Below are 57,671 nucleotides of genomic sequence, written 5' to 3' on the forward strand. Positions count from 1 at the left end.
GCCTTCAGCGGTATGACCACGGCCGGACGCGCGATCCCGCGCGCCGTGCCGACGAAGACGAGATCGTCGCCGCGCACGGCTCCCGTGGGGCGGAATCTCGTCGCATCCGTGCACTGAAGGAGTGGCTCGATCGGCGTGCCGAACCGCTCGGCCGCGTCCTTCGCCCACGCCGCCGAACCTGCGACCACGCGGTCGTATCCGGCGACCTCGTCGGCGGAGATCTCGTCGGGGTGGCTGATGATCCAGAGCAGTCGGTGCGGGGCGCCCGGCGCCGGCAGCGGATGCGGTCCGCGCAAGCTCAGGACGACGTCGTCGTGCTCGGACGACGGACGGTTCAGCGCCGTGCGCGCGTCGACGGCGACGTACTGCCCGAGCCGTTCCAGGGCGGCAGCGAGGGAGCGCGCGAAATGCGTCTCGCCCCAGGATTCGCCGCGCGGTCCTGCGGGAGCGGCGGTCTTGATCGCCCAGCGCAGACGCGGGGCGCTGCTTCCGTCCGGAAAAACGAAGGTCCCGCGGTCCGCCGCATAGCGGGGGTGCGTGCCATCAGCGGCGGTGATCCATCCCGCACGGCGCAGGCCGCGCGGCGCGACATCGAGCAGAACCTCGCCCGGATGTTTCGCCGGAGACGGGACTCCGTCGGTCTCGGCTCCGATGACAGCCTCGTCCAGGAGCGTGCGTGGAGGGCGGACATCCCCGGTGATGCTCGCCGCGACCGGGGAGTCGAGGGCTGCGACACGGAGTTCGACTCCCACGGCCACGGCGTCCTCCCGCGGGAATCCGCGCAGCGCCCGGTAGGCGTGCCCGTCCTCCACGAGGAGGCCAGCCGAGGACACGGCGCCGGTGGGCGATATCCACACGGGCGCGACGGGACCGAACCGCGCGGCGTGCGCAAGGCGCTGGATCGTCGCGCCGGTGATCTCGGCCCCGGGGATGCGACGGACGATGACGGCGCCCCGAGCCGGTGCGACAGGATCCGCGTCCTCGCTCTCGACGACGCGGATGCGCGCGTCTCCGAGGGAGAGAAGACCCGCGAGCATGCGGACGTCCCGCGGCGCCTCGGCGACCTCCAGGACCAGGCCGACACCGGCATCCCCTACGTCATCGGGCTCTGCGTCGCGCAGCACTCCGAGCGCACCGCGCAGGCCCTCGCCGTCGGCATCGCCGGCATCGAGCCGCCACCGCAGCACCGTGCCCGGCGGCGGTACCTCCGTGCTCTGCGGCCGAGCGCTCGCGGGCTCGAGGGCCGCCGCGCGGAGCATCCCGAGATCCGCGGTCGCCCCGCCGCGGAGACCGACTGCGCCGCCCGCGCGCAGCCCGCGCCAGGCGCTGCCGAGCACACCGCCGGGGTCCTTGCGCCAGGATGGATCGGACCGCGCGTGCGCGGGTGCGTCCCAAGCGAGGGTGGTCTCGATCGCGGCCTGATCGGCGATCAGATACGCGTACATCGCGGGGACGCGGTCCGAATCCGGGAGCTGCGCCGAGACGAGACGTTCCGAGAACAGCGGATTGAGCGTCAGCCCGGAACGGAACCCGCCGTGGACGTAACGGCGGATCGCCTGTCGCTCGGTGACGGCCCGTCCGAGCTGGCGGGAGACGAAGTCGGCGTCCACCACGTCTGCGCGCCGGATCGTGCGGGCCCACCAGAACCGGTCCACAGCGGTCAGCAGGGTGCGCAGAACGGGCAGGGAGCGCGCGGCGCGCCAGAGTCCTCGGAGGCGGTTCAGCACGTTACGGAGTCTAGGCGTTCACGGGGACGCACCATCCGGGGATGGTAGCCTTCGAGCATCGAAGCCCCAGTTCCCACAGGAGATCTCTTGCCTGAAACGTCCGCTCGTGTCGGCATCGTCGTCAGGACCAAGGACCGGCCGATCTTCCTGGAGCGGGCTCTGCACGACATCGCGCGACAGACCTTCGCCGACTGGTCCGTCGTCGTGGTGAACGACGGCGGAGACCCCACACCCGTCGATCGGATCCTCGCCGCACTCGAGTCGGAGCTCGGCGCGCGGGCCTCCGTGATCCATCGCACCGAAGGCCTGGGACGGTCCGCGGCCGCGAATGCCGGTGTGCGGGCGCTGTCCACGGAGTTCGTCGTCCTTCACGATGACGACGACCTTTGGGCGCCGCATTTCCTCGCCGATTCGGTCGCCTGGCTCGACCGTGCTCCCAAGGACGCGGGAGTGGTGAGCCGGACCGAGATCGTCTACGAGCGCATCGACGGTGATCGGCTCGAGGAGACCGGGCGCGAGCCGTTCTGGGGCGAGATGACCCGGATCACCTATGCTGACATCCTTCAGGTCAACAGGTTCGTCCCGATCGCCTATGTCTACCGTCGCGCTCTGCATGACGAGGTCGGCCTGTACCGCGAGGACGTGCACGCAGCCGAGGACTGGGAGTTCAACCTCCGTGTGCTGCGGCTTCATCCGATCGGCTACCTCCGCGGCCGGGTAGGCGCGTACTGGATGCAGCGTCGCGGCGTGGACGGGATCCTCGGCAACAGCATGTTCGTCCTGGCCGACGAGCACGACCATTTTGACCGCATGATCCGCGACGAGGCGCTGCGAGCCTTCGCGGCGACGCACGGCGACGGGTTGATGCTCTACCTGTCCCGCTACATCCAGGACGAGGTCGAGCGCCAACTGTCGGAGCGTGCATCCCTCGGACAGCGAGCCACCGAGGTCGCGCGACGAGGATGGCGCCGTTTCCGTGGCCGCTGAGACCGGCGTCGTCGCGCAGCGGGTGGTGTTCCCCGTGGACGGGATCGCGGCTGAGGCCGCGCCGCTGTATCTGCGTGGCTCCGCGGCAGTGGAGGGCCGTCGCGCAGTGCGGATCCCGGCCCGGCAGCGTGCGTCGTTCGCGACGTACTTCAATGCCTTCCCCGCGGGGATCTGGGCGTCGGTCGCCGGGATCGACCGCGTGGCTCTGCACCTGCGGGCGGAGGGCGAGGGAGTGCTCCGCCTGCGCGGTATCACCGCCGACGGCGTTCCGCACGCGCTCGCCGAGGCGCGAGGCGACGGACTCCTCTCTCTCGACACGGGGTCGTTTCCGGAGGGCCTCACCTGGGTCTGGCTGGAGGTCGAGGCCGGCGCGAGCCCCAGCCGGGTGATCGATGCCGAGTGGCTGGTCGACGCGCCGACGCGTCCGGTGCGGATCGATGTGGCCATCACCACCATGAACCGGGTCGACGACTGCGCTCTGCTCCTGGATGCGCTGGGCGATGCCGAACTTGCCGGCACCCTGTCACACGTCGTCGTCGTCGATCAGGGCTCGGATCCGATCGGCCCGCATGCGCCGCGCGAACGGTTGCGCAACGGGACGCCGCTGCGGGTGCTGGTGCAGGAGAATCTGGGCGGATCCGGAGGGTTCAGCCGCGGCATGATCGAGGCGCTCGGCACCGGTGCGACCCATGTCCTGCTGCTCGATGATGACGTGCGGATCGAGCCCGAATCGATCCGGCGTCTGCACGTGCTCGCCGCGACGGCGACCGATGACCCGTTGCTCGGCGCCCAGATGCTCAGCATGCTCGAGCCCACGGTGCTCCATTCGATGGGGGAGCGGATGGACCGCTCGACGATGTGGTGGCACTCCACCGAGCCCGAGCTCTCCGCCGCGGATCTCGCCTCGCATCCGCTGGAGAGCACGCCCGGACTGCGGCGCTTCCGTCCGGTGGATTTCAACGGCTGGTGGATGTGCCTGGTGCCGACCGCCGTGGTGCGCTCGCTCGGGGCGTCCCTGCCGCTGTTCATCAAGTGGGACGACGCCGAATTCGGTCTTCGCGCCGCGGCTGCCGGGCACCGCACCGTGACGGTGCCGGGGGTGGCGCTGTGGCATGTGCCGTGGACGTCGAAGGACGATGGACTGGACTGGCAGGCCTATTTCCAACTGCGCAACCGGCTGGTGACCGCTCTCGTGCACGATCGACGTCCTCGGCGGGTGCTGAGCGCGACTTGGCTGCAGGACGTGAATCATCTGCTCTGCCTGCAGTACGGATCCAGCCGTCTGCGCAACGCCGCTCTGGAGGACGTCTTGTCCGGCCCCGAGCATCTCGCGGCGACGCTGCGTGGCGGCAGGGCACGGGCTCAGCGGATCCTGGCGGAGGCGGGCCAGGCTGTGCGCCCGGACGGGGACGCCGACGCACCTGCCCCGCTGCGCGACGAGTCCGCGCCGCGCGGTGCTGTCGGGCAGGCGCGGCGGCTGGCGCGCGTGGTCCTGCATCAACTCGCGCCGGTCCGGGCGGGCAGCAGACCGGCCGAGTCCGTGCCGAGGACGTCGGGCAAATGGTGGCGGCTGGGGCTCGCCGACGAGGCTCGCCTGCGCAGCGCGTCCGGGAGCGGGTACTTCCTGCTGCGTCGCTCGCGCCGGCGGGCCGGGGCGCTGCTGCGGCGCTCGGTGGGGCTCCGGATCCGGCTGTGGTGGTCCTGGCGGACGCTGTCGCGCCGGTATCGGGACGCCGCGCCCGAGCTCGCGGGGGAAGACTTCTGGCGGACGGTCTACGCCGGCAGCGAGCCGACCTCGGTMATTTGAGGAGCTTCCGCTCCGCCATCTCCTTGAGGGAACGCTCGTACCCGTCGGGCTCGATGGGCTCGCTGAGCACCCACTCGGCGAAACGCTTCACACCGTCCTCGAAAGCCACGGTGGGACTGAAACCGAGGACTTCGCGCAGCGCCGTCGTGTCCGCGACGTTGTGGCGGATGTCGCCGAGACGATAATTGCCGGAGACTCGCGTCGGCACCTCGGTTCCGTACGCGGCGAACAGTGCTGCGACGACCTCGTTGACGGAGGTCGCCACCCCGGATCCGACATTGAGGATCCGGCCTGCGGCCGCGGGTGCGGTCGCCGCGAGATATGTCGCCTCGACCACGTCGTCGATGTAGACGAAGTCGCGGCTCTCCTCACCGTCCTCGAAGATGTTGATGTCCTTGCCCTGGCGGATCAGCGTGGAGAAGATCGACAGGATCCCGGTGTACGGGTTCTTCAGCGACTGCCCAGGGCCATACACGTTCTGGTAGCGCACAGAGACCGGCTCGACGCCGATCGTCGGCGCAACGGTCATGATGAGCGACTCCTGCATCTGCTTCGTGATCCCGTACACCGACGACGGGTGCACGAGGGCCGTCTCGTCGGTCGGGATGAGCCGCAGTTCACCCTCGCCCCGCACGTGGACATCGAAGTCGCCGACGGCCATGTCGGCATCGCTCCGGTGCTCGGGGTACACCCGTCGGCCGTCCGCGGTCTCGTACGCCCCTTCGCCGTAGATGGACCGGGAGGATGCGATCACGACGCGGCGGACGGAGTTCTCCTCGTTGGTGAGGATGTCGAGGAGTTTTGCGGTCCCGCCGACGTTGGCGTCCACATAGCGGTCGATCTCGTACATCGACTGGCCCGTTCCCGTCTCAGCCGCGAGATGGATCACGACGGTCGCATTCCGAAGGGCGCGTCGCAGATCCTCCTTCGAGGTCACCGTGCCGACGATCACCTCGGCCACTCCGTCGAGGGAGCGCAGCAGCGGTGACGTGGTGGCGGGGTCGTCGCCGTGCACCTGCGGGATGAGCGAGTCCAGGACGGTGACGGTGTGACCGTCGCGAACGAACCGCGCGGCCAGGCGGGTGCCGATGAATCCGGCTCCGCCGGTGATCAGGACGTGTTCCGACATCGATGCTCTCCTCGGGCGTTCGGACGGTGCGCGGCGGTGCTCGATGCATCGGGCCGGCCTCGGCTCAACTCCGCGAAGACGCGCCGACGTCGACTTTAGCGCAGTGCCGTTCGCCGATCGGGATACGCGCGACAGGAGCGATCTCCGCAGGGGAGTTCTGCTCGAGGTTCGACAAGACTAGTATTTCGTTCACACGGGGGGTCATCACCCGTTCCCCCCGGCGGGCGGCTGTGGGAGTTGCCCGGGACACTGGGGACACTGGGGAAGCGCCATGGGGCGTCAGGCGATGTTTGGCGATCGCGCGAACACGCGACGATCCGGCGTGCGCACGGCCGCGCTGATCACGGCCGCGCTCGCGATTCTGGCGTTCTGCGAGTTCAGCATCGCGGATCCGGTCGTCGCGGCGTCGCCGGTACAGATGATCGCCACGGGCCTCACCGCGCCGCGCGGGGTGGTCGCGGACCCCGCGAGCCGGCTCTGGGTCTCGGACGCGGCGAAGGGGTTCTGCCGCCTGAGCGCGCCGTCCGGATCGACCCCCGGCGCCATCGAGGCCACCACGTGCCTCGGGGCGGCGAGCGGCAACCGAGGTCCGAAGCTGCCGGGCCAGGCCGCACTGCTCACCTCGTCGGCGGGGACGACCGTTCTCGTCCCGGACGCGGCGAAAGGCGCCGCAGGTGTCATGCGCGCGCAATGGAACGCCGGAGCGGGAACGTTCTCCTACCGCGACACCCTCACCATCTTCGGCGGAAGCTCGGCGCCCGCCGCCGTCGCCGTCGGCGCCGACGGACACGCGTACGTGGTGCTCGGGGGCGCGCGCGCGATCGTGCGCATCGTGGACCCGGCATCACCGCAGCCGACTGTGGAGACCGTCGGTTTCACCGCCGCGACGGGAAACCGGGCCGTGGTGGCGGGGACTCTCGGGACGGCCGGTGTGCCGCTGTACGTCGCCTCGCCGACCGGAGTCGCGGCGTTCTCGGTCCCCAAATCCGGTATCGGCAGCGGCGGTCCCGCCAAGACGTTCGCCGTGGTCGCATCGCTGAGCCTTGCGCTCGACGCGACCGGGGCGACGGTGTACGCCGGCACGGGCGGGGCGACGACGGTGGGCGGCGACACCATCGCCGCGATCGACGTGGCGAGTGGTCAGATCACCGCGAACTGGGCGAGCGGGTTCACGCGCGTGGGCGGCATGGCCATGCAGGGCACTGGCATCGCGGCCGTCGACAGCGGCTCCGTCGCCGCCTCGCCGGGAGCCACGGGCTCGGCGTATCTCGCGGGTGCGATCCTGCCCGTGATCGCCGCCGGTCCGACGGCGAAGGAAGGATCCGCAGCGGCGGATCCTCGGTACACGAACAACCCGCAGCCGTCGTTCACCGTCGCGTTCGCGGGCGGGGGCGGGCTGCAGTGCGCCTTCGACGACGCGAACTGGTTCATCTGCAGCCCGGGACCCGTTGCCGCGCCGGCGCCGCTCGCGGACGGCACGCACAGCTTCAGCGTCCGAGCAGGGAGCACCGGAACGCCGGCGCGACAGACCTTCACCGTCGACACTGTCGCTCCCGCGGCGCCGGTCGTCACCGCGCCGGCGAACGGTGTGACAGTCGGAGCCACGACGGTGCTGCAGGCGTCTGCGGAGACCGGTGCGGTGATGCGATGCGCGATCGACTTCGCGTCGGCGGCGGTGTGCACCTCGGGTCAGACGCTCACCTTCACCACGTCCGGCTCGCACAGCGTGCACGTGACGGCGACGGACGCGGCCGCGAACACGAGCGCGGAAACGCTCGTCACGGTAGTCGTCGATCTGACTCCGCCCACCGTGACGATCAGCGCCCCCGCGGCCGATGGCACGTCGTTCACGGGCACCGCGTCGTTCACCTTCGCCGCGCAGCCGTCGGCGGGGACGACCTTCGCCTGCGGCATCGATTCCGGTGCGGCCGGCGCATGCACCTCGCCGGCCGCGTTCACCGGGCTGTCCGCCGGCACGCACACTTTCACGGTACGTGCGACCAGCAGTCTCGGGAACACCGCAAGCGCCTCGCGCACGTTCGTCTTCGTCGTCCCGACGCCGACCGTCGTGACGGCGACGCCTGCAGGCGGGGCCTACCCGGCCGGTCAGCAGATCTCGCTCGCGATCACCCCGGCCGGCGGCGTCATCCACTACACGGTCGACGGCTCCACGCCGACGAGCTCGTCGCCGATCTACGGCACCGCGCTGACGCTGAACCAGGCGATGACGCTGCAGTACCTCGGAACCGACGCCCAGGGCGGCAATCCTTCGGCGGTCGTCACGCAGAAGTACACGATCGCCGTGCCGCCGCCTGCCACGCCCGCCGCCCAGGACTTCACCTCGGACCACTTCAACGACGTGCTGGCGGTGACCTCCGGGGGCGTGCTGTGGCTGTACCCGGGTAACGGCGCCGGCGGGTTCCTCGCGCCGAGCCAGGCCGGGACCGGCTGGGGCGKCATGACGGCGGTCTTCACCCCCGGTGACTGGAGCGGGGATGGTCATCCGGATGTGCTGGCGCGGGATGGGTCGGGGCGGTTGTGGCTGTATCCGGGTGATGGTTCGGGCGGTTGGGGTTCGCCGGCGGTCATCGGCACGGGCTGGGGCGGAATGGTGGTGCTGCTGTGAGCCGTGACCTCGGCGTCCGCCGCGAGCACGCCGCCTTCGCGCTGATCCTCGGCTGCCTTCTGGCGCTGACCGCCTGCGGCGGTGGCAGTGGGGGTAGCGGATCCGCGACCGCGTCGCCCGGGATGGGCACGTCGACACCCTCGGAGGCGCCCACGCCCGCTCCCACCCCGGCGCCGACCGACGACAGCACGCCCGGACCCGGTCCGACCGGCCCCGGGGATGGCGGACCTTCGTCGCCCGGAGACTCCCGCTTCATCCTCGACTGTGTCGCCGTGGACGGGGCCTCCGCGCAGTTCGCGACCCTCGCCGACGCATGGGCCTCGCCGGACTACGTCCGCATCACCGGCTGCACGGCAGGGCCCGCGCGCGACGACGTGGTGCTGACGCCGGACGAGCAGCAGGTCGCGGCGCTCGTCGACGGCGGAGCCGATCCGCTCACGGCGTTCCTGCAGGCTTTCGCGGCCTGTGTGCGGATCCCGCCCGACCGGATCCCGGAGCAGCCGACCGGGCTGCTCCGGGGCGTGCAGGCGCTGTGCCCTAAGGCGCCCGAAGCCGGCCTCGTCTCGTCGGCGCTTCAGGACAGGGGGGACGGCTGATGGACGCGCCGGGGCCCGACGCGGGGTTCTCCCGTCGGCAGTTCCTGCACGCGGCGCTGTGGAGTGTGGCGGCGCTCACCGGACTGGCGCTCACCGGCGCCCATCCCGTGGCGGCCTCGGTGCCGGTGCCTCCTGGTGCGGTCGGACCCCCTGCGCTCGTCCTGGATGGAAACCCGCGCTTCCAGTTCCAGCCGATCACGCCGGTCTCGGATCAGTTGCGGCTGGGGAGCCTCCACGATGTCTGGGCGAGCTCGAACTACATCACCTACACGGACTGCGTCGTGACCTATGTCGGAGGCGGCGACTTCGTCCTCACCGGTGAGGAGCAGGCGATCGTCGATGTCATCGCGCAGGCGGGAGGCGACGTCTCGGATGGGCGCGTGGCCTACCTCACGGCGGTCGCGGCGAGCACGCGCATGGATCCGCGCCGCCTCGCGGCTCGCCTGGCGGAGCTCGGCGCGCCTATTATCCGCGGCTCGCTCGCACTGGCTCCGGACGCCCCGCAGGCGCGTCTCTTCCTGGACTGGCTCTCCGCGAACGGCTGATCAGCCCCGGGGTGAACGATCAGGCGAGTTCGGCGGCGATCGCGTCGATGAGCGCGGACTGCACCCCGCTCGGGCTGGCCTTCAGGTGCGCGATCTGCGGGTACACGGTCATGCTCCCGCCGGCGATGCCGGGGAAATCTGGATCCCATCCCCCGGCGTAGCTGCCGTACACGGAGATCGGCGGGAGAAGAGCATCCGACGGTATGTAGCAGTCGACCTCGTTGGCGTAACCGCCCACGAAGATGTTGCCGGGACCGCTGTACAGGTTGCGGAAGTACACGGCGTAGCCGCTCACGATCTCACTGCCCACGAACACCATCGGGAGGACGGTGTCGCCGTAGATCTGCCAGACCTGCAGCGGCGTCGTGATCGACGTCGCGACGTCTCCTTCATCGATGCGCGCGATCATGGACTGCGCGTGCCGCACGTACCACGCGGGCAACCCCTGAGGATTCGCCGTCCGGGTCACGAAGGCGGCGCGCACCGCGGCGAGGTTGGCATCGTTGACCGTGATGTCGAGGGGGAGGTCGACGCTGGTCAGGTCGGTGTAGATCGGTCCGGTGAGGGCGCGGCCCGCGGAGCCCGCCGCGGTGCTCACGATGCTGCCGAGGCTCGCAGACAGCTGATTGCGCAGCGACCATCCGGCGAGTCCGATCGGGTTCTGGTCTCCGGCGGGACCGGGAAGGAACTGGGCGAACGCTCCGGTCGCCGTCTCGATCGCGGCACACGCTCCCGCGGGCCAGTCGCCGTCCCAGCGCGTCTGGCCGCCGGCGCTCACGGGGTGACATCCGTAGCTGAACAGCACCACTGCGGGCTTGCCGCCGCTCTTGCGCGCGGTGAAGACGGGAACGGCTGTCTCCGTGTAGGGGAGGCCCTCGCGGTTCGCCGAGAAGTTCGCGGTCGCGACCTTGTAGTCCAGAGTCACGCTCGTCCGGGTGGCCGCGAGAGCGTTCTTCACGACCTGCACCACCTGGTCCTGAAGCCAGCTCGTGTAGGCGTCGATCTGGTCGAGCACGGAAATCCCGTAGGCGATCCACGGGTCCAGCAGACGGCCCACCACAGGCCCATTGTGCGTGTGCGTGGCGGTCAGAACCAGATCGGCGTCGGACCAGCTGGACAGGGCCCTCAGGCGGGGACGCAGCGACTGGTGGACCTCGGGTGGGATCCCGAGCAGGTCGAGCGAGACGATCCCGTTGGGGTAGCCGTCGTCCCAGAGGATCGTGCATCGCGCCATGAGCGGTTGCGCGTAGGGGGTGTCGCTGTCGATCACGCGCACATCCGACTGGGCGCCGTAGCCGGCCATGTACGGGTTCATACCGGCAGGCGGAGTGATGCTGATCTTGCCCGTGCTCACCTTGAAGACCATGCCGAAGGCTCCTCACCGAGCGAACGGACGCGCAGCGTCGCGTCGTCCCCAATGCCGCGCACCAGCGCTCCGATGCGCGTGTTCAGGAGGCCATTCTAGAGCCGCTGGGCGTTCTCCGTCCCCGTGCTCGTCAAGCAGTTTTTCGGCAACCGCGTTCTAGAATGGGGAGTTCTTGCCGTTTGCACACCCGAAAGGTGCTCATGGATATCCTCGTCGTCGGGTCGGGTTTCTTCGGCCTCACCATCGCCGAGCGCGCCGCTGCGGCGGGTCGCAAGGTGACCGTCATCGACCGCCGCCATCACATCGGCGGGAACGCGTACAGCGAGGACGAGCCCACCACCGGCATCGAGGTGCACCGTTACGGGGCTCATCTGTTCCACACGTCGAACCCGACGGTGTGGGAGTACGTGAACCGGTTCACCACCTTCACGGACTACGTCCACCGGGTGTATTCGACCCACAAGGGCGAGGTCTACCCGTTGCCGATCAATCTGGGCACGATCAATCAGTTCTTCCGCGCCGCGTACACGCCCGACGAGGCGAGGGCCCTCATCGCCGGGCAGGCCGGCGAGTTCGATGCGCACGAGGCGAAGAACCTCGAGGAGCGCGGGATCGCGCTGATCGGACGCCCGCTGTTCGAGGCGTTCATCCGCGACTACACGGCGAAGCAGTGGCAGACCGATGCGCGCGAGCTGCCCGCGTCGATCATCAGCCGGCTCCCGGTGCGGTACAACTACGACAACCGCTACTTCAACGACACCTGGGAGGGGCTGCCGACCGACGGATACACGGCGTGGCTGGAGCGGATGGCGGATCACCCGAACATCGACGTGCGGCTGAACGTGGACTTCTTCGACGAGACGCAGCCGCTGAGCAAGAAGGCGACCGTGGGCCAGTTGCCGATCGTCTACACCGGCCCGGTGGACTGCTACTTCGACTACGCCGAGGGCGAGCTGGGCTGGCGCACAATCGATCTGGAGCAGGAGGTGCTGGACACCGGGGACTTCCAGGGCACCAGCGTCATGAACTACCCGGACGCCGACGTGCCGTACACCCGGATCCACGAGTTCCGGCATTTCCACCCCGAGCGCGCCGACCGCTACCCGAACGACAAGACGGTGATCATGCGGGAGTTCTCCCGCTTCGCCGAGCGCGGCGACGAGCCCTACTACCCGGTGAACACCTCGTCCGACCGCGAGGGTCTGCTGGCCTACCGCGAGCTCGGGAAGGGCGAGAAGGACGTGCTCTTCGGCGGTCGCCTCGGCACGTACCAGTATCTGGACATGCACATGGCCATCGGATCCGCCCTGTCGATGTGGAACAACCAGCTCGCATGACGCTTCACGCGGAGAGTCGTCGCAGCCGCAGGGCCGCAGCCACCGAGCGCGGCGCCACCGCCGGGTCGACGTCGGGCTACCGTCCGGACATCGACGGCCTTCGCGCCGTGGCGATCCTGCTCGTCGTGGTCTACCACGTCTGGATCGGGCGCGTGTCCGGCGGCGTCGACATCTTCCTGATGATCTCCGCGTTCTTTTTGACCGGATCCTTCGTCCGCCGCATGAGCACCGGACGCCCGCTCGCCGTCGGCCGGTTCCTGCTGAGCCGTTTCCGGCGGCTCCTGCCCGCGGCGGCGGTCGTGCTGGCGGCGACGCTCGGTGCGGCATGGCTCCTGATGCCCCAGACCGCGTGGCCGCAGCTGTGGCGACAGGGGTGGGCGTCGCTCGGGTATTTCCAGAACTGGGTGCTCGCGGCCGAAGGTGTCGACTACTACGCGCACAAAGCGGTGCTGGCCTCCCCGCTTCAGCACTTCTGGTCGCTGTCCGTGCAGGGGCAGGTGTTCGTCCTGTGGCCGCTGCTGTTCCTGCTCGGTGCGCTCGTCGTCCGGCTCCTCAAGGCGCCCCCGGCGCTCGTGATGGGCGTGCTGTTCGGCGTCGTGTTCGCCGTATCGCTCGCGTTCTCGGTCTACGAGACGGCGACGCTGCAGTCCTACGCCTACTTCGATACCCGCACGCGGCTGTGGGAGTTCGCCGCCGGATCTCTGCTCGCCCTGGTGCTGCCCGTTCTGCGCGTGCCGCGTCTGCTCCGTGCTCTGCTGGGCTGGATCGGGCTCCTCGCCATCGTCGTGTGCGGGATGGTCATCGACGTGCGCGGCGGGTTCCCCGGGTATCTCGCGCTGTGGCCGATCGTCGCGGCGTCCCTGGTGATCGTCTCCGGCACGCGGACCGATGGCGTATCCGGCGCGGGTCCGGAACTCGGGCCGAGCCGCCTGCTCGCGACCCGGCCCGTGCTCGCGCTGGGACGGGACGCGTACGCGCTTTACCTGGTGCACTGGCCGGTTCTCATCCTATGGCTGACCTGGCGTCAGCAGACCAAGGCATCTCTGCTCGATGGCGCCGTCATCATCGCGCTCTCGCTGGTGCTGGCACGCCTGGTCACGCTCTGCGTCGAGCGTCCGCTGCGGCTCGGGGCAGGCGATCGCGGGGTGCTCTGGCGCAACGTCCTGGTCATCCTGTGCAGCGTCGCGGTCGTCGGCGCCGTCCTCGTTTCGTGGCARTGGGGGGTCACCAGTCGCGCAGCGGCCCAGCAGCAGGCGCACAAGAGCGCGTATCTCGGTGCCCTGGGCGAGCCTGGGACGACGAAGAACGACGGCATTCCGATCATCCCCGGGGTGAACACGCCGGACGACGAGAACTGGACCCAGCTCGACCGCCCGTGCGAGGGCAGATTCGCGTCGGCGGCGGAGCTCGTTCAGGAGAACTGCCGGCAGACCTCGAATGCCGCGAAGGCGAAGCATGTCGTCGTGGTCATCGGCAACTCCCATGCGCAGCAGATGACGGCGGCGGTGCAGGCCGCGGTCTCCAAGAGCGGCTGGGGAGTGGTGATGATCTTCCGGCCGTGGTGCTCGCTCGCCGCGGATCATCCGGTCGCCTCTCCCGAGGACCGCTGCGACGAGTGGCAGCCGCAAGCCATCGACCACACGGTGTCCATCCATCCCGATGCAGTGTTCACCATCGTGACGGCGGCCGCGATGGACAGCCCGGATGAGCAGGTGATCGCCGGGCTGGACGACCTGCTCGACACCTTCGACGGGGCCGGGATCCCGGTCGTCGGCATCCGCGACAATCCGCGTTCGGCAGTGACCAACTACTTCACCTGCGCCATGGAGCGCTCCGAGTGCGACTTCCCGGTGGAAGGGGCTCTCGCCGCCGAGAACCCTGTGACCCCGTATGCCGATCGGATGACCCTGGTGGACTTCACGCCGACGCTGTGTCCGGAGGGGCTCTGCCGGACGGTCATCGGTCACCTGTCCGTCTATCTCGACATGAACCACATCAGCGCCCAGTTCGCGAAGACCCTCGGGCCTGAACTGCGCCGACAACTCGGCGACGTGCTGCCGCTATGACCGCGGACGGCACCGCGCCGCCGCCTAGACTCGGAACTGTGAGTCACACGACGGCCGGCGCACCCGGAACGCCCCGGCGCTACTTCCACTCGCTGTGGCTGCTGTCGGCGCGGGACCTGCGGGTGCGATACGCGACGAGCGTGCTCGGCTACCTGTGGTCGGTGCTGGATCCGCTGGTGATGAGCGCGATCTACTGGTTCGTGTTCACGCAGGTCTTCCATCGCGGTCAGGTGGGGGAGCAGCCCTACATCGTGTTCCTCATCACGGCGCTGCTGCCCTGGGTGTGGTTCAACACCGCGGTGGGCGAGTTCACCCGCGCCTTCAAGAAGGACGCACGCCTGATCCGCTCCACGGCGATCCCCCGGTCGATCTGGGTCGTACGCGTGATTCTCACGAAGGGCCTGGAGTTCACCTTCGCGATCCCGGTGCTCGTTCTCTTCGCCGTGTTCGCGGGAGCTCAGGCGAACTGGTCTCTGCTGCTGTTCCCGGTCGCGATGATCTGGCAGACCGTGCTGCTGTTCGGCCTCGGGCTGCTGGTGGCGCCGCTCTGCGTGCTGTGGAGCGATCTCGAGCGCACCACGGCGCTCATCCTCCGGGCCCTGTTCTACATCTCGCCGATCATCTACGGGTTCAAGGATCTGCCGCACGAGCTGCACTTCCTCGGCGCCCTGAACCCGCTGTCCGGCATCTTCATGCTCTACCGGGTGGGGTTGTTCCCGGGGCAGTGGCAGCCCGAGCCCGTGATCATCGGCGCCGTCGTCACCGTGGTGTTCCTCGCCCTCGGTCTGCTCACGTTCCGCTCCCTCGAGCGCGACGTGCTGAAGGAGCTGTGATGACCCAGCAGCACTCCGCGATCGAGGTCGAGGGGCTCGGCGTGCGGTTCCGCCTGGGCCGTCGCGGCCGGCGCAGCTTCAAGGACCTCTTCGCCGGCAAGAACCGGCGGAACCGTCCCGGCGAGTTCTGGGCGCTGCGGAACGTCTCCTTCACCGTGCGGCAGGGCGAGGCGATCGGCGTGGTCGGCCGCAACGGCCAGGGCAAGTCGACGCTGCTGAAGCTCGTCGCCGGCGTGATGCTGTCCGATGAGGGGCAGGTGCGCGTGCAGGGCGGAGTCGCCCCGCTGATCGAGCTCACCGGCGGCTTCGTGGGCGACCTCACCGTGCGGGAGAACGTGCGGCTCACGGCCGGGCTGCACGGGATGGGGCGCGCCGAGATCGCTGCGCGCTACGACGACATCATCGACTTCGCCGAGCTGGAGAAGTTTCAGGACACCCCGTACAAGCACCTCTCCAACGGCATGAAGGTGCGCCTGGCGTTCTCCGTGGTGTCCCAGCTGGAGGAGCCGATCCTGCTCGTCGACGAGGTTCTCGCCGTGGGTGACAAGGCGTTCCGCGAGAAGTGCTATCAGCGCATCGACGAGTTGCTCGCCGACGGCCGCACGCTGTTCTTCGTGTCGCACAACGAGAAGGACCTGCGCCGGTTCTGCACGCGCGGCCTGTACCTGGACAAGGGCGGGCTCGTGCTGGACGCGTCGATCGGCGAAGTGCTGGACCGCTACAACGCCGACAACGCCTGATGCGACCCTGACCGCGCCTGATCGGCGCGCTGAAGGAAGCCGGTGACGCCCTCGCCGGGACCGGATCCGATCAGAGTCCGACGAGCGAGCGCAGCTGACCGAGCGCGGCGCGCGCGTCGACCAGGGGTCCCGATGGGTCGGATCCACCGGCGTAGGCCGAGCGCAGTGACTGCAGCCGGGCGGCGTAGGCGTTCACGGCTTCGCCCCATTGCGTCGCGATCGACGCGGGCGCGGGCTGGCCCGCCAGGTTCTGCGCGTCGTTCTGCAGCGAGTCGACGATCTGCACCGCCATGTCGCCGCTCTGGTTCTGCACGAGGTCGAGGCCGGTGGATGCGTCGTCGAGTCGCGGCTGCACCTGCGCGCGGAACTGGTCGACGGAGGGATCCGGCACCGGAGGCGGCGAAGTGGCCGGTGCGGTCGGCAGATCGGTCGGAGGCGTGGTGGGAGTGGGGGATGCCGTGGGCGTCGGGGTCGCCGTCTTCGACGTCGTCGGGCTCGGGGTCGGCGCGGGAGTGCCGTCGCCTCGCGGGATCAGGAACAGCACCACGACGGCCGCCACGATCAGCACCGCCACGATGAGTCCGATGATCAGGGCGATGCGGCCGCCGCGCTTCTTCGGCTCCTCGGGGAAGATCCAGACAGCTTCGGGCTTCTGCTCGCTCATCAGTCCTCCAGGGCCGGCATCGGGCGCCAGCTGCGGTCGCGGCCGATCTTCCCGCCGTCCCGCAGCCCGCGGAACAGGTTGCTGGTGCCGCGCACGGTGCGCTCGACGAACACCAGGCGGATGAGTTCCTTGGCGAAGGTCATCGAGGTGCCGAGGGCGAACAGCACGGGGTTGTACACGTCATGCGCGCGGTAGTACTGCTTCAGGTACGCGCGGTTGCGCATGATGTAGTAGCGGTAGGCGTTGCTGGACGCGTTCATGTGCCGCACGCCCATGTCCCACTGCTTGATCTCGCGGGTGCGCCGCAGCACGAACTCGTCCACGATCACGGCCTGGGTGCGCCGCGAGGCGAGCCAGCCGTACATCTGGTCGTCCCAGTAGATGAAGAACCGGGGATCCGGAAGCCCGATCTCCTTGACGATCGAGCGGTGGATGAACATGCCCTCGAAGCAACCGCTGTTCATCGGCTTGAACCCCGTGGCGTCGAAGCCGGCAGGAGCGAACGGGATCGGGATGCCCATGCGCTCCGCGATCCGGTACTGCCAGTAGAACGCGCTGCCGTCGTAGTCGTAGCGGCGCCCCTGGATGCTCTTGAAGCGCGGCGCCCATGCGCCCATCCTGGCGAGACCGTCGGGCAGCACCTCGACGTCGTCGTCCATCATCCAGATCCACTCGGATCCCAGCTCGTACGCGGTGCGCATGCCCTCGCTGAATCCGCCGGATCCACCGGTGTTCGTCTCCAGGCGCCGGTACACGATCTCCGCGCCGATCCGCGAGCGGTAGGAGTCGACGACGTCAGTGGTGTCGTCGGAGGAGGCGTTGTCGATGATGACGACGCGTCCCGGCTTCGGGTCCATCTGCACGATGCTGTCCAGCAGCCCCGTCAGCAGGTGCGAGCGGTTGTAGGTGACGACGACGATCGTCGCGGTGGCCGGGTCGAAGCCGGCGGCGGCGTTCTGCGGGTCAGGGGTCACGGATGTCGCTCCAGAGAAGGTGAGGGGAGGCCTCCAGCCTACCCGCGGAAGCCCGGGCAACCCTGCGAACGCGTGCGCGCGCCTCGTGCTTGTCCGAGGTCGCAGCCCGCATCTCAACGATCCGGCAGCGGTGTCGAACTCGTCTGCACGGCGTCGATGTTCTCCCGCCAGGACCGTGACTGGCCGGCGCGCAGGGCGCACAGCACGAGCAGGAACCAGCCCGCATTGACGATCGTGAAGCTCTCGAACACGGAGTCGACGGCGAGCGCGACGAGCACCAGCGGCGCCCAGGCGTAGACGACCGAGCGCCGTACGCTCGCGACCAGCCAGGAGCGCACGAGCGCGATCCCGCCGAGCAGGCAGAACAGCAGGAAACCGCCCGCCCCCACCTGCAGGAGGACATCGAAGAAGGCGTTCAGAGCGCTGCCGTGGTGATCGCTCGTGAAGTAGTTGATCGAGTTGAACGGGTACAGCGCGTCGCTCCACAGGCCGAACCAGCCCCATCCCTGAGCCGGACGCTGCTGCACGTAGGGGGAGAGGGTGCTCCACAGCTCGACCCTGGTGTTGAAGTCGCTGCCCGCGTCGAGCAGCGCGACGATGCGGTGCCGGAAGATCGCGGTCGTGATGAGCGCCGCCAGCACCACCCCGCCGATCGTCCACTGCAGCGGGCGCCTCCGTGCGACCGGAGCCTGGCGCACGATCACCAGTGCCACACTTGCTGCGCCCACGACGGCCGCGAGCACGAGCACGGTGGGGGAGGCGGAGAAGAGCGCCAGGAACCCCGCCAGCACCACCGACGGGATGGCGATCCCGGCCGACAACGACTGCGAACGCCACTCCACCACGAACGTGATGACGGCGATGACGGCGATGAGTCCGAGCATGTTGCGCGTGCCGAAGAGTCCCTGGACCGGACCCCCGGCGGCGATCTCGCCCTGGATGCCCAGGAAGCGGAACGGCATGTCCAGCAGGACTCCGCTCATGATCTCGGCGACCAGGGATGCGCCGAGCAGGATCCGCAGGGCATCGCCCAGTGCACGCACGGTCTGCAGCGTGTCCCGGATGTGGCCCACGACGACCGCGATCACCGCGTATCCGGCGAGGGCGGCCCAGGCCTTGAGCGTCGCCGTGGACGCGGTCGACCACACCGCGCTCGCGAGCGTCCAAGCGAGGAACGCGAGCAGGGTCGACGGCGCGATCCGCAGCGGGCTGAGCTCCTCGCGGCGCACCCACAGGATGCCGACACCCGTCACGCAGAGCACGGCGATGATCGTGTTGAGGGTCGCGGGCGAGGTGAACGCGGAGATCGCGAACGATCCGAACACGCTCAGCAGCGCGCAGGTCGTGTAGGCGCGCGCCATCTCGACCGAGGCGAGGGTCCTCGCCAGGCGTCGCCGTGGAGTGGTCATGCCGCCTGCCGACGCGACTGCGGCGGCGCGCCCTCGCCGGGTCCGGATCCCACGAACGGCGAGATCTTCATCTTGAACGACAGCATCACGAGCAKCAGCCAGCCCCACAGCATGATGGGCGTCGACTCGGCAAGCCCCAGCACGAGCAGCATCCCGGCCAGCACGGTCGGCAGCAGTGAAAGCGCCGCGTAGGGGCGGTCCCGCACGAGATCCCAGCGGGGGCGGTCGACGGCGAAGAACCAGGCGCGCCACGCGAATGCGAAGAACGCGACCGCGATCAGCAGCACGCCGACGATGCCGAGCTGGAGGAACACGTCGAGCCACATGTTGTGCGCCATGAACACGGTGATGCGGTGGTCGATGATCCAGTCGTGGAACGCCGGATCCCACGGCACCCAGGGGGAGGAGAAGCCGTTGCCGAAGACCGGATGGTGCACGGCGCGCTCCCACACCTTGCGCCAGATCTCCAGGCGCCCGGTGAGGTCGGAGGACTTGCCCAGCGCGCCGAACAGCGCGTCGCGGGCGAACCAGACGGCGGCGGCGCCGGCAACGGCGACCGCGGTGAACGCGGCGTACAGCCGGCTGCGGGCGCCCGGTGTGCGTGTGCGCCGCATGAGCAGGGCGGCTCCCAGCACCAGCACGCCGACCGCGAACGACGCGTACGCGGTAGCGGATCCGGCTCGCAGGAAGAAGAACGCGGCGAGCGCGATCCAGACCAGCAGCGCCGGCCGGCGCCGCGCACCCTGCGCGTACAGCAGCGCGAACACGACCAGAGCGAACGCGCAGAGGATCCCCAGCGTGTTCGAGTTGCCGACGATGCCCTGCACCCGGCCGCCGTCGAACAGATCGCCGCGCACCCAGTACCARTGCGGATCCGGCTTGCCCGCGGGCAGMTCSGAGAAGAACGGSAGCAGCGGATGCCGCAGCACCACCGCGACCCACAGCTCGAGCAGCAGCGAGAGACCCAGGATCCACTTCAGCGCGCTCGAGAGCGCTCGCACGATCTCATGCCAGCTCAGCGTGAACGCGATGAACAGCGCGACGACGGTGATCGCCGCCTGCAGCGTCCAGGTGAGCAGCGTCGCCCACGGCCAGCCGGACCAGAACACCGAGAGCAGGGCGAGGGCCGTGTAGCCGAGGGCCGTCCACGGCATCCGTCGCCACGGGAACCGGGCCGGACGCGCCAGGGCGATGCGGGGGATCGCGAGCCCGAGCGTGCCGAGCAGCAGCACGCCCAGCACGACGGCCGCGCCGTCCACGCCGAGCAGATTGAAGACAGCGGTGTGCGCGAACACGGAAAAGAGCAGCAGCACGATGTGCGCGCGCAGCAGCAGATGCCGGGTGGACTCGCGTGCCGGAGCGCTCGGCGGAGGGGCCGTGGAGAGTCTGGAGTGCTGCGCCATCGTGGTTCAGAGTACCGCCCGCACCTCGGGACTTCGGGAGCGCCGCCGGTCTCCGACACGCCGTCGCGACACGCCGAGGACGTCGAAGAACGTTCAACGCGTGCTTGAGGGTTTACGATCCGCGACTTGACCAGGGCGAATGACACGGGTGTAATTAGTAATGCAACGCGGCCCGCGGCGCACCCGGGGGGAAACGAGGGAGAGGGCGACATGACGGCATACCGTTCAGACGTTCCCGATGACTGGTTCGTCGATCCGGTCCAATTGGGGGTGCCGGGCGTTCGCCGCCCGACCGAGGGCGATGACAATGCACTCGCGTGGCAGAGCGACGCGCTGTGCGCGCAGACCGACCCCGAGGCCTTCTTCCCGGAGAAGGGCGGCTCGACCCGCGACGCCAAGCGCATCTGCACCACCTGCGACGTGCGGGGCGAATGCCTCGAATACGCCCTGAACAACGACGAGCGCTTCGGGATCTGGGGCGGCTTGTCGGAGCGCGAGCGCCGCAAGCTCAAGCGCCGCGCCGGCTGACGAATCGGTCGTTGAGCGAGGACGAGCGCGAAGCGATCGACCGAGACGAAACGCGGCGCCCTCGCAGACCCGCCGCTTCGGTTGCGCGGTCGCGGTCCCCGCAATGCGTCTGCCAGGAATACCGGGACGCGCCCACGTCCCAGCCCTCCCTCCGGCGACAGCCCGCTTAGGCTGACCCCGTCATGTCTGCCCGAGTACACGCCGTCCTCGTCGCCCGTTCGGGTGCGACCTCCCTTGCGCGCCTGCTGCGCGCCCTCGATGCGCTCGCCGCGCAGACCCGCCGGCCGGATGCGCTGACGATCGTCGCGTGCGGCTCCTCGAGCGCCCTCCGCGGCAGCGCCCGCGTCGCCCAGGCCGCTGAAGCGGTGATCGAGACCAAGGCCTCCACGACCCTGGCCGCCGCGGTGTCGCTCGCACTGCCGCGTGTCGCCGAGGGGGCGGCGCTGTGGATCCTCACGGAGGACTGCGCCCCCGCTCCCACTGCGCTCGAGCAGCTCGCCGGCGCGCTGGAGCGCTCGCCGGCGGCCGCGATCGCCGCCCCCAAGCTCGTGAGCGATGTCGACGAGCACCGCATCGCGTCGTTCGGGCAGAGCATGACCCGCCTCGGTCGCGCCGTCGATCCTGCACGGGGCGAACTCGACCAGGGCCAGCACGACGGCATGGACGACGCGCTCGGCGCGGATGCGCGCGGGCTGCTCCTCCGCGCCGGTCGCGGGCTGCGCCCCGACGCCGGTCTGGGCGGCCGCGACGAGGGGCTCGATCTGGGCATCCGTGCACGCCTCGCCGGCGGCCGCATGGTGCTCGCCGCCGGAGCGAGGATCGCCGTGGACGACGGCGCCGACGTCGAGGGCACGGCGGCGGACGCTTTCGCCCGCCGCCGCGCACAGCTGCATCGTCGGCTGAGCTACGCCCCCGCTGCGGCGGTGCCGCTGCACTGGCTCTCGCTGCTGCCCCTCGCGCTGTGGCGCTCGATCACGCACCTGACCGGGAAGCGTCCCGCCGCGGTGCTTCCGGAGTGGGGCGCCGCCGGCATCGCGATGGTCTCAGGATCCGCCGTAGCGCGCTCTCGCCGGGCGATCCGCGCCGATCGCCGCGCGAGCTGGGCGAGCATCGCTCCGCTCCGGGTCACCCGTGCTCAACTGCGCCAGCGCCTCGATGACGGGCACGGCACCGAGGCGGGGGTGCACGAGGAACTCGGGTTCTTCTCCGGCGGTGGCGCCTGGGCCGTGCTCGGCGCGCTGGTCGCCGGCGTCGCACTGTTCGCCTCCTTGCTGGCCTGGCCCGCCCTCGGYGGMGGSGCGMTGCTGCCGYTGCGGCAGACCGTCGSSGCGCTGTGGCGAGACGCCGCCTACGGGCAGCGCGGCTTCGGGATCGACGTGGTGGGACCAGCGGATCCGTTCTCCGGCGTGCTGGCCGTGCTCGGCTCACTCTGGCCGGGATCGCCCTCATACGCTCTGCTGCTGCTCTGGGTCGCGGCCCTGCCGCTCGCCGTGCTCGGCGGATGGTTCGCCGCCACCCGCATCACCGACAAGCCGGGGCTGCGGATCCTGGCCGGCGTCGTGTGGGCGCTGTCGCCCGCCTTCCTGATCGCGCTCGCCGAAGGGCGCCCGGCCGCGGTGCTGCTGCACCTGCTGCTGCCCTGGGTGCTGCACACCGCCCTCGTCGCCCAGCGCTCCTGGGGGGCGGCCGGGGCGGCGTCGCTGCTGACGGCGGCCGCACTGGCGTGCGCGCCGTCGCTCGCGCCGGCCTTCGTGCTGCTCTGGTTCATCGCGATCGTGTGGCTGCTCGCTCGACGCTCGGTACGCGGCGCCGTGCGCATGGTCTGGGTGCTCGTTCCGGCCGTCGTCGTGTTCGCCCCGCTCGCGATCTGGCACCTCGCGCACGGCTCGCTGTGGGCTCTGCTGTCGGATCCCGGTGCGATCGTCGTGGCGCCGCAGGCGGCCGCGGATGCGGCCGGGCGTCTGTCGCTGCTCGCCGGACTGCCCACCATGGACCAGGCCGGCTGGCCGACGCTGCTGGGTGTGAAGGACGCGTCCTGGGTGCTCTGGTTCGGCGCCCCGCTCGCCGTGCTCGCGGTGTTCTCCACGATCACACGTCGGTGGAGCGTGGGGATCGGATCCCTCCTCGTCGCCGCCACCGGGCTCGCGACCGCGTTCGCCGCGGTGGGCGTCGCGGTCGCGTTCGCACAGTCGCAGGCCGTGCCGATCTGGCCCGGATCCGGACTGAGCCTCGCGTGGATCGGCGTGCTGGGCGGAGCTTTGGTGACCCTGGACTGCGCGATCACCCGCCCGGCGCTGCGCGGAGCCGCGGCGCTCATCGCCGCCGCCGGAATCGTGGTGTGCGCGGTGCCGACCGCCGTGTCGTTCGTCACGGGGACCGCGACGATCCAGCGCGGTGACCTCACCACGCTGCCCGCGTATGTGAACGCCCAGGCCCGCGCCGACCGCGAGCTCGGAACGCTCGTGCTCAGCGCCCAGCCGGACGGCGCCCTCGCCACCACGGTGGTGTGGGGTGCGAGTGCCACCCTCGGCGCGCAGGCCACGATCATCAACACGGCGACCTCGGCGCCGGGCAAGGACTACACCGAACTGTCGGTCGATCTCGTCTCTGCGCGACAGTTCGATGCGCCCAAGGCGCTCGGCGCGCTGGGAGTGCGTTTCGTGCTGCTTCAGGCGGGTTCGGAGAAGGAGACCTCGGCGGAGCGCTCGCTGCGCCTGCAGTCCGCCACGGCCCTGGATCAGCGCGCGGGCTTCGTGCGCGTCGGCGAGACGCCTCGCGGGGTGCTGTGGCGCATGGATGCCGAGCCGGCCACGCGCGCGGGGATGAGCGCCGGGCAGCGCGCCACCGCGCAGCTGGTCGTGACGGTGGAGCTGATCGTGCTGCTCGCCGCGCTGCTGCTGTCGATCCCGACCCGTGCCTCGCGCCGGGCCGCGCGAGCCGTTCCGCGCGCGGTCGGCGTGCTGCCGGAGCGCGCTCCCCGACCGGTCAAGCCGGCACGCGAGCGCCCCGCCCGCGCGCCGAAGAAGCGCAAGGGCGCGTCCGGTTCGGTCGTGATCCCGGGCGAAGCGGCGGCGGCAGAAGGCGCCGCCGCGCCCGACACCGTGATCGACGACGAGGCATCTCCCGGGACGGAACCGCCTGCCCAGGCGGACTTCGAGGAAGCTCCGGTCGAGAGCGACGCGGACTCGGCCGATCGGCCGGCGGATCCCGACGCGACGCCTGCGGATCCGTCTGCAGCTGCGGATCCAGATCCCGAACCCGAACCCGAACCCCAGGACCCCGGATCCGCTCCCGCCGATACGGCATCCGCGCCCGCGAAGGAGGCCGACGAATGAGCAGCAGGACCTCCGTGCGTCTCGTCGCCACCGGGGCTCGCCTGGTCGCAGGCGTCGTCGTGTCCGCGGCCTGCGTGGCCGGCGCGGTCATCGCGATCCCGGCCGCCTGGCCCACGATCGCGCGCACACCGGCTCATTCCACGGTCAAACCCGTGGCGGGCGACACTCTGCTCAGCTGCACCGGGTCCTTCCTGGCGCTCGGGCGCGACGCCGCGCAGGCATCCCAGCTCAGCGTCGCAGGCAGCCCGAACCTCGTCAGCGGCGCCTCGGCGGGCGAGAACCTGACCCCGGGCGAGCTCGGCATGTCCGATGTGGTGGGCGCGACCTCGGCGCCGGCGTTCACAGCCTCCCCGCAGAATCGCGAGTCCGCCCTGGCCGCGGCKGCCCAGTCSGTYACGGTMTCCGCCGACGACCTCTCCGGSTTCGCGGCGTCCGCSTGCCGTCCGCCGAGCATGGAGTCGTGGATCGTCGGCGGCGCCGGCACCACCGGATCGAGCGACATCCTGCTGATCGCGAACCCGGGCGCCGTCACGGCGACCGTGACGTTCACCGAGTACGGTTCGGCCGGCGGCACGCACTCCTCGGAGCTGGTCGTGCCCGCGGGCACCCAGTCCACGGTCCCGCTCGTCGCGGGGTCGGCGGGGGAGAGCAGCCCCGTCGTCGAGGTGACCTCGAGTGGTGCACCGGTGCGCGCGGCGCTGCAGTCCAGTCTGATCCGCACCCTGGATCCGGTCGGCATCGACGTGCAGGACGCCATCGCGCAGCCCCAGAAGGAGTTCTCTCTGCTCGGCGTACGCGCGGTGGTCGGGTCGGACGACGACGACAACGCCTCGACGGCGGTCCGCCTGCTGGCGCCCGACGCCGACGCCACCGTGACGCTGCAGCCACGCAACGCCGCCAACGGCAGCAAGATCGGCGAGCCGAAGACGGTGAAGCTCACGGCGGGCCAGGTCGGATCCGTCAACTTCTCCGCGCTGAAGCCCGGACTGTATGCCATCGACGTGACCGCGAGCAATCCGGTCGTCGCCGCCGCCTGGCAGACCACCGGGTCCGCCAAGGGATCCGACTTCGCCTGGATGACTCCGGCCCCGGTCATCACCGGCACCACGGCCTTCGCCGTGGCGGACGGGCCGGCACCGCAGCTGCACCTGCAGAACGCCTCGGACCAGGCGACCACGGTCGAGCTCACCCCGATCGACGGCGGGGCGACCCAGCGCGTCACGCTGCAGCCCGATGGGGCTGCCACAGTGACCGTCAGCGCTTCCACCACGTATTCGCTGTCTTCGCCGACCGCGGTGCGCGGTGCGGTGGTCTACTCGGGCATCGGCCGGCTGGCCGGGTATCCGGTCTGGGCCACGGACGCCGCAGCGGCCCCGATCACGGTCTACCAGCGTTAGGCGGGCCGGGCGGTCAGCGCCCGCGCTCCGTCGGGCGCGTCACTCGTCGGTGTCGAAGCCGCGTGGATCCATCTCCCACGGCTCGCGTCCGATGTACTGCGCCGCCGCGCGGAACACCGCACCCTCGATCGCGACGCGGCGGTGCGCGCTGTCGTCGTGACCGGGCTCGAGCAGTCGTTCGATGGGCACGCGGAACAGCACGATGCGCTGCGCCTGGGTGTCCACGAGCCAGCGCGGCAGACCGTCCGGATCCGCATGGGTGGGCATCGCCGCGATCTCGATGCGCACCGGGCGAAGGTCCGGCCACATCGAGCGCAGCAGTTCGACCGCGGAGCCGACGTGCAGGTCGAACGTGTCGAGGCGCCCGTCGAGCGGTGGCAGCGGCGGCCGCACCACGGAGCTGCGGCCCAGACGGCCGTGCCGGCCGTGCCGGTCGCCGCGGCGCGGGACGACCGCACGGCGGGATCCACGAGCACGGCGCATGCGGCAAGTCTAGGCGGCACCGGCGGTCCAGGCGGCACCGGCAGTTCGGTCGGGACCTCGCCTGGTCCTCCGCGGATGGGCGGATCCGACTCACGTGCGCGCGGCATCCCGGCGCGGGCGGTGCGCGGTCGTAGCCTGAAGGGGATGTACGGACGACTCTGCTCCAAGGTGGGCTGCGCGCGCGAGGCCGTGGCGACCCTCACCTACGACTACGGCGACCAGAYGGCGGCGCTCGGGCCGCTCGGCGTCGAGAACGACCCGCACGCGCACGACCTGTGCGCGATCCATGCCGAGCGCCTCTCCGTGCCGGCGGGCTGGATCGTCGTCCGCCACGAGACGCTGCGGGCCTGAGGGCTCGCGGCGTCTAGACGCCGACGTCCACGCCGCTGAGGCGCTGCACACGCGCATCGGCGAGCGCGAGCGCGCGCCGTTCGCGCTCCCGGCGCAGCACCGTCGCGGCCACGAGCACGGCCTCGGGGGGTGCGGCGGGAACCGGCGAGATGAACGCCGACGCCTCGGTCAGCAGCTCATGCGCGATCCGCGCCCTGGCGGGCGGGAGCAGCTGCGGCGCGCTGTCCAGGAACTGCGAGATGCGCCGTGCGAGCCGATCGGGCATGCGGGCCACGTCCGCGATCGCCGCCCACGACTCCATGCCAGGCGGCATGACCGGCACGCGCGCGGCCAGGCGCGGCGTGCGCACCTTCTGGCTGTACGTTCCAGCGACGAGGTCGCCCAGACGCTGCGATCGCGCGGTGAAGGCCGCGGTCAGGAAGGCGACGGCCCCGAACGTGAGGTAGGTCTCGAAGACGCCGATGAGCGCACGGATGAGAGCGTGCCGGAATCCGGCCGCGCCGCCGTCGACGCGCACGATCCGTCCGCCCACGGCGAGCTTGCCGAGGCTGCGGCCGTGGGTGAGGGTCTCGATCGTGCACGGCACGATCACGAACGCGGTGACCAGCGCCAGCACGGCGAGTATCCGGTCCAGGGCGGGATCCCCGAACGCGCCCAGCATCCAATAGCGCACGGCGATGTAGCCGAGGAAGACGGCCCAGCTCAGAGCCGCGTCGATCAGGGCGCCCAGCGTGCGGAAGAAGAGGCCGACGGGCTGCACTTCGATCGCGACGGCCTCGCCCGAGAGTACCTCGTCGTCGCTGTCGAGTGCGGCGATCGAGTGCGCAGCGCCCACGGCGTTCGAGGCGCTGGCATCCGACATGGGTACAGTAAAACACGTGGACGCCGACGCACTCGCCGATGCCAGGAGCCGCGAGTGGGCGCGCCTGGACGAGCTCAACCGGCAGTCGCTCGACGGCGCCGGCGTCGACGAGCTCATCACTCGCTACCGGGCGGCATCGGCGGATCTCGCCGATCTGCGCAGTTCGGTCGGATCCTCTCCGCAGAGCGCGCACGTCTCCACGATCCTGGCCAGGGCACGGTTGCGGCTCACGGGCCAGGGCGACAACGTGCTCCGGCAGACCGGTCGCTTCTTCGCCCGGCAGCTTCCCGCGGCGCTGTACCGGCTGCGCTGGACCACGCTGGTCATCGCGCTCGCAAGCCTGGCGGTGGTCGTCGGCGTGGCGATCTGGATCACCTCGGATCCCGCGCTCGTCGCGGCACTCGGATCCAAGGCCGATCTGAAGTACTACGTCGAGCACTCCTTCACGGACTACTACACCGAGAATCCGGCGGCCGAGTTCGCCGGCATGGTGTGGACGAACAACGCCTGGATCGCCGCGCAGTGCGTGCTGCTCGGGGTCACCGGCATCTGGCCGATCATGGTGCTCATGCAGAACGCCGTGAACGTGGGCCTGGCGGTCGGGGTCATGTTCGCATTCGGGCGCGGCGACGTGGTGGTGCTGTACCTGCTGCCGCACGGMATGCTCGAGCTSACCTGCATCTTCGTCGCCGCTGCGGCGGGCCTGCACATCTTCTGGGCCTGGCTGGTGCCGGGCGAGCGCACCCGCGGCGAGGCCCTCGCGGTCGCCGGGCGCTCGCTCGGCACCGTCGCCATCGGGCTCGTGTTCGCGCTCGGGCTCTCCGGCCTGGTCGAGGGATTCGTGACCGGCTGGGGACTGCCCTGGCCSGTGAAGATCGGGATCGGYGCGCTCGCGCTGGCGGTSTTCCTSKCYTACATGCTGATCSYGGGCCGTCGSGCSCAGCRWCTSGGCGAGAGCGGCGACCTCACCGAGTTCGAGGCCGGCACACCGACGCTCGTTGCCGGCTGAGCGCGCCGCGATCGCGGGCCGTCGCGGCCGGTTCCGTGACGTGGATCCGGAGTCGTGGGTTTCAGCGCTCGGCGGGGACGGGAGCGTCGAACAGCGCGCGGTAGGTGAATCCGGCGATCAGGGCGCCCAGGATCGGGAACACCAGGAACACCCACAGCTGCGCGAGCGGCGCGACGCCGCCGTAGATCGCGGTGGCCAGCGATCGTGCCGGGTTCAGCGAGGCGTTGTCGATGGGCAGGGTCGCCAGGACGCCGAGGGTCAGCGTCAGGCCGATCGCGATGCCCGCGAACGGCGTGCCGCGCACGGGGTGGGTGACGCCGAGGATCACGAAGAGGAACAAGGCCGTGAACACGACCTCGGCGATGATCGCGGCCCACACGCCGAAGCCGCCGGGAGACAGCGCGCCCCAGCCGTTGCTGGCGAAGCCCGCGTCCTGCGCCCGGGGCAGCCAGCCGTCCGGACCGAACGTGCCGATCAGGGTGAGCACGGTGGACGCCACGACGCCGCCGACGCACTGCGCGACGACGTAGGGACCGGCGTCCTTCCACGCGATCCGCCCTGCGGCCGCCGCGCCGAGTGTGACGGCGGGGTTGAAGTGCCCCCCGGAGATCGGGCCGAAGGCGTAGACGCCCACGAGGACGGAGAGACCCACGGCGAGTGCCACCGCGATGTAGACGGCGCCCTGCGCACCGGGATCGGTGAAGTGGTTCGAGGCGAACAGCGCGGTGCCCATCGCGGCGGCAACGAGCAGGAACGTTCCGAGACCCTCTGCGACCAGGCGCGGGGCGAGAGACGAGGGCGGGGCGGCCGGTGCGTCGACGGGGGAGGAGGACATGGGGCTCCTTGCTGTCTGGCGCGTGGGAAGGTGGGCGCCGCTGTCCGTCAGTGACACTACCCGCCGTGGCGCATCCCGCACCGCAACGCYGACGGCCCGCCCCGGGATCGGGACGGGCCGTCGGCGCACGGATCCGTGTCGTGAACTCAGCGCACGTCGTAGCGGTCGAGTTCGGCGACCTTGACCCAGGCCTTCACGAAGTCGTCGACGAACTTCGCGCTCGCGTCATCGCTGGCGTACACCTCGGCCAGCGCCCGCAGCTCGGAGTTCGAGCCGAAGACGAGGTCGGCGCGGGTGCCCACCCACGTCGTCTCTCCGGTCGCGTCGTCGGTGGCCTGGAACGCGTGGGATCCGGGATCGAGCGGCTTCCAGGTCGTGTTCAGGTCGAGCACGTTCACGAAGAAGTCGTTCGTGAGCACGCCAGGGGTCCGGGTGAACACGCCGTAGGGCGAGGCGTCCCAGTTCGTGCCGAGCACGCGCAGACCGCCGACGAGCACCGTCATCTCGGGTGCGGAGAGCGTCAGCAGGCCGGCACGGTCGACGAGCAGCACCTCCGCCGGGATCGCACGGGCCACGTCGCTGACGTAGTTGCGGAAGCCGTCGGCCTGCGGGTTCAGGTACTGGAACGACTCGATGTCGGTCTGCKCCTGCGTGGCGTCGGTGCGTCCCGGCGTGAACGGGATCTCCACGGCGCGCCCCGCGGCGGCCGCGGCCTGCTTCACGCCGACGTTGCCCGCGAGCACCACGAGGTCGGCGAACGACACCTGCGCGCCGCCGGTCGCGTTGAACGCCTCCTGCACGCCCTCCAGCGCCGCGATCACGCGGGCGAGCTCGACAGGCCGGTTGACCTCCCAGCTGCGCTGCGGCTCGAGGCGGATCCGGCCTCCGTTCGCGCCGCCGCGCTTGTCGCTGCCGCGGAACGAGGAACTCGCGGCCCACGCGGTCGACACCAGGTCGGAGACGCTGAGACCGGTCGCGGCGATGCGCTGCTCGAGGTCGGCGATCTCGGCGGCGCCGATGAGCGCACCCTCGTGCGCGGGCACCGGGTCCTGCCAGAGCAGGTCCTCGGCGGGCACCTCGGCGCCGAGATAGCGGGTCTTCGGGCCCAGGTCGCGGTGGGTGAGCTTGAACCAGGCCCGGCTGTACGCATCGGTGAACGCGGCCTGGTCCTGGCTGAAGCGCAGCGAGATCTCGCGGTAGATCGGGTCCTCGCGCAGGGCCAGGTCGGTGGTCAGCATGCGCGGCTCGCGGCGACCCTCGCCCTGTGCCTCCGGGACCAAGTCCGATCCGGCGCCATCGGTCGGCTTCCAGTGCTTGCCGCCGCCGGGGCCCGTGGTGAGCTCCCAGTCGTAGGCGAACAGGATGTGGAAGAACTCGTTGTCCCAGCGGGTGGGGTGGTAGGTCCAGGTGACCTCGAGGCCGGATCCGATCGTGTCGTTTCCGTGTCCGGCGCCGTGGCTGCTCTTCCAGCCCAGACCCATCTGCTCCATCGGGGCGCCCTCGGGCGACTCGCCGACGTTCCCCGCTTCGGGGGCCGCGCCGTGGGTCTTGCCGAAGGTGTGGCCGCCGGCGATGAGGGCGACCGTCTCCTCGTCGTTCATCGCCATGCGACCGAAGGTCTCGCGGATGTCCTTCGCGGCGAGAAGCGGATCCGGGTTGCCCTCGGGCCCCTCGGGGTTGACGTAGATGAGACCCATCATGGTGGCCGCGAGCGGCTTCGCGAGCGAGCGCTCGCCCTGCTCATCGGTCGAGATGCGGGCACTGGAGTCGAGCCAGATCTTCTCGGAGCCCCAGTACACGTCGTCGTCCGGCTCCCACACATCGGGGCGGCCGCCGGCGAAGCCGAAGGTGGGCATGCCCATCTGCTCGTGCGCGACGTTGCCGGCGAGGATCATCAGGTCGGCCCAGCTCAGCGCCTTGCCGTAGGTCTTCTTCACGGGCCAGAGCAGGCGGCGGGCCTTGTCCAGACCCACGTTGTCCGGCCAGCTGTTCAGCGGGGCGAAGCGCTGCTGGCCGTTGCCGCCGCCGCCGCGGCCGTCGAACACGCGGTACGTGCCGGCGGAGTGCCAGGCCATGCGGATCATCAGCGGACCGTAGTTGCCGAAGTCCGCCGGCCACCACGGCTGCGACTCGGTGAGCAGCGCGGCGATGTCGCGCTTGACGGCGTCGAGGTCCAGCGCCTCGAACGCGGCGCGATAGTCGAAGTCCTCGCCGTGCGGGTCGCCGACGGCGGGGTTCTTCGCGAGCTGGCGCAGGTTCAGGCGCTCAGGCCACCAGTCGGTGTTGCCGGTGCGGCTACCGGTGGGGCGCGGCGCGGGGGCGCCGCCGGCGTGGTCGATCGGGCAGGTGAGTTCGTCAGTCAAGGCTGATCCTTCCTGTTCTTTCGTGGGGTTTCAGGCACGCCGATCGCCGCTCCGAGGGAAGGTCCCCGGGCGGGCGGCGCGAGTCTCGGTCAAGCGGACGGCCGCACCTCGTCGCAGGTGCGGCACACCGCGCGGTAGGTGACGGAGGCTTCGAGCAGGCGCATGCCGTGGTCTTCGGCCGGGTGCAGGCACGGCGAGGCGCCGACAGCGCAGGAGACGACCTCGAGCCGGCCGCAGCGGACGCACTGCATGTGGTGGTGGTTGTCGCCGGGTTCGACCTCGAAGAGCGCACGGTCGGCATCGGGCAGGCTCACCCGCCGGATGATGCCGGCCGTGGCGAGGTCGCCGAGGATCGCGTGCACCGTCGGCAGAGCGATATCGGCGCCTTCGACGGCGGTGTGGATCCGATCCGCCGAGCTGTGCGGGGCGAGGGCGAGGGCCTGCAGCACCGCGATGCGCTGCACGGTCACGCGCAGTCCYGCGTYGCGGAGGATSGCSGAGGTSTCCATGSCTCCACCSTAGCTTTTTCTGAATGATTCAGGAAAAGCCGCGGTCATCGGGGCGTGTCGCCAGAGGGCCGGTCAGAGCCGGCCGGCCGCCTTGAGCTCCAGGTAGCGGTCCGCGATGCGCGGCGGCAGGTCCTCCGGATCCGCGGCGAGCGGCTCGCCGCCCGCGCGCCGGATCGCGTCGGCGACCCGTGCGGCATCGGCGAGGGTCCGCTCGGCGGCGGCGGCGAGATAGACGTCCTCGCGCGAGTCCCTGGCGCGGGCCAGGTCGTCGATCGAGAGATCCGTGGAGGATCCGACCAGGATCGTCGTGGCGCGCGAGGCGCGGGGGAACGCACCGAGGAACGACCGCGCGCTCTCCACTGCATCCTGCGCGGTGAGAACGACGATGAGCGACGGGCGGGTGGTGACCGAGCGGATCGCTGCGAACGCGGCGCCCCAGTCCGTGTCCACGAGGCGGGCGTGCACGGGAGCCATCGCGTCCGAGAGCGCCGGCAGCAGCGCCGGACCCTCGACGCCGCTCACCCGGCCGCGCACCGCGCGGTCGAACAGCAGCAGGTGCACGTGGTCGCCCGCACGCTGGGCGAGGGCCGACAGCAGCAGCGCGGACTCATAGGCGGCATCCAGGCGCGTGCCGTCGCCCACGCGCGCGGCGGCGGTGCGGCCGGTGTCGATGAGGATCACGACGTGCCGGTCGCGCTCGGGACGCCAGGTGCGCAGCATCGTGGTGCCGGCGCGGGCGGTGGCGCGCCAGTCGATCGAGCGCACATCGTCGCCGCGCACGTACTCGCGCAGCGAATCGAACTCCGTGCCCTGGCCGCGCACCTGCACGCTCGTGTTGCCGTCGAGCTCGCGCAGCCGTGCCAGACGCGACGGCAGGTGCCGGCGCGATGTGAACGGCGGCAGGATCCGGATCGCTCCGCGCACGAGGTGCCGTCCTTGGCGTCCTGCCAGCCCGAGCGGACCTGTGGAGCGGACGGCGACGAACTCGCTCGCCAGCTCGCCCCGGCGGCGCGGCAGCAGGGTGATCGGGACGCGTCGGCGCTCACCGGCGGGCAGGTCCAGCGTCGCCCTGCCGCGGTTCCCGGCGCCCGCGGTCGGCTGCCACGCATCGCGCAGTTGCCCGCGCAGCCGGCGCTCGCCGAGGTTCTGCACGATCAAGGTCGCGGTGACCGGCTCGTGCTGCCGCGCGCGGTTCGGCACCTCGCGGACGATCCGCAGCGCGCCGAGCGGGGCTGTCGCGACCACGTCGACGCCGACCAGCACCGCGCACAGCGCCAGCCAGCCGAGCAGGACGAACCACGGCGACACCCCGAGGACATCGAGCAGCACGAGCGGAACGACGCCGAGTGCGGCGACGATCACGAGGCGACCGGTGAGGAACATCAGGGGTGTCTCCGCGGCCTAGATCGGGACGCGGGTCTGCTGCACCACGCTGGTGAGCACGGCGTCGGCGGACACGCCCTCCATCTCGGCGTCGGGGCGCAGCTGCAGGCGGTGCCGCCAGACCGGGATCAGCATGGTCTGCACATGGTCGGGGGTGACGGCGCTCGAGCCGTTCAGCCAGGCCCAGGCCTTCGCCGCGGCGAGCAACGCCGTGGAGGCGCGGGGTGAGGCGCCCAGCTGCACCGACGGCGACTGCCGGCTCGCACGGGCGAGGTCGACCACGTAGCCGAGCACGTCGTCCGTGACCTGCACGCGACCGGCCGCCTCCTGCGCGGCGAGGATCTCCTGGGCGCTGACGACGGGGTGCAGATCCGTGAGCTCCCGCGGCGAGAAGCCGTCCGCATGGCGACGCAGCACCGAGACCTCCGCGTCGCGCTCCGGCATGCCGACCACGAGCTTCATGAGGAAGCGATCCAGCTGGGCCTCCGGCAGGGAGTAGGTGCCTTCGTGCTCGATCGGGTTCTGCGTCGCGGCGACGAGGAACGGATCCGGCAGCGGCATGCTCGCCCCGTCCGACGACACCTGGCGCTCCTCCATGGCTTCCAGCAGCGCCGCCTGGGTCTTCGGCGGGGTGCGGTTGATCTCGTCGGCGAGCAGGATGTTCGTGAACACCGGTCCGCGACGGAACTCGAACTCGCCCGTGCGCGCGTCGTAGACGAGGGATCCGGTGACGTCGCCGGGCATGAGGTCGGGGGTGAACTGCACGCGCTTGGTGTCCAGCCCGAGCGCCCGGGAGAACGAGCGCACCACGAGGGTCTTCGCGACTCCCGGCACGCCTTCGAGGAGCACGTGCCCCCGCGCCAGCAGCGCCACGAGCAGGCCGGTGACCGTGCCGGCCTGGCCGACGACGGCCTTGTCCACCTCGGCGCGGACGCGCTGCATCGCCTGGCGGAGCGCGGCGTCGTCGGAGCCTGGCGCCGTCGCGGATCCTTGTCGGGACGCCGCCGGGGACGACCCCTGGGCCGGCGCTGCCGGCGGGGCGGGCGGTGCCGGCGGATACCCGAGCGGGGCGGTTCCTGCGGGGTCGGTGCCGGGACGATCGGTCACGGGGTGCTCCTTTCGATGCGGACGGCGTTCTCGACGGCGGTCTCCAGCTCGGCGAGACGGCGGGCGTAGGGGACGAGGTCGGCGTCGCCGGCGGGCAGCGGGCCGATGAGCAGGGCACGGCAACCGGCCCTGTCCACGCGGATCCGGTCCGCTGCGGCATCCGCCACGGCCGCGGGATCGGCCCGGGCGGCGAGGCCCAGGCGTGCGGCGAGGCGGGAGAGCGTGCCGGCACGGAGCGCGTCGGCCGCATGCGCGGCGTCGGCCGCCTTCGCGGTGAGCCTGGCGCGGCCCAGCATGGTCTCCGAGGCCCGGACGGTGACCGGAAGCGTCTCGGAGACGAGCGGCCCGAACCGGCGCCCGCGCCAGACGGCGGCGAGGAGGGCGGTGATCATGCCCAGGACGATCACCGGCGTCACCCATCCGGGGGTGAGATCGGCCAGGCTCTTCGGCACGTCGACGTCGGAGCGATCGGAGTCCTCGTACGAGGGCACGTACCAGATCACGTGCGGCCGTACGCCGAGCAATGCGAGTCCGAGCGCCGCGTTGCCGTTCTGGGCGAGGTGCTCGTTCGTGAACAGCGCGTCGCCGTCGACGATCGCGCGACGGACGCCATCCTGCTCCGAGATCAGCACCGCGGCGCCCTCGCCCGCATCGCCGAAGCAGGAGGTGACGCCGGAGTCAGGGAGGAACAGCTGGCCGGGGACGATCGACCCGACGTGCGCGAAGGCGGGGACGTCGCAGTCGGCGTGCGCCAGGGGCGGCCCGGACGGGAAGGCGTAGGTGCCGAGCTGCAGCATCCGCAGCATCCGCGAGCTCGGCGAGATCAGCACCACATCGTGCGCGGCGTCGGTGAGCTCCGCGACCGCCGCGTCCGTGAGCGGGTACGGATCGCTCATCACGAGTGTGGTCTCCGCGTCCAGCCGGGCCGCCGCGTCAGCCCGCGAGCGCACGACGTCGACGGTCACGCCCTGCTGGCGGAGGATCTGCGCGAGCGCCTGCGTGCCCCCCGGACCGGGGCGCTCCGGGTCGAGCGCGTCCCGCTGCACGGGTGAGGCAGATGTGAGCAGCAGACCCGCAGCGGCGACGATGAGGACGAGCGCGATCACCAGGACCCAGCCCAGGATCCGTCGCACGCGGCGTGGCGCACGCACGAGCGTCCCCGCGGGACGCGTGTCGGCGGAGGACGTGTCGCCGGCGGAGGACGGGGTGTCGGATCGGCCGTCGATGCGGTCCGGGGCGGGTGAGACCGGGGGCGCGGTGCTCATGCGGGCACCGCCTCGGGCAGCACCTGCGGGCGCAGCGCGCGCAGGCGGTCGTCGGTCTCCGCGAGCGCGCGGTATTGGGCCGATGTGCCGGAGTGGCCGAGGTAGCGCACGTCGTCGAACGCCACCGCGGCGGCGTGCAGCGCCTCGCCTTCCCCGGGGAACGGCCCGACGGCCTCGCGGGCGATCGTCTGGGCGGTCGCTCCGGGCGCCGGCGCGATGAGGTCGCGCTCGATGAGAGACCGGGCGACGGCGCGGTAGCGCAGCACGATCGCCTCGGCCCAGTCCTCCTCGCGCGACGCACGCTCGGCGTCCGCGCGCAGCTGGGCGGCGGTGCGATCGTCGGCGGCCCCGAGGAGCACGGATCCGGTCGCCCTGGAGCGGGAGCGCCGGGGACGTCCCCAGATCAGCAGCACGGCGATGAGGGCGGCGACGAGCACGGCGCCGATCACGATCGCGGCCCACGGTCCGAGGTCGACCGCGTGCTGCGGTGTGAACAGGTCGGCGAGCCAGTCGATCACGGCGCGGGTCCATTGATCGATGAGCGTGGGCTTCGCGGCCTGGTACTCGGGCTTCGCCAGCTCCTTCTCCGCCAGCTCGCGCGCGCCGTCGCCGTCGGGGATGAGGGGGATCGAGGCGAGATTCGCGCCAAGCGCGGCGGGGAGGGCGATCACGGCGACACGGACGGCGGGACCCGTCATGGCCGATCGGATCCGGGCGCGGTCCACCCGTCATCTCGCGTCGGGGCGGCCCAGGGGCTCTGCTGCGCGGGCGGGATCGGGGCGGGGGGCGCGGGCGGTGCCGGGGGAGCAGGTGGGGGCGCCGGCGTCGCGGGCGGGCCGGGGCGGTGGCCCGCGGGCACGGCCTGCGGAACGGCGGGCACGGCATAAGGCGGCACGGTCGGGTACCCCTGCGGCGCAGCCGGCCCGGCGTAGCCCGAGGGGATCGGAGCGCCGGCGTGTCCCTGGGCCGCCGCTACTCCGGCAAACCCCTGCGGGGCCGGGTAGCCCGGGACGGGACCTGGGGGCAGCGGGTAGGGCACCGGCGCGGGCGCAGGGCGGAATCCGGCGCGCACGGCGCGGGCCGGATCCACACGGAACGGATCCGTGCCGTCGTCGTGGCCGGCGGCACGGCGCTCCACGGTCGCCATCAGATCCTGATCCAGCCCCTCGTAGCGCATCCGGCAGTCGATGTAGACGAGTGCGCCAGCGGTGGACTGCACGACGGAGCTGATGGACTGCAGCACGACGACGACGACCTCGGTGATCGCGAGACCCACGATGGTGCTGACGGTGAGGGAGAGGTCGGTGCTGCCGGTGGGGTTGAGCACCGGGCCGAACAGCGAGGTGACCAGGCTTCCGACCATGCTGATCGCCTGAGTACCGACGTACATGATCGCGCCGATGAGGAACACGATCCCGAAGGCGAACCAGAACCGCCCCCGGGTGAGGCGCCAGGAGCGTGCGATCGCGGCGCGCACTCCGGAGCCCTCGAGGACGAGCAGCGACGGYACGAGCATSAGYTTSGTGCCGACCCAGAYCGACAGCACSACGAGYCCGGCSATCCCGGCSAGCATGSCGAAGATCRCGAAGGCGATGCCCGCGCCGTCGAAACCTGTCGGCAGGCCGATCGCGAGGAACGGCACGCCGATGATGAGCACGGCGGCCACCACCCCCGCGACGCCGTAGAGCAGGGTGTATCCGATGAGCCGCCAGGCCGCCGGGCGCACGCGACGCCACAGGGCGCCGAGCGTCGCGCTCTCGCGCAGCACCGCCGCCCGCACGTCGGCGGCGACGATGCCCTGGACGATCGCGGTGAACGCGACGGAGAACAGCCCCATGAGCAGGCCGGCCAGGCCGATGAACGCGATCGAGCCGACGTAGAGGGTGATCCACTCCTGGCTGCCCGCCTGCACGGTGCTGAGGCGGCTCAGGGTGGCGAACGAGACCACCCCGACGACAGTCAGGACCACGACCATCACGACCAGCTGCACCACCACGGCGAAGCCGAACAGCACCTTGGGGTTGTGCCGCAGCGCCGCGAAGGACTTCCCGAGGATCGTGCCGAACCCCAGCGGGCGCAACGGGATGAGGCCGGGCTTGGGCGCGGGGGTCCAGCCCTGCGCATTCACACTCTGCTGGCTCACGAGTCCTCCGGTTCGCGTGTGGGTCCATCGTGTCACACCGCTGTGACGCCCGGTCCGGCGACGCGACGTCGCCCCGCGGTGCCCTTCGGCCGACTTCCGCAGGTCGTGAAGTACGCTGGACCGACGTGGGGGCGCTCGCCCGTGCCCACGTCCCGCAAGAGATCCGAACAACGCGAGATCCGAAAGACGACTGCCCGCCCATGACCTCACGCATCCTCGTGGTCGATGACGACACGGCCCTGGCCGAGATGATCGGCATCGTGCTGCGCACGGAGGGCTTCGAGCCCGTGTTCTGCGCGGACGGCGCGAAGGCCGTGGACGAGTGGCGGACTCAGCGTCCGGACCTCGTGCTGCTGGACCTCATGCTGCCCGGCATGGACGGCATCGAGATCTGCACCCGCATCCGGGCGGAGTCGGGGGTGCCGGTGATCATGCTCACCGCACGCGGCGACACCGCAGACGTCGTGCGGGGTCTCGAGGTCGGCGCCGACGATTACATGGTCAAGCCCTTCAACCCGAAGGAGCTCGTGGCGCGGATCCGCACCCGGCTGCGGCCGACGCCGCAGTCCACCAGCGAGGTGCTGCGCATCGGAGACCTGACGATCGACGTCGACGCGCACGAGGTGCGCCGCGGCAGCGCGCCGATCGCCCTCACGCCGCTGGAGTTCCAGCTGCTCGTGGCCCTCGCCTCCAAACCCCAGCAGGTGTTCTCCCGCGAGATGCTGCTGGAGCAGGTGTGGGGTTACCACTACAAGGCCGACACCCGGCTGGTGAACGTGCACGTGCAGCGCCTGCGCGCCAAGGTCGAGCTCGACCCGGACAACCCGCGCATCGTCACCACCGTGCGTGGCGTCGGGTATCGCGCAGGGAGCGTGGTCTGACCCGCGCGCGGGTCACGCTGACGCCACGGCCGAGAAGAAGCGGTCCCCGCCGATGCTGAAAGTCCGCCGATGACGAACACCGTGGCGCTCGCGAACGCGGCCGTGCGCGGCGTACGCGGCAGCGGGCATCGCGCCGCGCAGCTGTGGCGACAGTCGCTGCGGTTCCGCACGCTGGTGATCGCCCTGGCCCTCACCAGCGTCGCCGTGCTGGTGACGTGCGTGGCGATGGCGCTCGCGGTGCAGAACAACCTCTGGGACTCGCGCAAGGACCAGGCGCTGAAGGACGCGCAGCGAGCGACGAACTCGGCGCAGCTACTGCTCTACTCCGCCGACACGCAGGGTAACCGCACCGCGCAGATCGGCTTGATGCGTGAGGTCAGCGGGCAGGTCCAGCTGGTCTCGGCCTCGCGGGTGTTCGGCGTGATCCCGATCGATCCGCAGGCGCCGCCGGGCGCGACCCTGGGCGGATTCAGCCAAGACGTCGTCTCAGATCAGCTCAAGCAGCGGGTCGAGAAAGACGCCACGAAGCAGTGGTGGCAGCCGGTCGCTCTGCAGGACGCGGACGGATCCACGCACGCCGGGTTGCTGGTGGGACGGCAGCTCAACGCCCCGGGGGCGGGGGCGTATGCGCTGTACATCGCCTACGATCTCGCCGACACCGAGCAGACACTCGTGCTGGTGCAGTCGAGCCTGTGGATCGCGGGGATCGTGCTCGTCGCATTGATCGGCGTGATCGCCTGGTTCTCACTGCGCACCGTGGTGCAACCGATCACCGAGGCCGCGGAATCCAGCGCGCGTTTCGCCGGCGGAGACTTCGATGTGCGTCTGCCGGTGCGCGGGCAGGACGAGCTGGCGATCCTGGGCCGATCCTTCAACGCGATGGCCGACAGCATCGAGGCCCAGATCAAGGAGCTCGGCGAGCTGTCGCTCGTGCAGCAGCGATTCGTCTCGGACGTGTCGCACGAGCTGCGCACGCCGTTGACCACCATCCGGCTGGCGGCCGAGATGCTCAATGACCGTCGGGACGAGTTCGACCCGACGACCGCCCGCACCGCGGAGCTGCTGCAGACGCAGGTGCACCGATTCGACACGCTGCTCGCGGATCTGCTGGAGATCAGCCGCTACGACGCGGGATCCGTGCAGTTGGAGACCGAGGCGATCAGCCTCGCCCACCTCGCGGAAGACATGGTGGACGACATGCGGCCCCTGGCGGCGACGCACGACACGGAGCTGCGTTTCGTCGCCCCGGGCGGGCACACGCCGGTGGACCTCGACCCGCGCCGCGTGCGCCGCATCCTGCGCAACCTCATCGGAAACGCGATCGAGCACGGCGAGGGGCGGCCCATCGTCATCACGGTGGACAGCAGCCAGAACGCGGTCGCCGTCGGCGTGCGCGATCGCGGGATGGGCATGACCGCCGAGGATGCGGAGCGCGTGTTCGACCGGTTCTGGCGCGCGGATCCATCGCGCACGCGCACGATCGGCGGCACCGGGCTGGGGCTGTCGATCGCCCTGGGCGACGCGCGGCTGCACCGGGGGTCCCTTGCGGTGTGGTCGCGGCCGGGGGAGGGCACCAACTTCGTGCTGACCCTGCCGCGCGGTGCGCGACCGCTCGACGGCACATCGCCCGTACCCCTGGAACCGGTCGAGGCGATCGCGGAGATCGGCGTGAACACCGCACCGATCGTCCAGCCCGGCGATCAGGCGCGCGTCGCATCGCCCGCCGAGGAGGAGGGGAAGTCATGAGGTTCGGACGGATCCTGCGCGGAGCGGTCGTCGCTCTCGCCCTCCTCGGGCTCACCGCCTGTGCGTCACTGCCGATCACGGGCGACGTGCGCCCCGGACTCTCCGCCGATCAGAGCGACAGCGGATCGGACCTCGCCTTCGTGCCGCAGGGGCCATCGGACGGGATGGATCCGAAGGAGATCGTGCGCGGGTTCATCGACGCGGCCTCCAGCCCCAAGGACAGCTGGGGAATCGCGCGGCAGTTCCTCACCTCCGGTGAGGCACAGAAGTGGAAGCCCGACGCGGGCGTCACGATCGACACCGGATCCGCCGGTCGCCGCTTCGATCTCCCCGACCTGCCGAAGGACGCCAGCTCGGCGACGGTGCGCCTGGGGCTGCAGCAGACGGGGATTGTGGACGAGACCGGCGCCTATTCCGGGACGCCCGTGAATCGGGCGGCCGAGCTCCCCTTCGAGCTCGCGAAGAACAAGGACGGCCAGTGGCGCATCTCAGCGGCGCCGGACGGCATCGTGCTGGACGCGGATTCCTTCGCGGCCGCCGACGTGTTCGCCCCCTACGACCTGCAGTACTTCGAYCCGACCTGGACCTACCTGGTGCCCGAYGTGCGCTGGTTCCCGAARCGGGAGAACACSGCGAGCMGGATCGTTCAGTCGCTGGTCAGCGGCAAGCCGAGCTCCTGGCTGAACGGCGCGGTGCGCACCGCCTTCACGGGCGACATCGCGCTGGGCCGCAACACCGTGACACCGGACTCGCAGGTCGCCGAGGTCGCCCTCACCAACGCGGCCCTGGACGCGGATCCGGTCACGCTGGCGCRGATGCGCACGCAGCTCGAGCGCAGCTTGAGCGGGGTGGGCGTGCTGCAGGTGAAGCTCACCGTGTCGGGCCGCGATCTGAACGCGGGGTCCGCTTCACCGGCGTCGACGTCGGTCGACTCGCGTCCGCTCGTGCTCACCGACAAGGGGTTCGGCTATCTGACAGGCGGCGAGCTCGCGCCGGTCGCCGGCGTCTCAGCGCCGTTGCAGAACTTCCCCGAGGCGATCACCGCGATCCGTGCGGCCAGCGGTGCGCAGCGCGTGGCGGTGCAGGGGGCCAGCGGCCATGTCTACGCCGTCACGGACGGCAGGACCGATGAGATCGACGCGCGCCCCGGCCTCATCGTCCCGACGCTGGATCCCTACGGCTACATCTGGACCGTGCCGCAGTCATCGCCCTCGTCCATCCTCGCCTGGTCGAACTTGGCCAAGTCCCAGCCGGCCTTCGCCGGGCCGCCGGATGCCAGCCAGATCATGGCGATGGCGGTGAGCAGGGACGGCGCCCGGCTCGCGATGGCCGTGAGCGCGAACGGCCAGATCCGCATCGAGGTCGCTGCCATCACCCGGGACGACCGCGGTGCGCCCACGGCGATCGGTGTGGCGAACCCGAACGTGATCGCCTGGCCGACGGGGGCGACCGACATCACCTGGCTGGACGACACCACTGTGGGCGTGCTCACCACCGACGGGTCCAGCCTGGTGCTGCGCGCGCAGCAGGTGGGCGGACCCGCGAAGACCGTCGATGTGCCGGATACCACCCAATCGATCGCACCGGCGTCGCCGACCACGACCGTGCAGTTGCTCGGCAACGGCGTGCTGTGGGTGCGCAGCGGGCCGACCCCCACGCAGGTGAGCACGAACGTCAAGGTGCTCGCCGTGCAAATGGGCGGCAGCTGAGGACGGGGTCTGCGGAGGATCCTCGCGAGTCCCGGATCATGGGCGGGCTGGATCGTCCTGCACAGACCCCGGACGCCACCGGTTCCGCACCGATCGCGGCAGCGGCACTCGGGCGGCATTCCCGGCCGGGCACGCTGGTGACGTGCCTCGCGAGATGTCGTCTTCCGTGTCGCCCTCGGATGGCGTCGTCCGCCGGCTCCTCCGAGAGGTGGCCGACTTCGCCTTCGCCTCCGTGTGCGCCGGGTGCGGTGCGACCGGGACGGCGCTGTGCGCCTCGTGCGCGGCGGGTTTGGAGCCTCGCGTGGTGCGCCCGCGGTCGGACGCCGTCGCGCTGCGCGCAGGGCTCGCCTACGACGGGGTCGCGGCCGCCGTGCTGCGCGCGGTCAAGGAGGACGGCCAGACGTCGCTGATCCGGCCGTTGCGGCCGGCACTCGAGGCAGCCGTGGACGACCTGAGCGCCGGAGCCTCCGCGCCGCGCCGCATCGACGTCGTCGTGCCGGTGCCGACCACGCGGGCCGCGGTCCGCCGGCGCGGATTCCGCGTGCCGGAGCTGCTCGCACGCGGTACGGGCATCCCGATGCTGCGTGGGCTGTCGTACACGCGCCGAGTGCGGGATCAGCGCACGCTCGGTGTGCGGGAGCGCCGGAGCAACCTCGGCGGGGGTCTCATCGCGACGAGGGACGGCGACGGCATGGCCGCTCTGATCGTCGACGACGTGATCACGACGGGGGCGACCTGCGAGGAGGCCGCCAGAGCGCTCCGCGCGGCGGGCTTCCAGGTCGTGGGCGCGGTGGCGGTCGCCGCAACCCGGCGCCGCGGATGACGTCCCGAACGTCGGCATCGCGGTGCCGGGCACGGTCCGAATGCGTATCCTGGCGAGTCTCGATCCGGATCCACACGACACACAGATGAATAGTGGATGACATCCCGGGATCCGACGACTACGGTGGGGACTCACAAAGGCGACCACGGTCCGCCCCCTACCGGTCGGACCGGAACAAGGAGGTCAGGATGGAAACGAACATCGTCGGTGTCGGAGTCGGCATCAGCGATCGATTCCGAGCGGTGGTCGAAGAGAAGACCGCACGGATCGCGACTATCGCGACGAAGGCGCAGAGCCTCGACGTGAAGGTCACCCATCGTTCCTATCGCGGCGGTCATGTGGAGGACGAGACCGTCGAACTCACTCTCAACGGAAAGGGGCCGCTGGTACGCGCCGAAGCGCGCGACGCGGACAAGTTCGTCGCACTGGACCTCGCGGTCGACAAGCTCATCGAGCAGGTGAGGCGGGCCAAGGAGCGCCGGATCGACGGTCGTCACCATCCGCGCGGCGCGCACTTCGAAAAGGGCACCGGCGAACTCGCAGGCATCGATGTGCACCCCGTCTCCGTGGACACCCTGCACGCGGTCTCCACAGGTGCGATCCCGACGATCGAGGTCGAGGAGGACTACTCACCGGTCGTCATCCGCACGAAGAACTTCGATGCGGAGTGGATGACCGTCGAAGAGGCGGTCGACCGCATGGAACTGGTCGGCCACGACTTCTTCCTCTTCGTGGACGCACGCAGCGACCACCCGAGCGTCGTGTACCGCCGTAAGGGCTGGGACTACGGCGTGATCTCGCTCACCACCCAGGCGGCGCCCGCCGAGGCGCTCGTGGGCTGACGTCGACCCTCTGAAGACGATGAAGCGGCCCGGGAGGTTCCCGGGCCGCTTTGTGTCGGCGCCTACCTCCGAGTCCCCGTCCGTGGACCTTGAGGCCTGCGGGCGACAGGGATGACTCGGAGAAATCGGGGCTGTCAGTCGAAGATGTCGCCGAGGAGGCCGCCGATGACGAGGCCGCCGAGCACGCCCGTCACGACGTCCCCGCCGCCGGAGCCGCGGCCGCCGCCCCAACCGTTGCCGCCGCCTCCGCCCCAGCCCTGGTCGGGGCGGGACCGGTCGATGTCGTGCTGGGCGAGCTGCAGCGCCTCCGCGGCGAGTTGCGCGACGCGACGCGCGGTGCTGAGGGCCTCCTCGCGGGTCTCCTCCGCGGGCAGCAGAGACGGCGCGTCCACGCGCAGCCGCTCGGCCTCGGCGAGGCGCGTGCGGGCGTCAGCGCCGATCCAGCCGCGGTGGCCTTCGATCAGGCCACGCGCGACTCCGAGTTGCCGGTCCGCGTCGTCCAGCGCATGTTGCACGATGGCGATCGTGGGCAACGGGTGCTCCGCACGGTAACGAGCGGCAGCGATGGCGGCGTCCAGTGCGGTGTTCGCCGCACGGAGGCGGGTGAGCTCGCCGAACGGGTCGGTGCGGGTTCCCGCCGCTGCGAGGGAGTTCAGCGCGCGCTGCAGTTCGGTCGCCGCCGCGGTCACGGCGGGCGCGTCCGGCGCCGTCGGCAGAGCGGCCAGATCGCCCCGGGAGTCGGCCACGACCTCGGCGAGCGTGGACTCGGCCCGCAGCGCCTCGATCTCGAAGTCATCCACGGCGTCCAGCAGTGAGGCTGCGCGGCGCGTGGCCTCCGTCGCGGTCTCGAGCGCGAGCACGGCCTCCTGGTTGCGGCCGGCGTCGCGGCGGCGCTCGAACACGTCGGCGCCGTGGTTCGCGAACACCACCAGCTGGGCGGCCTCCTCCGCGCTCTTGGCCACGCGCTGCATGGCCGACTCGGAGTAACGCGTGGCCAGCCGCTCCACGGATGCCTGCGCCTGAGGCACGCGGCCCTCCAGGGCGGCGGCATCCGCGCGCACCTTGGCGACCACCTGCGGCGCGTTGCGCACGCGGGCGACGGCATCGGCGATGGCTGCGGACTTCTCGTCGATCAGGTCCTCGGCCCACTGGCACAGCTGCACGATGCGGGCGTTGCGGGTGCGCAGCTCCTCGGCGGTGTCCGGGATCTCGTCATGGTTCAGCTGGTGCAGCTGGAACGCCTCGCCCATGTGCGTGCGCACGGCGTCCAGCACCGTGTGGAAGTCCGCCGTCATCTCGTCGCCGAGCTCGGCCGTGGCGAAGGCGAGCTCGTCGGAGGAGGTGCGGATCCGCTCGTCGGCGGCGACGATCGCCTGCTCGGCGCGGCGCGCGAGATCCGCGTCCTGCGCCTGCAGCTCTTCCTGTTCACGTTTGCGTCTGCCCCAGAATCCGGCCATGGGCCGATCCTATGGTCCCGGACCGTGCGCGGGCTGTGGAACCGCTACGCCCTCGGCGATCAGACCGGGACGGCGCGGGAGGGCCGCCCGCGTTTGGGCCGCTCGCTGGAGAGCTCCAGCTCGAGCGCGTGCTGCGGGTGCTGCGCGAGTCGCTGCTCGGTGTGGTCGAGCCACCGCACCTCCGCCTCTGCGGCGAAGATCATGGAGTCGATCACGAGCGTCCAGGCCAGCTCCTCGGGACTGTCCGGCTTTGCGCCCGCGTACTTCGTGCGCTGCAGCTCCTGCAGCTGGGCGAGCGACGCCTTGCGCTGCGTCTGGATGACGGCGGCGACGTCGACGCCGGGCAGCGTCGCGGCGACGGCGAGCTTGATCGAGAGCTCGTCGCGGGTGCCGGTGGCGCGCTCGACGGGGGAGGAGAGCCAGCCGGAGACCTCGGCGGATCCGGCATCGGTGATCGCCCAGTAGACGTGGCCCTGCTCGTCGGCGTCGCCGCGCTCGACGAGATTGTCGCGCTCCAGGCGCTCGAGCGTGTTGTAGATCTGGCCGACGTTGAGCGGCCAGGTCGAACCGGTGCGCCGATCGAACTCGGCGCGCAGCTGGTACCCGTAGCACGGGCCCTGATCGAGGATGGCGAGGAGGCTCTGGCGCACCGACATGGATATTTCCTTTCCCGGAATCTGTTTCCGAGTATATGCATACCGGGAAACATCCGTCGGCCTCCGCCGCGCGGTGTGTCGTCGCCCCGAGTGCAGCGACCCGGCCTCGGATCGGATCCACCGACCCGGTGCAGGGGATCGACAAGTCACGGCCCGGTAACATGAGTGCGTATGCCGTGCGCGCGACGCGCGCGGCCCCCGAAACAGATCGGGCACAGAACCCCTAGGGAGATGGAATCCGTGGCGAATCCTCTTGAGAAGCTGCTGCGCGCGGGCGAGGGACGGATCCTGCGCCGCCTGAACGGCGTCGTCAAGGCCGTGAACGCGCTCGAAGACGACTTCGCGAAGCTCAGCGACGAGGACCTCCGCAATGAGACCGCAGAGCTGCGCGCGCGGTTCGAGAAGGGCGAGACGCTCGACCAGCTCATGCCCGAGGCCTTCGCCGCCGTCCGCGAGGCTGCCAAGCGCACGCTCGGCATGCGCGCCTACGACGTCCAGATCATGGGCGGCGCCGCGCTGCACGAGGGCAACATCGCCGAGATGAAGACCGGTGAGGGCAAGACGCTCGTCGCGACCTTCCCGTCGTACCTCAACGCCATCGCCGGCCAGGGCGTGCACGTCATCACGGTGAACGACTTCCTCGCCTCCTATCAGTCGGAGCTCATGGGTCGCGTCTACCGCGCGCTCGGCATGACCACCGGCGTGATCATCTCCGGGCAGACCCCCGAGGTGCGCCGCGAGCAGTACAACGCCGACATCACCTACGGCACGAACAACGAGTTCGGTTTCGACTACCTGCGCGACAACATGGCCTGGCGCAAGGAGGACCTCGTCCAGCGGGGCCACTTCTTCGCCATCGTCGACGAGGTCGACTCGATCCTCATCGACGAGGCGCGTACGCCGCTCATCATCTCCGGTCCGTCATCGGGCGAGGCCAACCGCTGGTTCGCCGAGTTCGCGAAGATCGCGCGCACCCTCGAGCCTGATGTCGACTACGAGGTCGACGAGAAGAAGCGCACSGTCGGCGTGCTCGAGCCCGGYATCGAGAAGGTCGAGGACTACCTCGGCATCGACAAYCTSTACGAGTCGGCGAACACSCCGCTCATCTCSTTCCTGAACAACTCGATCAAGGCGCTCGCACTGTTCAAGCGCGACACCGACTACGTCGTGATGAACGACGAGGTCATGATCGTCGACGAGCACACCGGCCGCATCCTGGTCGGGCGCCGCTACAACGAGGGCATCCACCAGGCGATCGAGGCCAAGGAGGCTGTGCCGGTCAAGGCCGAGAACCAGACCCTCGCCACGGTCACCCTGCAGAACTACTTCCGCCTGTACGACAAGCTCGCCGGCATGACCGGAACGGCCGACACCGAGGCAGCCGAGTTCATGTCCACGTACAAGCTCGGCGTCGTGCCGATCCCGACCAACAGGCCGATGATCCGCCAGGACAAGTCCGACCTCGTCTACAAGAACGAGACGGCCAAGTTCGCGCAGGTGGTCGAGGACATCGCGGTGCGGCACGAGAACGGGCAGCCGGTGCTGGTCGGCACCGTCAGCGTCGAGAAGAGCGAGTACCTCTCCCGGCTGCTGAGCAAGAAGGGCATCAAGCACGAGGTCCTGAACGCGAAGAACCACGCCCGCGAGGCCGAGATCGTCGCCCGCGCCGGGCGCCTCGGCGCCGTCACCGTCGCCACCAACATGGCGGGCCGCGGTACCGACATCATGCTTGGCGGCAACGCCGAGTTCCTCGCCGTGCAGGAGTTGAAGTCGAGGGGTCTGGATCCGGTCGAGACGCCGGAGGATTACGAACAGGCCTGGGACGAGACCTACGAGGCGATGAAGGCCAAGGTCGAGGTCGAGGGCTCCAAGGTCGTCGACGCCGGCGGCCTCTACGTGCTGGGCACCGAGCGTCACGAGTCGCGCCGCATCGACAACCAGCTGCGCGGCCGCTCCGGTCGTCAGGGCGACCCGGGCGAGAGCCGGTTCTACCTGAGCCTGACCGACGACCTCATGCGGCTGTTCCAGCAGGGCGCCGCCGAGGCGATCCTCGCCCGCACGAACTTCCCCGAGGACATGCCGATCGAGTCGGGCCTGGTCACCCGCGCCATCCGCAGCGCGCAGAGCCAGGTCGAGGCGCGCAACGCCGAGATGCGCAAGAACGTCCTCAAGTACGATGACGTGCTCAACCGTCAGCGCGAGGCGATCTACACCGACCGCCGGCACATCCTCGAGGGCGACGACATCGCCGATCGGGTGAAGCACTTCGTGGAGGACGCGATCGGCGCGATCGTGGATGACCACACCAGCACCGGGCACACCGAGAGCTGGGACTTCGACAGCCTGTGGACCGAGCTGAAGACGCTGTACCCGGTCGACGTGACGATCGACGAGGTCGTCGCCGAGGCCGGCGGGCGCAAGGGTGGGATCACCGCCGAAGGTCTCAAGCGCGAGCTGGTCTCGGACGCCATGGTCGCCTATGAGAAGCGCGAGACGTCGCTCGGCGAGGCCGCGACGCGCGAGCTCGAGCGTCGCGTGGTTCTGCAGGTGCTGGACCGCCGCTGGCGGGACCACCTCTACGAGATGGACTACCTCAAGGACGGCATCGGCCTGCGCGCGATGGCGCAGCGCGACCCGCTGGTCGAGTACCAGCGCGAGGGCTACTCGATGTTCCAGGCGATGATGRGCCAGATCAAGGAGGAGTCGGTCGGCTACCTCTACAACCTGGAGGTCGAGGTGCGCCAGGCCGGCGACGAGGGCATCACCGAGGTCGAGGCCAAGGGGCTCGCCGAGTCCGCGGGCGACCAGCGCCTGGAGTACTCGGCGCCCAACGACGCCGGCGACGTCGAGGTCCGCAACGACCGGGGCCAGGTGCAGCAGGCGGCTACGGATCGCCTCCGCCAGGCGGCCGCACGCGCTCAGTCCGAGAACGAGGAACCTGCCGAACCCGCCGCGCGCGGTGCCTTCGGCCAGCGCGTCGATGGCGATCAGGCGGCCCCGGCCAACCGCGCGGAGCGGCGCGCTCAGGGCAAGAAGAAGTAGTCCCCGCGAAGCATCCGGAGACACGAAGGAGGCCGGCACCCTGTATGGGTGCCGGCCTCCTTCGTCAGCGCCAGGATGATCTGGGTCGCCCATCCGCGCGGTGACGAGATGTGCCGTACAGAGGTCAGGCGATGCGATCGGCGAGGGCCACGAGCGCCTGCTGGAACGCCTCGATCGGCGGGTGCGTGATGCCGGCGCCGATCATGCCGATGCCTGGATCCTTGTGCGCGATCGCGGTGTTGATGATCGGCAGGATGCCGGTCTCCATGACCTTGCGCACGTCGATGCCGGTGGGCACGCCCATGAAGTCGAGCGCCGGGATCGTCACGTTCGGGTTGTTGCCGGTCGTGATCGCGTTCATGGTGCGCGAGTAGCCCACCGCCTCGTCGACCGTGCCGCCGACGAGGGCGACGATCGCGGGCGCGGCGGCCATCGCGAATCCGCCGATACCGAAGGTCTCGGTGATCGCGGAGTCGCCCATATCGAGCCCGGAATCCGCCGGAGTGTAGCCGGCGAACATCGGGCCGACGACCTGCTGCGCGGGGCCGGTGAACCACTGGCCGCCGGTGCCTGAAACGCGGATGCCGAAGTCGACGCCGTTGCGGGCCATCGTCGTCACGACCGTCGAGTCCTCGATGCCGTTCGCCGCATCCAGCGACGCCTTCGCGGTGACCATCCAGGTCGGGCCCGAGAAGTAGTCCGACGAGGCGACGAAGTCGAAGACCTCGCGCTTCTGGCTGGTCGTGAAGTCCGTCTCCAGGATGTACGGCGCGAGGGCCTGGATCAGCAGCGTGGTCCCCGCCACATTGCGGTTGTGCGCCTCGTCACCCATGTGCAGCGCCTGGGAGAGCATGAGACGCAGGTCGATGCCGTCGGTGTTCAGCTTCATCGCGCCCGAGAGCACCGGGCCGAACACGTCGCGCATCCAGTTCAGCCGGTCGATGACCGACTGATCGTTGGCGCCGAAGCGCAGGATCTTGGAGAGCTGCTCCGAGAGGTTCGTGAAGGCGAGGTTGCCGTGCGTGCGGTTGCGCACCTGGTGCACCCACATGCTCGCGCTCGTGACACCGGCCATTGAACCGACCGACTGGTGCTCATGGCAGGGCGAGAACGTGATCTCGCCGGAGGCGGCGAGCTCGAACGCCTCGTCCAGGTCCTTCGCGAGTCCCTCGAAGACCAGTGCGCCCGTCACGGCGCCCTTCATGGGGCCGGACATGCGGGTGAACCCGATCGGCGGACCGGCGTGCAGGATCGTCTTCGCCGTCATCCCCGGGACGACGTCGATCGCCTGGCCGAAGCCCTCCAGGAACGGCTGCGCGGAGAGGATCCGGCTCAGCGCCTCCTGGTTCGCCGCATCGATCCGCGCGGCGATCGCGGGGTCCTCGAGCCGGCTGAGCGCGGCGATGACCTCGGGGTCGCCGCCGCCCGGCGGAGTCCAGTCCATGAGCACGGGGCTGACGCCCTGCGCTTCGAGGTCCTCGGCGAACATGTCGAGGCCGAGGTTGACCGGCTTYAGTGCGGAGCCGAACAGGTCGTTGACGCTCATCAGTTGTCACCCTTCGCGACGAATTCGCGGGCCAGCAGCCCGAGGTTGGTGGAGGAGGAGGCGATCGTCACGCCGGCGGCCTCGAGCTTCGCGACCTGGTCGGCGATGGCCGGGGTGTCCAGGTCGGTGCCGAGCACATAGCCGAGGATCTCGAGGTGCTGTCCGCGCGCGGCGGCCTTGGCCTTGGCCTCCTGGATCGCCGGGATCGTCACGCCCACCGGATCCTCGTGCGAGCCGAATCCGAGGATGAAGTCCATCGCGATGACGCCGACGGTCGGGTCGTCGGCCTCTTGGACCACGCGCTGCAGGCGCAGCGTCGGGTCGATCATCGGGTGCGGACGGCCGTTGGTGAAGTCGTCGTCGCCCATGTCGAGATACGTGTGCTCGCGGGACGCGTCCATCGCGCCGATGACGCGCGCCGGATCCTTCTGGATGTTGGAGTACACGTTGTCGTAGGTCGCGAGGGCCGCGAACATCGCCTCGTCGCACAGCGTGCCGCCGCAGAACAGGCCGCGCACGTACTGCTGCTCGGGCGCGAGCTTGGCGCGCACCTCCTCGATCAGGGGGAGGTTCAGCGGGTGCGTGTCGAGGGTGGACTCGTCGATCCCGCTCGCGACGACCGCCGCGATCGCGGTCGGCTTGGTGCCGGAGACGAGCGTGACGTTGTCGTAGCCGCTCTCGGTGCGAGTCGAGCCCAGGAAGGTGACCACGACGGGCTTGGACGCCGCGCCGGCTGCGGCGAGCACCCTGTCGGCGACCTCCTCGGCCGGAGGCTTGGAGACGACCACGATCACCGCGGTCTCCGGATCCGCATCGAGAGCTGCGATGCCGTCGATCATGGAGATGCCGCCGATCTCGRTCGACAGGTCGCGTCCGCCGGTGCCGATCAGTTGCGAGACGCCGCCGCCGAAGTCATGGATGCGCACGCTCAGCTCCTGGCTGCCGGTCCCGGACGCGCCGACGATGCCGATGGATCCGCGACGGACGGCGTTGGCGAACGCCAGACCGGTGCCGTTGATGATCGCGGTGCCGCAGTCCGGCCCCATGACCAGCAGACCCTTATCATGGGCCAGCGTCTTGAGAGCCAGCTCGTCTTCGACCGGCACGTTGTCGGAGAAGATCATCACGTGCTTGCCGGCGTTCAGCGCCTTGCGCGCCTCGCGAGCCGCGAACGCGCCGTTCACCGAGATGAGCACGAGATTGCTGTCGGGAACCTCGGTGAACGCGCCGTCCAGGGTGCGGTAGCGCACTTCGGCCACGCCGGCGGCGCCCTTGCTCTTGCGCGCGAGGATGTCGTCAACCGCCTCGATCGCCGCCTCGATGGTGTCGTCGGAGGCGTCGACGACGATCATGAGATCGCTGGGCTTCGCCGCGTCGATCGCCGGATCCTGGACGCCGACGTTGAGCAGCACCTCCTTGTTCATCGGCGTGGCCATGCCGAGCAGCGCCTGGGTCACGCCGTCGACGGCGTTCGCCTTGGTGCTCATCGACATGAGCGAGACCGAGTCGAGGTACGTGTTCTTCCTGATTTCGATGTGCCTGGTCATCGGGATCCTTTCGAGGAGTCTCAGGCCTGGGCGCGCTCGAGGATGGCGACGATCTCGTCGTATCCGCGCTCGCGGGCCAGGTCGGCGGGGGACGTTCCCCACGGGTCGGGCATGCCGGGCTTGGCGCCGTGCGCGAGCAGCAGCTCGACGATCTGCCGGCGCACCGGGCCGCCGTCACCGAGGATGATGGTCTCGATCAGAGCGGTCCAGCCCAGGTTGTTGGTGAGGTTGACGTTGATGCGGGTGTTCTCCAGCAGGTAGCGCACGACCTCCAGGTGGCCCTTCTCCGCCGACGGGGTGAGACCATTCCCGCCCATGCGGGTGAGCCGCTTGAGGTCGGCGCCTGCCTCGACCATGACGGTCACGAGCTCGAGGTCGTCGTTGATGCACCCGTACAGGAACGGGTTGGACTGGGTCTGGTCCTGGGCGTCGATGTCCACGCCTTCCGCGATGAGCGCGCGCACGACGTCGAGGTGGCCGCCGCGCGCAGCCAGCAGGATCGCCGACGCCTCCTCGCGGTCCTGCGCGTCCTTGTCCGCGCCGTCGGCGAGAGCGGCGCGGACGCCGTCCAGGTCGCCGGCGGACGCCGCGGCGAGATACCGCTCGTCTGTGCTGTTCGAGATGCGCGTGCTGCTCGAGATGCGCGTGCTGTTCGAGATGCGCGTGCTGTTCGAGATGCGCGTGCTGTTCGAGATGCGCGTGCTGCTCGAGATGCGCGTGCTGTCCGAAACGGTCATCGGGTCGTCTCCTTGGCGGGCGCGGTCCGCGAGCGGGGGGACCGCTCGAGGACGAGGTAGGCGAGGCATCCCACGACGAGGCCGACGACAGCATCGCTCAGCACGGGGGCGAAGAAGTGCGAGAGCAATGCCGCCCCTGCGCCGATGGCCCAAGCGACCAGGGCGGTCCAGCGGAACCGCTGCGGTGCGCGATCGGCGTTGCGCTTGGCGAGGATGATCTGGTCGGCGATGAGGACGGCGCCGAGCGGGGGCACCAGCACGCCCAGCAGGACGAGCCAGTTCACGAAGTAGTGCCAGGCGCCGAGCACGGCGACCAGGGTGCCGATGACGCCGAGGATCAGGGTGAGCACGCGCATCTTCGAGCGGGTCAGGTGCGACCAGCCCAGCGCGCCGTTGTAGAGGCAGTGCGTACAGACCGAACCGAGGTTGATCACGACGAACACCAGCAGGAACACATCGAGCAGCGGATTGTGCGTGCTGGTGAGGATCGGCGCGAAGTTGCCGCCGTTCGACGCGGGATCGACGATCGCGCCGGCGGCGACGAACAGGGCGCCGCTGAGCTGGGCGACCAGGCTCGCGACCGGGAACGCGGTGACCGTGGCCATCACCGCTTCCTTGCCGTTGCGGGCCCAGCGGGTGAAGTCGGCGGTCATCGTGCCGGAGTCGGCGAAGGTCGCCATGATCGCGGTGACCGCGACCCCGAACGAAATCGCCCCGCCGCCGACGCCCTGGTAGCCGAAGACGGCCGAGAAGTCGTGGTTCTGCGCCGCGATGGTGATCGCGATGATCACCGCCGCGATGAACAGCGGCGCCGCGATGGATCCGAGCACGGACAGCGCACGGATGCCGAGGTAGGTGATGGCGATGAACACCAGTCCGGCGAGGCCCGCGACCAGGGTCTCGTTCCAGCCGAACGCGGCGCCCAGGCTGGCACCGGTCGCGCCGGTGTTGAACGCGAACCAGCCGACCACGACGGTGGCGAGGAAGCCCGAGGCGATCGCATATCCGGCGGTGCCGAAGGTCTCCGTCGCCTGCAGCGAGAAGCTCTTGCCGGTGCGGCCCGCGCGCCAACTGAGCAGGCTCACGTAGACGAACATGATGGCGTTCGCCGTGAGGATCGCGCCGACACCGGGCCAGAATCCGAGCATCGCGACCACGAGGCCGCCGGGTACGGCGTTGGTGAGGATCATCGGGAAGCCGAACCACACCGCAGAAACGGTGAAGAGCGACTTGCGATGGTTCAGCGGGACGGGTTCGTGCTCGAACTCCGAGGTGCTGCTCTCCGCCGGTGCGGTCTTGGTCATCACACGTGCTCCTTCTGGACGATCCCGGACGTCGGCGTCGCGGGGACGGGTGCGGCGGCGGTGCGAAGCGCCGCCTCGGTACGCAGGGCAAGGCGGACGCCGCTGAGCATGTCGGTGCCGGAGGTGTGTCCGATGGCCGCGACGCGCAGGGCCGCGGACTCGGTGCGCGAATCGTCGCGGTCGCGCACGGCCCGGACGAGCGCATGCAGGCTCTGCGGGGCGCGGGCGCGCAGCGCGTGGCGGATAGTGACCGTGCTGAGCAGCGTCGTCCGCTCCGCGCCGTCCTCGTCGAGAGCGGCGGTCAGGGAGGGGAGCGCCCCGTGCAGCCGCATGCCACGCTGCGCGCTCACGAATGCGAGCCCGGTGAGGACGTCGTCACCGGACGGGGTGAGGCCTTCGCCGAGCCCGAGCAGCCGCCTCGCCGCATCGGCGATTCCGGCCGGACCCCGCCGGAGCAGCGCCGCTTCCAGAGCCTCGCCGCGAGCGGTCAGCAGCGCGGCGGCGGCGCGGCCGAATGCGGTCTGCGCGGCCGGCGCGGGGGTGCGTCCGATGATCTCCTCGGCGCGCCGCAGGTGTGCGGGGGACAGTGCGCAGAGGCAGACGTCGGAGGGGATCCAGGGGGCGGCGGGACCCGTCAGCACCGCGATCGGGCCGTTCTCCGTCTCGATCCGGAAACCGTCGGGAGCGACCGATACAGGATCCCCCGGCTGCACCTGGAGCGCGGTCCAGTCGTCGACGGGCACTCGGACGGTGGCCGGGGCATCGTCCAGGTCGGGGGAGACGAGGGCGACGAGCTCGTCCGCGATGCGCAGATTCACGGCGCGACGGTGCACCGAGTGCACCCGATGGCGCGGCTCTGAGCCACCGCCGATCGCCGGCCGGACGCGGGACAGCACGGAACGGGGCTGCGCAGGGTCGGCGGCGCGGGAGAGCGTCTCCTCAAGTGCGGCATCCCAGGTGATCGCGCGCACGGCGACGGGGGTGGCGACGGGGTTCATCGTCTTCTCTCCGACTGCTTCGCGGGGCCTGGTCGACGACCGCCGAGGATGGTCAAGTGTTCAGAGAAATGTATACCATCGATTGAAATGGAGTACCATTCCCGAGTCAGCACCGGTCGCGACCGCGGCCTCAGCAGGAGGAGAAACCAGATGCGTGTCGTAGTCGCACTCGGGGGCAACGCCCTCGCCCGCCGGGGCGAGCCGATGACGGCCGAATATCTTCGGGCGAACGTCAAAGCGGCGTGCGAGGCGCTCGCCCCCTTCGCCCGCGAGAACGAGGTCGTGATCACGCACGGCAACGGCCCTCAGGTCGGTCTGCTCGCTCTGCAGAACCTCGCGTACCAGGACGTCGCGGCGTACCCCCTGGACATCCTCGGCGCCGAGACCCAGGGGATGATCGGCTACGTCGTGCAGCAGGAGCTCTCCAACGCTCTTGGTGGCGAGCGCGAGGTGGCCGGTGTGATCACCACTACCGTCGTCGACGAGAGCGACCCCGCCTTCGTGCGGCCCACGAAGCTGATCGGCCCGCAGTACTCCGCGCACGACGCCGCAGAGGCTGCAGCCGAGTACCGCTGGACCATCGCGAAGGACGGCAACGCGTTCCGTCGCGTGGTACCGTCCCCGGTTCCGGTCTCCATCGTGCAGGCGCCGCTCATCCGCCGCCTGCTCGAGGCCGGCAGCCTCGCCGTCTGCGTGGGCGGTGGCGGCGTGCCCGTCCGCGAGGACTCGAAGGGCCGTCATATCGGTGTTCAGGCCGTCGTCGACAAGGATCTCGCCAGCGCGGCGCTCGCCGCGGACATCGGCGCCGACACCCTGATCATGCTCACGGACGGCGACTACGTCAGCGAGAACTGGGGCACCCCGGAGCAGCGCGACATCCACACGGCCTCGGCGGATGCGGTCGCCGCGATGGCTTTCGCCGAGGGCTCGATGCAGCCGAAGATCGATGCCGCGATCCGCGTCGCCCGTGCCGGAGGGCGCGCCCTGATCGGTCCGCTCGACCGGCTGGACGATCTGCTCGCCCGCACCGTCGGCACCGAGATCGTGCCCACGCTCAAGGAGGGCATCCGCTGGGTCGAGCCCGCGAAGTCCTGATCGGAGCGCCCCGCCGTCGCGGATTGCGGTCCGCTCGATGGAAGAATGATGCCGTGACCAGCAAGGATGAACGGCAGCTCGAATCCACGAAGATCGCGTCGTGGTTGCGTGATGCGATCCTCGACGGCGCTCGCGCCCCGGGCAGCCGCCTGATCGAACGCGACCTCGCTGCCGAGTTCGGGGTGAGCCGGGTGCCGGTGCGCGACGCGCTCAAGGTGCTCGACGCCGAAGGGCTCGTCGAGCTGCGCCCGCACACCTGGGCGGTGGTGCGCGAGTTCACCGACGCGGATCTCGCGGACCTCGACGAGGTCCGCGCCGTGCTCGAGCCGCTGGCGTTCCGGCTCGCGGCCGAGCGCCATCGGCGCGACGGTCTGGCGCGACTGCGCCAGGCGCTCGATCGCGAGGAGTCCAGCGCCCGGATCGGCGACGAGATCGTCTCGCGCCGGGCGGCGGCAGACTTCCACGAGACCGTCACCGAGCTCGCGGAGAACCGCCTGCTCAGCGAGATGATGCGGGGGATCGGGAGTCGCCTGCGCTGGGCGCTCTCGCAGTACGACGACCTGGAGTACATCAGCGGGGAGCACGTCGAACTCTTCGAAGCGATCGAGCGCCGGGACGGCGATCGAGCCGCGGAACTCGCCGCCACGCACCTGGAGAGCAGCCGGCGCGAGCRCATCGCGCACGTCGAAGCGGTGCGCACCGGGGCGATCCGCACCCAGCAGGCATCGCACCGCGCGTGAACGGGACGGCCCCGCGCAGACGGTAATCTTGCCCGATGACACCGAGAACCTTCGACCAGTCGTCCAAGCTGAAGAACGTCCTGTACGAGATCCGCGGCAACGCGCTCGTCGAGGCGGCGCGGCTGGAAGCGGCGGGTCACTCGGTGCTCAAGCTGAACACGGGCAACCCCGCGGTCTTCGGGTTCGAGGCGCCGCAGCAGATCGTCCGCGACATGCTCGCGACCCTGCCCAGTGCGCACGGCTACAGCGAGAGCAAGGGCATCGTCTCCGCCCGCCGTGCCGTGGTCAGCCGCTATGAGCAGGTCGACGGGTTCCCTCTCGTGGACCCCGAGGACGTCTACCTCGGTAACGGCGTCTCCGAGCTCATCACGATGACCATGCAGGCGCTGCTCGATGAGGGCGACGAAGTGCTCATCCCCGCCCCGGACTACCCCCTGTGGACCGCGATGACCAGCCTCGCCGGCGGGACCCCGGTGCACTATCTGTGCGACGAGGAGAACGGCTGGAACCCGGATCTCGAGGATCTCCGCTCCAAGGTCACCCCGCGCACCAAGGCCATCGTCATCATCAACCCGAACAACCCCACGGGCGCGGTGTACTCGCGAGAGGTGCTGCAGGGCATCGTGCAGGTGGCCAGGGAGAACGACCTGCTGCTGCTCTCGGACGAGATCTACGACCGGATCCTCTTTGACGACGCGCAGCACATCTCCACGGCGACCCTCGCGCCCGACCTGCTCTGCCTGACCTTCAACGGACTCTCCAAGACGTA

46 protein-coding genes and 1 pseudogene (1 of these 47 running past the window's edge) are annotated in these 57,671 nt (G+C 70.5%); 23 read left to right on the plus strand and 24 right to left on the minus strand.

The features are described from left to right. Positions 1-1,727 (minus strand): CgeB family protein (locus AC1DMN_RS13380; protein ID WP_477384384.1); only part of this gene is annotated, 1,727 nt, incomplete at its 3' end. Positions 1,728-1,814: 87 nt separating this feature from the next. Here AC1DMN_RS13380 and AC1DMN_RS13385 point away from each other — a divergent pair. Together AC1DMN_RS13385 and AC1DMN_RS13390 are read left to right on the plus strand one after the other, a co-directional pair. After that, the gene (locus AC1DMN_RS13385) at positions 1,815-2,714 is read left to right on the plus strand and encodes a glycosyltransferase family 2 protein (RefSeq protein WP_477230785.1); all 900 of its coding nucleotides are present in this window, start codon (positions 1,815-1,817) and stop codon (positions 2,712-2,714) included. Further along, a complete protein-coding gene (locus AC1DMN_RS13390) occupies positions 2,704-4,521 on the plus strand; it encodes a glycosyltransferase (RefSeq protein WP_477230784.1) in 1,818 nt (605 codons plus the stop codon). The genes AC1DMN_RS13385 and AC1DMN_RS13390 overlap by 11 nt, the downstream gene beginning before the upstream one ends. 142 nt (positions 4,522-4,663) lie before the next feature. On the opposite strand, the pseudogene AC1DMN_RS13395 reads toward AC1DMN_RS13390, so the two are convergent. Continuing rightward, positions 4,664-5,650, minus strand: a pseudogene (locus AC1DMN_RS13395) (NAD-dependent epimerase/dehydratase family protein); the annotation flags it as partial. Positions 5,651-5,972: 322 nt separating this feature from the next. On the opposite strand from AC1DMN_RS13395, the gene AC1DMN_RS13400 reads away from it, so the two are divergent. From AC1DMN_RS13400 to AC1DMN_RS13410, 3 genes are read left to right on the plus strand one after another with little or no spacing between them, the layout of a single operon-like run. Next, positions 5,973-8,276, plus strand: a complete 2,304-nt coding sequence (locus AC1DMN_RS13400) for a chitobiase/beta-hexosaminidase C-terminal domain-containing protein (RefSeq protein ID WP_477384386.1) — start codon at positions 5,973-5,975, stop codon at positions 8,274-8,276. Beyond that, on the plus strand, positions 8,273-8,872 hold the full coding sequence (locus AC1DMN_RS13405) for a hypothetical protein (protein WP_477230780.1): 600 nt from the start codon (positions 8,273-8,275) through the stop codon (positions 8,870-8,872). The genes AC1DMN_RS13400 and AC1DMN_RS13405 overlap by 4 nt, the downstream gene beginning before the upstream one ends. Further along, the gene (locus AC1DMN_RS13410) at positions 8,872-9,417 is read left to right on the plus strand and encodes a hypothetical protein (protein ID WP_477230779.1); all 546 of its coding nucleotides are present in this window, start codon (positions 8,872-8,874) and stop codon (positions 9,415-9,417) included. The genes AC1DMN_RS13405 and AC1DMN_RS13410 overlap by 1 nt, the downstream gene beginning before the upstream one ends. 19 nt (positions 9,418-9,436) lie before the next feature. Here the strand turns inward: AC1DMN_RS13410 and AC1DMN_RS13415 are convergent, their stop codons facing one another. Beyond that, a complete protein-coding gene (locus AC1DMN_RS13415; protein WP_477230778.1) occupies positions 9,437-10,783 on the minus strand; it encodes a hypothetical protein in 1,347 nt (448 codons plus the stop codon). Positions 10,784-10,983: 200 nt separating this feature from the next. Here AC1DMN_RS13415 and glf point away from each other — a divergent pair, with 200 nt between their 5' ends. Genes glf through AC1DMN_RS13435 form a run of 4 tightly spaced genes read left to right on the plus strand, consistent with a single transcriptional unit; the run spans position 10,984 to position 15,759 of the window. After that, complete coding sequence (gene glf, locus AC1DMN_RS13420; RefSeq protein WP_477230777.1) at positions 10,984-12,120, plus strand: UDP-galactopyranose mutase; 1,137 nt, start codon at positions 10,984-10,986, stop codon at positions 12,118-12,120. Further along, on the plus strand, positions 12,117-14,186 hold the full coding sequence (locus tag AC1DMN_RS13425) for an acyltransferase family protein (protein ID WP_477230776.1): 2,070 nt from the start codon (positions 12,117-12,119) through the stop codon (positions 14,184-14,186). The genes glf and AC1DMN_RS13425 overlap by 4 nt, the downstream gene beginning before the upstream one ends. A 38-nt stretch (positions 14,187-14,224) precedes the next feature. After that, a complete protein-coding gene (locus AC1DMN_RS13430; RefSeq protein ID WP_440732325.1) occupies positions 14,225-15,019 on the plus strand; it encodes an ABC transporter permease in 795 nt (264 codons plus the stop codon). Further along, entirely contained in the window at positions 15,019-15,759 is a 741-nt protein-coding gene (locus AC1DMN_RS13435) for an ABC transporter ATP-binding protein (RefSeq protein ID WP_477230775.1), read from the plus strand. Before AC1DMN_RS13430 ends, AC1DMN_RS13435 begins: the two co-directional genes overlap by 1 nt. A gap of 70 nt (positions 15,760-15,829) precedes the next feature. On the opposite strand, the gene AC1DMN_RS13440 is transcribed toward AC1DMN_RS13435, so the two are convergent. The 4 genes from AC1DMN_RS13440 to AC1DMN_RS13455 form a co-directional block, all read right to left on the minus strand. After that, a complete protein-coding gene (locus AC1DMN_RS13440) occupies positions 15,830-16,423 on the minus strand; it encodes a hypothetical protein (RefSeq protein WP_440732323.1) in 594 nt (197 codons plus the stop codon). Further along, positions 16,423-17,397: a glycosyltransferase family 2 protein gene (locus AC1DMN_RS13445; RefSeq protein ID WP_441976699.1), complete on the minus strand. Its 975-nt coding sequence runs from the start codon at positions 17,395-17,397 to the stop codon at positions 16,423-16,425. The genes AC1DMN_RS13440 and AC1DMN_RS13445 overlap by 1 nt, the downstream gene beginning before the upstream one ends. Before the next feature lie 113 nt (positions 17,398-17,510). Continuing rightward, complete coding sequence (locus AC1DMN_RS13450) at positions 17,511-18,806, minus strand: O-antigen ligase family protein (RefSeq protein WP_477230774.1); 1,296 nt, start codon at positions 18,804-18,806, stop codon at positions 17,511-17,513. Continuing rightward, the gene (locus AC1DMN_RS13455; RefSeq protein WP_477384388.1) at positions 18,803-20,209 is read right to left on the minus strand and encodes an O-antigen ligase family protein; all 1,407 of its coding nucleotides are present in this window, start codon (positions 20,207-20,209) and stop codon (positions 18,803-18,805) included. Before AC1DMN_RS13455 ends, AC1DMN_RS13450 begins: the two co-directional genes overlap by 4 nt. A gap of 210 nt (positions 20,210-20,419) precedes the next feature. Here AC1DMN_RS13455 and AC1DMN_RS13460 point away from each other — a divergent pair, with 210 nt between their 5' ends. The 3 genes from AC1DMN_RS13460 to AC1DMN_RS13470 all read left to right on the plus strand — a co-directional run bounded on the left by AC1DMN_RS13460 (position 20,420) and on the right by AC1DMN_RS13470 (position 25,469). Then, on the plus strand, positions 20,420-20,737 hold the full coding sequence (locus AC1DMN_RS13460; protein ID WP_082076464.1) for a WhiB family transcriptional regulator: 318 nt from the start codon (positions 20,420-20,422) through the stop codon (positions 20,735-20,737). Positions 20,738-20,919: 182 nt separating this feature from the next. Further along, the gene (locus AC1DMN_RS13465; protein WP_477384390.1) at positions 20,920-24,072 is read left to right on the plus strand and encodes a glycosyltransferase; all 3,153 of its coding nucleotides are present in this window, start codon (positions 20,920-20,922) and stop codon (positions 24,070-24,072) included. Further along, positions 24,069-25,469: a DUF5719 family protein gene (locus AC1DMN_RS13470; protein WP_477230771.1), complete on the plus strand. Its 1,401-nt coding sequence runs from the start codon at positions 24,069-24,071 to the stop codon at positions 25,467-25,469. Before AC1DMN_RS13465 ends, AC1DMN_RS13470 begins: the two co-directional genes overlap by 4 nt. Positions 25,470-25,508: 39 nt before the next feature. On the opposite strand, the gene AC1DMN_RS13475 is transcribed toward AC1DMN_RS13470, so the two are convergent. Next, positions 25,509-25,952 carry a hypothetical protein gene (locus AC1DMN_RS13475; RefSeq protein WP_441976703.1) on the minus strand — a complete coding sequence of 148 codons (444 nt, stop codon included), beginning with the start codon at positions 25,950-25,952 and terminating at the stop codon, positions 25,509-25,511. A 144-nt stretch (positions 25,953-26,096) separates the two neighbouring features. Between AC1DMN_RS13475 and AC1DMN_RS13480 the strand changes: the two genes are divergently transcribed. Then, positions 26,097-26,303: a DUF3499 family protein gene (locus tag AC1DMN_RS13480; protein ID WP_477384392.1), complete on the plus strand. Its 207-nt coding sequence runs from the start codon at positions 26,097-26,099 to the stop codon at positions 26,301-26,303. A gap of 13 nt (positions 26,304-26,316) precedes the next feature. Here the strand turns inward: AC1DMN_RS13480 and AC1DMN_RS13485 are convergent, their stop codons facing one another. Then, the gene (locus AC1DMN_RS13485) at positions 26,317-27,165 is read right to left on the minus strand and encodes an RDD family protein (RefSeq protein ID WP_477230770.1); all 849 of its coding nucleotides are present in this window, start codon (positions 27,163-27,165) and stop codon (positions 26,317-26,319) included. A 16-nt stretch (positions 27,166-27,181) separates the two neighbouring features. Between AC1DMN_RS13485 and AC1DMN_RS13490 the strand changes: the two genes are divergently transcribed. Beyond that, a complete protein-coding gene (locus AC1DMN_RS13490; protein WP_477384394.1) occupies positions 27,182-28,174 on the plus strand; it encodes a stage II sporulation protein M in 993 nt (330 codons plus the stop codon). A gap of 61 nt (positions 28,175-28,235) precedes the next feature. Here AC1DMN_RS13490 and AC1DMN_RS13495 read toward each other — a convergent pair whose 3' ends face one another. The 8 genes from AC1DMN_RS13495 to AC1DMN_RS13530 form a co-directional block, all read right to left on the minus strand. Further along, positions 28,236-29,009 carry an aquaporin gene (locus AC1DMN_RS13495; RefSeq protein ID WP_477230768.1) on the minus strand — a complete coding sequence of 258 codons (774 nt, stop codon included), beginning with the start codon at positions 29,007-29,009 and terminating at the stop codon, positions 28,236-28,238. Between the two features lie 146 nt (positions 29,010-29,155). Next, positions 29,156-31,372 carry a catalase/peroxidase HPI gene (katG, locus tag AC1DMN_RS13500; protein WP_477384396.1) on the minus strand — a complete coding sequence of 739 codons (2,217 nt, stop codon included), beginning with the start codon at positions 31,370-31,372 and terminating at the stop codon, positions 29,156-29,158. Positions 31,373-31,461: 89 nt separating this feature from the next. Continuing rightward, positions 31,462-31,842, minus strand: coding sequence for a Fur family transcriptional regulator (locus AC1DMN_RS13505; protein WP_477384398.1), 381 nt, complete (start codon positions 31,840-31,842; stop codon positions 31,462-31,464). Positions 31,843-31,953: 111 nt separating this feature from the next. Continuing rightward, on the minus strand, positions 31,954-33,264 hold the full coding sequence (locus tag AC1DMN_RS13510; protein ID WP_477230766.1) for a DUF58 domain-containing protein: 1,311 nt from the start codon (positions 33,262-33,264) through the stop codon (positions 31,954-31,956). 18 nt (positions 33,265-33,282) lie between these two features. Further along, on the minus strand, positions 33,283-34,206 hold the full coding sequence (locus AC1DMN_RS13515) for an AAA family ATPase (RefSeq protein ID WP_440732449.1): 924 nt from the start codon (positions 34,204-34,206) through the stop codon (positions 33,283-33,285). 161 nt (positions 34,207-34,367) lie between these two features. Then, on the minus strand, positions 34,368-35,636 hold the full coding sequence (locus tag AC1DMN_RS13520; RefSeq protein ID WP_477230765.1) for a DUF4350 domain-containing protein: 1,269 nt from the start codon (positions 35,634-35,636) through the stop codon (positions 34,368-34,370). Next, positions 35,633-36,334: a DUF4129 domain-containing protein gene (locus tag AC1DMN_RS13525; RefSeq protein WP_477230764.1), complete on the minus strand. Its 702-nt coding sequence runs from the start codon at positions 36,332-36,334 to the stop codon at positions 35,633-35,635. The genes AC1DMN_RS13520 and AC1DMN_RS13525 overlap by 4 nt, the downstream gene beginning before the upstream one ends. Further along, complete coding sequence (locus AC1DMN_RS13530) at positions 36,331-37,779, minus strand: glycerophosphoryl diester phosphodiesterase membrane domain-containing protein (RefSeq protein WP_477384400.1); 1,449 nt, start codon at positions 37,777-37,779, stop codon at positions 36,331-36,333. The genes AC1DMN_RS13525 and AC1DMN_RS13530 overlap by 4 nt, the downstream gene beginning before the upstream one ends. Before the next feature lie 200 nt (positions 37,780-37,979). On the opposite strand from AC1DMN_RS13530, the gene mtrA reads away from it, so the two are divergent. The 5 genes from mtrA to hpf all read left to right on the plus strand — a co-directional run bounded on the left by mtrA (position 37,980) and on the right by hpf (position 43,780). Beyond that, positions 37,980-38,660 carry an MtrAB system response regulator MtrA gene (gene mtrA, locus AC1DMN_RS13535; RefSeq protein ID WP_440732307.1) on the plus strand — a complete coding sequence of 227 codons (681 nt, stop codon included), beginning with the start codon at positions 37,980-37,982 and terminating at the stop codon, positions 38,658-38,660. A gap of 69 nt (positions 38,661-38,729) precedes the next feature. Further along, positions 38,730-40,406, plus strand: coding sequence for an MtrAB system histidine kinase MtrB (gene mtrB / locus AC1DMN_RS13540; RefSeq protein ID WP_477230762.1), 1,677 nt, complete (start codon positions 38,730-38,732; stop codon positions 40,404-40,406). Next, on the plus strand, positions 40,403-42,115 hold the full coding sequence (locus AC1DMN_RS13545; protein ID WP_477384402.1) for an LpqB family beta-propeller domain-containing protein: 1,713 nt from the start codon (positions 40,403-40,405) through the stop codon (positions 42,113-42,115). Before mtrB ends, AC1DMN_RS13545 begins: the two co-directional genes overlap by 4 nt. A 301-nt stretch (positions 42,116-42,416) precedes the next feature. Continuing rightward, positions 42,417-42,938, plus strand: a complete 522-nt coding sequence (locus AC1DMN_RS13550; protein ID WP_440732304.1) for a ComF family protein — start codon at positions 42,417-42,419, stop codon at positions 42,936-42,938. Between the two features lie 188 nt (positions 42,939-43,126). Further along, positions 43,127-43,780, plus strand: coding sequence for a ribosome hibernation-promoting factor, HPF/YfiA family (gene hpf / locus AC1DMN_RS13555; protein WP_440732303.1), 654 nt, complete (start codon positions 43,127-43,129; stop codon positions 43,778-43,780). 134 nt (positions 43,781-43,914) lie between these two features. On the opposite strand, the gene AC1DMN_RS13560 is transcribed toward hpf, so the two are convergent. After that, positions 43,915-45,237, minus strand: coding sequence for a coiled-coil domain-containing protein (locus AC1DMN_RS13560; RefSeq protein ID WP_477230760.1), 1,323 nt, complete (start codon positions 45,235-45,237; stop codon positions 43,915-43,917). A 59-nt stretch (positions 45,238-45,296) separates the two neighbouring features. After that, positions 45,297-45,893 (minus strand): PadR family transcriptional regulator, encoded by a 597-nt coding sequence (locus AC1DMN_RS13565; protein WP_477230759.1) that lies wholly within the window; start codon positions 45,891-45,893, stop codon positions 45,297-45,299. Positions 45,894-46,133: 240 nt separating this feature from the next. Here AC1DMN_RS13565 and secA point away from each other — a divergent pair, with 240 nt between their 5' ends. Next, entirely contained in the window at positions 46,134-48,935 is a 2,802-nt protein-coding gene (gene secA / locus AC1DMN_RS13570; protein ID WP_477384404.1) for a preprotein translocase subunit SecA, read from the plus strand. A 124-nt stretch (positions 48,936-49,059) separates the two neighbouring features. Here secA and AC1DMN_RS13575 read toward each other — a convergent pair whose 3' ends face one another. Genes AC1DMN_RS13575 through AC1DMN_RS13595 form a run of 5 tightly spaced genes read right to left on the minus strand, consistent with a single transcriptional unit; the run spans position 49,060 to position 55,067 of the window. Further along, a complete protein-coding gene (locus AC1DMN_RS13575) occupies positions 49,060-50,481 on the minus strand; it encodes a YlbE family protein (protein ID WP_477230757.1) in 1,422 nt (473 codons plus the stop codon). Further along, positions 50,481-52,028, minus strand: a complete 1,548-nt coding sequence (gene fdrA, locus AC1DMN_RS13580; RefSeq protein ID WP_477384406.1) for an acyl-CoA synthetase FdrA — start codon at positions 52,026-52,028, stop codon at positions 50,481-50,483. Before fdrA ends, AC1DMN_RS13575 begins: the two co-directional genes overlap by 1 nt. A gap of 20 nt (positions 52,029-52,048) precedes the next feature. Beyond that, positions 52,049-52,765, minus strand: coding sequence for an ankyrin repeat domain-containing protein (locus tag AC1DMN_RS13585; protein WP_477230755.1), 717 nt, complete (start codon positions 52,763-52,765; stop codon positions 52,049-52,051). Continuing rightward, complete coding sequence (locus AC1DMN_RS13590; protein ID WP_477230754.1) at positions 52,762-54,069, minus strand: purine-cytosine permease family protein; 1,308 nt, start codon at positions 54,067-54,069, stop codon at positions 52,762-52,764. The genes AC1DMN_RS13585 and AC1DMN_RS13590 overlap by 4 nt, the downstream gene beginning before the upstream one ends. Next, a complete protein-coding gene (locus AC1DMN_RS13595) occupies positions 54,069-55,067 on the minus strand; it encodes an oxamate carbamoyltransferase subunit AllH family protein (RefSeq protein ID WP_477230753.1) in 999 nt (332 codons plus the stop codon). Before AC1DMN_RS13595 ends, AC1DMN_RS13590 begins: the two co-directional genes overlap by 1 nt. A gap of 150 nt (positions 55,068-55,217) precedes the next feature. On the opposite strand from AC1DMN_RS13595, the gene AC1DMN_RS13600 reads away from it, so the two are divergent. The 3 genes in view from AC1DMN_RS13600 to AC1DMN_RS13610 are tightly spaced (at most 53 nt apart) and all read left to right on the plus strand, a layout consistent with a single transcriptional unit that may run on beyond the window. Then, entirely contained in the window at positions 55,218-56,162 is a 945-nt protein-coding gene (locus AC1DMN_RS13600) for a carbamate kinase (protein ID WP_440732294.1), read from the plus strand. A gap of 53 nt (positions 56,163-56,215) precedes the next feature. Then, a complete protein-coding gene (locus AC1DMN_RS13605) occupies positions 56,216-56,902 on the plus strand; it encodes a GntR family transcriptional regulator (RefSeq protein ID WP_477384407.1) in 687 nt (228 codons plus the stop codon). Between the two features lie 35 nt (positions 56,903-56,937). Continuing rightward, a protein-coding gene (locus tag AC1DMN_RS13610; protein ID WP_440732292.1) for a pyridoxal phosphate-dependent aminotransferase crosses the window boundary here: on the plus strand, positions 56,938-57,671 show its 5' portion. It continues 490 nt past the right edge of the window; the window shows 734 of its 1,224 coding nt (coding positions 1-734); the start codon lies at positions 56,938-56,940; the stop codon falls past the right edge of the window.

This window comes from Microbacterium sp. 01T413_2, assembly GCF_056398985.1.

Bases quoted from the DNA above. Each gene is read 5' to 3' on its own strand.
- AC1DMN_RS13410 (WP_477230779.1), top strand. From the start codon at position 8,872: ATGGACGCGCCGGGGCCCGACGCGGGGTTCTCCCGTCGGCAGTTCCTG.
- AC1DMN_RS13415 (WP_477230778.1), bottom strand. From the start codon at position 10,783: ATGGTCTTCAAGGTGAGCACGGGCAAGATCAGCATCACTCCGCCTGCC.
- glf (WP_477230777.1), top strand. From the start codon at position 10,984: ATGGATATCCTCGTCGTCGGGTCGGGTTTCTTCGGCCTCACCATCGCC.
- AC1DMN_RS13435 (WP_477230775.1), top strand. From the start codon at position 15,019: ATGACCCAGCAGCACTCCGCGATCGAGGTCGAGGGGCTCGGCGTGCGG.
- AC1DMN_RS13440 (WP_440732323.1), bottom strand. From the start codon at position 16,423: ATGAGCGAGCAGAAGCCCGAAGCTGTCTGGATCTTCCCCGAGGAGCCG.
- AC1DMN_RS13450 (WP_477230774.1), bottom strand. From the start codon at position 18,806: ATGACCACTCCACGGCGACGCCTGGCGAGGACCCTCGCCTCGGTCGAG.
- AC1DMN_RS13460 (WP_082076464.1), top strand. From the start codon at position 20,420: ATGACGGCATACCGTTCAGACGTTCCCGATGACTGGTTCGTCGATCCG.
- AC1DMN_RS13475 (WP_441976703.1), bottom strand. From the start codon at position 25,952: ATGCGCCGTGCTCGTGGATCCCGCCGTGCGGTCGTCCCGCGCCGCGGC.
- AC1DMN_RS13485 (WP_477230770.1), bottom strand. From the start codon at position 27,165: ATGTCGGATGCCAGCGCCTCGAACGCCGTGGGCGCTGCGCACTCGATC.
- AC1DMN_RS13495 (WP_477230768.1), bottom strand. From the start codon at position 29,009: ATGTCCTCCTCCCCCGTCGACGCACCGGCCGCCCCGCCCTCGTCTCTC.
- AC1DMN_RS13510 (WP_477230766.1), bottom strand. From the start codon at position 33,264: ATGTTCCTCACCGGTCGCCTCGTGATCGTCGCCGCACTCGGCGTCGTT.
- AC1DMN_RS13515 (WP_440732449.1), bottom strand. From the start codon at position 34,206: ATGCAGCGCGTCCGCGCCGAGGTGGACAAGGCCGTCGTCGGCCAGGCC.
- AC1DMN_RS13520 (WP_477230765.1), bottom strand. From the start codon at position 35,636: ATGAGCACCGCGCCCCCGGTCTCACCCGCCCCGGACCGCATCGACGGC.
- AC1DMN_RS13525 (WP_477230764.1), bottom strand. From the start codon at position 36,334: ATGACGGGTCCCGCCGTCCGTGTCGCCGTGATCGCCCTCCCCGCCGCG.
- mtrA (WP_440732307.1), top strand. From the start codon at position 37,980: ATGACCTCACGCATCCTCGTGGTCGATGACGACACGGCCCTGGCCGAG.
- mtrB (WP_477230762.1), top strand. From the start codon at position 38,730: ATGACGAACACCGTGGCGCTCGCGAACGCGGCCGTGCGCGGCGTACGC.
- hpf (WP_440732303.1), top strand. From the start codon at position 43,127: ATGGAAACGAACATCGTCGGTGTCGGAGTCGGCATCAGCGATCGATTC.
- AC1DMN_RS13560 (WP_477230760.1), bottom strand. From the start codon at position 45,237: ATGGCCGGATTCTGGGGCAGACGCAAACGTGAACAGGAAGAGCTGCAG.
- AC1DMN_RS13565 (WP_477230759.1), bottom strand. From the start codon at position 45,893: ATGTCGGTGCGCCAGAGCCTCCTCGCCATCCTCGATCAGGGCCCGTGC.
- AC1DMN_RS13585 (WP_477230755.1), bottom strand. From the start codon at position 52,765: ATGACCGTTTCGGACAGCACGCGCATCTCGAGCAGCACGCGCATCTCG.
- AC1DMN_RS13590 (WP_477230754.1), bottom strand. From the start codon at position 54,069: ATGACCAAGACCGCACCGGCGGAGAGCAGCACCTCGGAGTTCGAGCAC.
- AC1DMN_RS13595 (WP_477230753.1), bottom strand. From the start codon at position 55,067: ATGAACCCCGTCGCCACCCCCGTCGCCGTGCGCGCGATCACCTGGGAT.
- AC1DMN_RS13600 (WP_440732294.1), top strand. From the start codon at position 55,218: ATGCGTGTCGTAGTCGCACTCGGGGGCAACGCCCTCGCCCGCCGGGGC.